Origin of the sequence: Streptomyces sp. SID486 (assembly GCF_009865385.1) — a bacterium.
Lineage (GTDB): Bacteria > Actinomycetota > Actinomycetes > Streptomycetales > Streptomycetaceae > Streptomyces.
On record NZ_WWJT01000571.1, the window covers coordinates 1 to 53,520 of the forward strand.

Annotated in this window: 44 protein-coding genes and 8 pseudogenes; 21 read left to right on the forward strand and 31 right to left on the reverse strand. The window is 70.3% G+C overall.

Annotation, left to right across the window (positions count from 1 at the left end; all coding sequences use genetic code 11):
• The first annotated feature begins 905 nt into the window (after positions 1 to 905).
• A complete protein-coding gene (locus GT045_RS26405; RefSeq protein WP_161335683.1) occupies positions 906 to 1,223 on the forward strand; it encodes a hypothetical protein in 318 nt (105 codons plus the stop codon).
• Between the two features lie 828 nt (positions 1,224 to 2,051).
• The gene (locus GT045_RS26410) at positions 2,052 to 2,459 is read left to right on the forward strand and encodes a TipAS antibiotic-recognition domain-containing protein (protein WP_345942764.1); all 408 of its coding nucleotides are present in this window, start codon (positions 2,052 to 2,054) and stop codon (positions 2,457 to 2,459) included.
• A 201-nt stretch (positions 2,460 to 2,660) separates the two neighbouring features.
• Here the strand turns inward: GT045_RS26410 and GT045_RS26415 are convergent.
• The 5 genes and pseudogenes from GT045_RS26415 to GT045_RS26435 all read right to left on the reverse strand — a co-directional run.
• A pseudogene (locus GT045_RS26415) lies at positions 2,661 to 2,765 on the reverse strand (IS5/IS1182 family transposase); the annotation flags it as partial.
• 103 nt (positions 2,766 to 2,868) lie between these two features.
• Positions 2,869 to 3,066: a hypothetical protein gene (locus tag GT045_RS26420; RefSeq protein ID WP_161335685.1), complete on the reverse strand. Its 198-nt coding sequence runs from the start codon at positions 3,064 to 3,066 to the stop codon at positions 2,869 to 2,871.
• Positions 3,067 to 4,839: 1,773 nt separating this feature from the next.
• Positions 4,840 to 5,172, reverse strand: a complete 333-nt coding sequence (locus GT045_RS26425) for a hypothetical protein (protein WP_237538883.1) — start codon at positions 5,170 to 5,172, stop codon at positions 4,840 to 4,842.
• A gap of 88 nt (positions 5,173 to 5,260) precedes the next feature.
• A pseudogene (locus GT045_RS26430) lies at positions 5,261 to 5,609 on the reverse strand (XRE family transcriptional regulator); the annotation flags it as partial.
• Between the two features lie 582 nt (positions 5,610 to 6,191).
• Positions 6,192 to 7,301 (reverse strand): NAD(P)/FAD-dependent oxidoreductase, encoded by a 1,110-nt coding sequence (locus tag GT045_RS26435; RefSeq protein ID WP_161335687.1) that lies wholly within the window; start codon positions 7,299 to 7,301, stop codon positions 6,192 to 6,194.
• Between the two features lie 235 nt (positions 7,302 to 7,536).
• Here GT045_RS26435 and GT045_RS26440 point away from each other — a divergent pair.
• Both GT045_RS26440 and GT045_RS26450 read left to right on the forward strand, forming a co-directional pair.
• A pseudogene (locus GT045_RS26440) lies at positions 7,537 to 7,797 on the forward strand (IS5/IS1182 family transposase); the annotation flags it as partial.
• Positions 7,798 to 8,526: 729 nt separating this feature from the next.
• Positions 8,527 to 10,017, forward strand: a complete 1,491-nt coding sequence (locus GT045_RS26450) for an alpha/beta hydrolase (protein ID WP_161335688.1) — start codon at positions 8,527 to 8,529, stop codon at positions 10,015 to 10,017.
• 340 nt (positions 10,018 to 10,357) lie between these two features.
• Here the strand turns inward: GT045_RS26450 and GT045_RS26455 are convergent, their stop codons facing one another.
• Complete coding sequence (locus tag GT045_RS26455) at positions 10,358 to 10,702, reverse strand: helix-turn-helix transcriptional regulator (protein ID WP_345942765.1); 345 nt, start codon at positions 10,700 to 10,702, stop codon at positions 10,358 to 10,360.
• A gap of 89 nt (positions 10,703 to 10,791) precedes the next feature.
• Between GT045_RS26455 and GT045_RS26460 the strand changes: the two genes are divergently transcribed.
• Positions 10,792 to 11,769, forward strand: coding sequence for a zinc-binding dehydrogenase (locus GT045_RS26460; protein ID WP_161289349.1), 978 nt, complete (start codon positions 10,792 to 10,794; stop codon positions 11,767 to 11,769).
• 375 nt (positions 11,770 to 12,144) lie between these two features.
• Positions 12,145 to 12,531: a VOC family protein gene (locus tag GT045_RS26465; RefSeq protein ID WP_161335689.1), complete on the forward strand. Its 387-nt coding sequence runs from the start codon at positions 12,145 to 12,147 to the stop codon at positions 12,529 to 12,531.
• A 284-nt stretch (positions 12,532 to 12,815) separates the two neighbouring features.
• Here GT045_RS26465 and GT045_RS26470 read toward each other — a convergent pair whose 3' ends face one another.
• On the reverse strand, positions 12,816 to 13,388 hold the full coding sequence (locus tag GT045_RS26470; protein ID WP_161289351.1) for a hypothetical protein: 573 nt from the start codon (positions 13,386 to 13,388) through the stop codon (positions 12,816 to 12,818).
• A 944-nt stretch (positions 13,389 to 14,332) separates the two neighbouring features.
• Here GT045_RS26470 and GT045_RS26475 point away from each other — a divergent pair.
• The 3 genes from GT045_RS26475 to GT045_RS26485 all read left to right on the forward strand — a co-directional run bounded on the left by GT045_RS26475 (position 14,333) and on the right by GT045_RS26485 (position 17,784).
• Positions 14,333 to 15,901, forward strand: coding sequence for a CocE/NonD family hydrolase (locus GT045_RS26475; protein ID WP_161335690.1), 1,569 nt, complete (start codon positions 14,333 to 14,335; stop codon positions 15,899 to 15,901).
• Positions 15,902 to 16,044: 143 nt separating this feature from the next.
• A complete protein-coding gene (locus tag GT045_RS26480; protein WP_161335691.1) occupies positions 16,045 to 17,241 on the forward strand; it encodes a macrolide family glycosyltransferase in 1,197 nt (398 codons plus the stop codon).
• Between the two features lie 138 nt (positions 17,242 to 17,379).
• Positions 17,380 to 17,784 (forward strand): thioesterase family protein, encoded by a 405-nt coding sequence (locus tag GT045_RS26485; protein WP_161335692.1) that lies wholly within the window; start codon positions 17,380 to 17,382, stop codon positions 17,782 to 17,784.
• 163 nt (positions 17,785 to 17,947) lie between these two features.
• On the opposite strand, the gene GT045_RS26490 is transcribed toward GT045_RS26485, so the two are convergent.
• Positions 17,948 to 18,484, reverse strand: a complete 537-nt coding sequence (locus GT045_RS26490; protein ID WP_161335693.1) for a GNAT family N-acetyltransferase — start codon at positions 18,482 to 18,484, stop codon at positions 17,948 to 17,950.
• Between the two features lie 782 nt (positions 18,485 to 19,266).
• On the opposite strand from GT045_RS26490, the gene GT045_RS26495 reads away from it, so the two are divergent.
• Positions 19,267 to 19,848, forward strand: coding sequence for a hypothetical protein (locus GT045_RS26495; protein WP_345942766.1), 582 nt, complete (start codon positions 19,267 to 19,269; stop codon positions 19,846 to 19,848).
• Positions 19,849 to 19,933: 85 nt separating this feature from the next.
• Positions 19,934 to 20,314 (forward strand): annotated as a pseudogene (locus GT045_RS40760) (Fic family protein); the annotation flags it as partial.
• Between the two features lie 241 nt (positions 20,315 to 20,555).
• On the opposite strand, the gene GT045_RS26505 reads toward GT045_RS40760, so the two are convergent.
• Positions 20,556 to 21,473 (reverse strand): aminoglycoside phosphotransferase family protein, encoded by a 918-nt coding sequence (locus GT045_RS26505; protein ID WP_161335694.1) that lies wholly within the window; start codon positions 21,471 to 21,473, stop codon positions 20,556 to 20,558.
• Between the two features lie 475 nt (positions 21,474 to 21,948).
• Between GT045_RS26505 and GT045_RS26510 the strand changes: the two genes are divergently transcribed.
• Entirely contained in the window at positions 21,949 to 22,779 is an 831-nt protein-coding gene (locus tag GT045_RS26510) for a hypothetical protein (protein ID WP_161335695.1), read from the forward strand.
• A gap of 470 nt (positions 22,780 to 23,249) precedes the next feature.
• Positions 23,250 to 23,872 (forward strand): annotated as a pseudogene (locus GT045_RS26515) (ATP-binding cassette domain-containing protein); the annotation flags it as partial.
• Positions 23,873 to 23,941: 69 nt separating this feature from the next.
• Here the strand turns inward: GT045_RS26515 and GT045_RS40020 are convergent.
• A pseudogene (locus GT045_RS40020) lies at positions 23,942 to 24,136 on the reverse strand (hypothetical protein); the annotation flags it as partial.
• A gap of 131 nt (positions 24,137 to 24,267) precedes the next feature.
• Here GT045_RS40020 and GT045_RS26520 point away from each other — a divergent pair.
• Entirely contained in the window at positions 24,268 to 24,900 is a 633-nt protein-coding gene (locus GT045_RS26520) for an ATP-binding protein (RefSeq protein WP_161335696.1), read from the forward strand.
• Between the two features lie 412 nt (positions 24,901 to 25,312).
• Here GT045_RS26520 and GT045_RS26525 read toward each other — a convergent pair.
• From GT045_RS26525 to GT045_RS26535, 3 genes and pseudogenes are all read right to left on the reverse strand, one after another.
• Positions 25,313 to 26,120: pseudogene (locus GT045_RS26525) on the reverse strand (IS5 family transposase).
• 64 nt (positions 26,121 to 26,184) lie between these two features.
• Complete coding sequence (locus GT045_RS26530) at positions 26,185 to 26,388, reverse strand: hypothetical protein (protein WP_116153950.1); 204 nt, start codon at positions 26,386 to 26,388, stop codon at positions 26,185 to 26,187.
• Positions 26,389 to 26,820: 432 nt separating this feature from the next.
• Positions 26,821 to 27,726: a LysR family transcriptional regulator gene (locus tag GT045_RS26535; protein ID WP_161296559.1), complete on the reverse strand. Its 906-nt coding sequence runs from the start codon at positions 27,724 to 27,726 to the stop codon at positions 26,821 to 26,823.
• 138 nt (positions 27,727 to 27,864) lie between these two features.
• Here GT045_RS26535 and GT045_RS26540 point away from each other — a divergent pair, with 138 nt between their 5' ends.
• Both GT045_RS26540 and GT045_RS26545 read left to right on the forward strand, forming a co-directional pair.
• Entirely contained in the window at positions 27,865 to 28,683 is an 819-nt protein-coding gene (locus GT045_RS26540; protein ID WP_161335697.1) for an inositol monophosphatase family protein, read from the forward strand.
• A gap of 41 nt (positions 28,684 to 28,724) precedes the next feature.
• Positions 28,725 to 29,321, forward strand: a complete 597-nt coding sequence (locus GT045_RS26545; RefSeq protein WP_161335698.1) for an NAD(P)-binding domain-containing protein — start codon at positions 28,725 to 28,727, stop codon at positions 29,319 to 29,321.
• Positions 29,322 to 29,371: 50 nt separating this feature from the next.
• On the opposite strand, the gene GT045_RS26550 is transcribed toward GT045_RS26545, so the two are convergent.
• The 3 genes from GT045_RS26550 to GT045_RS26560 form a co-directional block, all read right to left on the reverse strand.
• Positions 29,372 to 29,623 carry a hypothetical protein gene (locus GT045_RS26550; protein ID WP_202516330.1) on the reverse strand — a complete coding sequence of 84 codons (252 nt, stop codon included), beginning with the start codon at positions 29,621 to 29,623 and terminating at the stop codon, positions 29,372 to 29,374.
• Positions 29,624 to 30,145: 522 nt separating this feature from the next.
• On the reverse strand, positions 30,146 to 30,505 hold the full coding sequence (locus GT045_RS26555; RefSeq protein ID WP_161335699.1) for a DoxX family protein: 360 nt from the start codon (positions 30,503 to 30,505) through the stop codon (positions 30,146 to 30,148).
• A gap of 282 nt (positions 30,506 to 30,787) precedes the next feature.
• Positions 30,788 to 31,282, reverse strand: coding sequence for a cupin domain-containing protein (locus GT045_RS26560; RefSeq protein WP_202529051.1), 495 nt, complete (start codon positions 31,280 to 31,282; stop codon positions 30,788 to 30,790).
• An 81-nt stretch (positions 31,283 to 31,363) separates the two neighbouring features.
• On the opposite strand from GT045_RS26560, the gene GT045_RS26565 reads away from it, so the two are divergent.
• A complete protein-coding gene (locus tag GT045_RS26565; protein WP_345942767.1) occupies positions 31,364 to 32,215 on the forward strand; it encodes a LysR substrate-binding domain-containing protein in 852 nt (283 codons plus the stop codon).
• 407 nt (positions 32,216 to 32,622) lie between these two features.
• Here GT045_RS26565 and GT045_RS26570 read toward each other — a convergent pair.
• Together GT045_RS26570 and GT045_RS26575 are read right to left on the reverse strand one after the other, a co-directional pair.
• Positions 32,623 to 33,087 (reverse strand): annotated as a pseudogene (locus tag GT045_RS26570) (DUF3291 domain-containing protein); the annotation flags it as partial.
• Between the two features lie 32 nt (positions 33,088 to 33,119).
• Positions 33,120 to 33,800 (reverse strand): helix-turn-helix domain-containing protein, encoded by a 681-nt coding sequence (locus tag GT045_RS26575; protein ID WP_161296573.1) that lies wholly within the window; start codon positions 33,798 to 33,800, stop codon positions 33,120 to 33,122.
• Positions 33,801 to 34,082: 282 nt separating this feature from the next.
• Here GT045_RS26575 and GT045_RS26580 point away from each other — a divergent pair, with 282 nt between their 5' ends.
• Complete coding sequence (locus tag GT045_RS26580; RefSeq protein ID WP_161335702.1) at positions 34,083 to 34,829, forward strand: nucleotidyltransferase domain-containing protein; 747 nt, start codon at positions 34,083 to 34,085, stop codon at positions 34,827 to 34,829.
• 126 nt (positions 34,830 to 34,955) lie between these two features.
• On the opposite strand, the gene GT045_RS26585 is transcribed toward GT045_RS26580, so the two are convergent.
• From GT045_RS26585 to GT045_RS26595, 3 genes are all read right to left on the reverse strand, one after another.
• Positions 34,956 to 36,017: a 5-methyltetrahydropteroyltriglutamate--homocysteine methyltransferase gene (locus GT045_RS26585; RefSeq protein ID WP_161335703.1), complete on the reverse strand. Its 1,062-nt coding sequence runs from the start codon at positions 36,015 to 36,017 to the stop codon at positions 34,956 to 34,958.
• A gap of 383 nt (positions 36,018 to 36,400) precedes the next feature.
• Positions 36,401 to 38,044, reverse strand: a complete 1,644-nt coding sequence (locus GT045_RS26590; RefSeq protein ID WP_161335704.1) for a succinic semialdehyde dehydrogenase — start codon at positions 38,042 to 38,044, stop codon at positions 36,401 to 36,403.
• 15 nt (positions 38,045 to 38,059) lie between these two features.
• On the reverse strand, positions 38,060 to 38,974 hold the full coding sequence (locus GT045_RS26595; RefSeq protein WP_161335705.1) for an acetoacetate decarboxylase family protein: 915 nt from the start codon (positions 38,972 to 38,974) through the stop codon (positions 38,060 to 38,062).
• Positions 38,975 to 39,351: 377 nt separating this feature from the next.
• Between GT045_RS26595 and GT045_RS26600 the strand changes: the two genes are divergently transcribed.
• Positions 39,352 to 39,768: an SRPBCC family protein gene (locus GT045_RS26600; RefSeq protein WP_161335706.1), complete on the forward strand. Its 417-nt coding sequence runs from the start codon at positions 39,352 to 39,354 to the stop codon at positions 39,766 to 39,768.
• A complete protein-coding gene (locus tag GT045_RS26605; RefSeq protein ID WP_161335707.1) occupies positions 39,768 to 40,196 on the forward strand; it encodes a MarR family winged helix-turn-helix transcriptional regulator in 429 nt (142 codons plus the stop codon). Before GT045_RS26600 ends, GT045_RS26605 begins: the two co-directional genes overlap by 1 nt.
• Before the next feature lie 583 nt (positions 40,197 to 40,779).
• Here the strand turns inward: GT045_RS26605 and GT045_RS26610 are convergent.
• The 4 genes from GT045_RS26610 to GT045_RS26625 form a co-directional block, all read right to left on the reverse strand.
• Entirely contained in the window at positions 40,780 to 41,595 is an 816-nt protein-coding gene (locus GT045_RS26610; protein WP_161335716.1) for a class I SAM-dependent methyltransferase, read from the reverse strand.
• A gap of 159 nt (positions 41,596 to 41,754) precedes the next feature.
• Entirely contained in the window at positions 41,755 to 42,801 is a 1,047-nt protein-coding gene (locus GT045_RS26615; RefSeq protein WP_161335708.1) for a S66 peptidase family protein, read from the reverse strand.
• A 477-nt stretch (positions 42,802 to 43,278) separates the two neighbouring features.
• On the reverse strand, positions 43,279 to 43,836 hold the full coding sequence (locus GT045_RS26620; protein WP_161294959.1) for an XRE family transcriptional regulator: 558 nt from the start codon (positions 43,834 to 43,836) through the stop codon (positions 43,279 to 43,281).
• Positions 43,837 to 43,848: 12 nt separating this feature from the next.
• The gene (locus tag GT045_RS26625) at positions 43,849 to 45,645 is read right to left on the reverse strand and encodes a transcriptional regulator (RefSeq protein ID WP_237538884.1); all 1,797 of its coding nucleotides are present in this window, start codon (positions 45,643 to 45,645) and stop codon (positions 43,849 to 43,851) included.
• 430 nt (positions 45,646 to 46,075) lie between these two features.
• Between GT045_RS26625 and GT045_RS40025 the strand changes: the two genes are divergently transcribed.
• Positions 46,076 to 46,330: a hypothetical protein gene (locus GT045_RS40025; RefSeq protein WP_237538885.1), complete on the forward strand. Its 255-nt coding sequence runs from the start codon at positions 46,076 to 46,078 to the stop codon at positions 46,328 to 46,330.
• 590 nt (positions 46,331 to 46,920) lie between these two features.
• On the opposite strand, the gene GT045_RS26630 is transcribed toward GT045_RS40025, so the two are convergent.
• The 6 genes from GT045_RS26630 to GT045_RS26655 form a co-directional block, all read right to left on the reverse strand.
• A complete protein-coding gene (locus GT045_RS26630) occupies positions 46,921 to 47,361 on the reverse strand; it encodes a VOC family protein (protein ID WP_161298178.1) in 441 nt (146 codons plus the stop codon).
• 210 nt (positions 47,362 to 47,571) lie between these two features.
• Positions 47,572 to 48,246 (reverse strand): DUF402 domain-containing protein, encoded by a 675-nt coding sequence (locus GT045_RS26635; RefSeq protein ID WP_345942768.1) that lies wholly within the window; start codon positions 48,244 to 48,246, stop codon positions 47,572 to 47,574.
• A gap of 398 nt (positions 48,247 to 48,644) precedes the next feature.
• A complete protein-coding gene (locus GT045_RS26640) occupies positions 48,645 to 49,250 on the reverse strand; it encodes a GNAT family protein (RefSeq protein WP_161335711.1) in 606 nt (201 codons plus the stop codon).
• A complete protein-coding gene (locus GT045_RS26645; RefSeq protein WP_345942769.1) occupies positions 49,247 to 50,419 on the reverse strand; it encodes a ThiF family adenylyltransferase in 1,173 nt (390 codons plus the stop codon). The genes GT045_RS26640 and GT045_RS26645 overlap by 4 nt, the downstream gene beginning before the upstream one ends.
• 257 nt (positions 50,420 to 50,676) lie before the next feature.
• Positions 50,677 to 51,318 (reverse strand): carbonic anhydrase, encoded by a 642-nt coding sequence (locus tag GT045_RS26650; protein ID WP_161287833.1) that lies wholly within the window; start codon positions 51,316 to 51,318, stop codon positions 50,677 to 50,679.
• A gap of 217 nt (positions 51,319 to 51,535) precedes the next feature.
• Entirely contained in the window at positions 51,536 to 52,873 is a 1,338-nt protein-coding gene (locus tag GT045_RS26655; RefSeq protein ID WP_202529052.1) for a GAF domain-containing SpoIIE family protein phosphatase, read from the reverse strand.
• Between the last annotated feature and the right edge of the window lie 647 nt (positions 52,874 to 53,520).

Sequence of the window (53,520 nt, forward strand, 5' to 3'; positions counted from 1 at the left end):
TGGCCCGGCATTGCGCCGGGCCGGGCAGTGGCCAGACCTCTGATCAGCGTCTCCGACGGCACCCCTCGGGCCCGGCGACACCACCCCCCAGGTCATCCACTCGACAGGGGGCAACAGTCATACCGGGCCCGGAGGCCAGCGGCCCTCTTGCAGGACCGCGAAGAAGATAACGGGGCGAGAGGGCCTGTGCGTACTCCCGGGCCGGGTCGTTCGCCGTCAGTGTTCAGTTCCTGCAGGCGGTCATTGAGATGCCGGGAGCCGGCCGCGGGCACCGCGGAGACCAGGAGGGATCCGTTGCCGCTCCGCAGCACTCCAATCACCACCGCCCCCCCTGGAACGCCAGCGCCGAGTCCGCTGCCTCGGAGCCATCGCCGAACGGCAGATGAGCACACGTCACCTGGAAGCCGCCTGTGCCATCCGGACACACTCCTGGACGGGCACGTCTTCCTGTCCTCCGCCCGTTGCGACAGCACCTCACAACACTCCTCACGTCCTGCACCGCCCACCGTCCATACGCCCCGGTGCGTGACCTCCTGGACCGGGCCCGGCAGATAGCCATGGCCGCCTAGAAAACGAATCCGATGCTCGCGACGTACCTCTTCAATGTGCCCAACTCTTGCGACGGCCACGGTGAGGACGAGTCATCGGAGGATCAGCCGCGCGCCCCGGAGGCGTGATCGACTCCGGGGACGCAGCCGTATCGGCTACAACCGGGGGCGGGACCGTCCCGTTCCAGTGTTCCAGGCGGTGCGTATCGTCACTGGTCAAGGCCACTTTCACCATTCCACCGTTCCGAAGTGGGAGAGGTTCCTGGCCGTTGGGGCGCTCTCGTCCTTAGCGTTCAGGTCGTCAAGCCGCCGCCCTGCCGTTCTGATCGTGCCGACGGGTGAGCGGCCCACATTCTCGTGATCACGGAGGTCACCTTGCGTCGTCTCACGCGCACACTCGGCGTGCTCGGCGGGAGCGCCTTGCTCACGCTCGGTCTCACTCAATCGGCCGATGCCGCAGTCGGGAATCTGGACCTGAACGGACGTGTCATCACCGATCCCGCCCGGTCGTCATGCCATACCAGCAGCCCGCTCAATCTCATCGTGCACAACTACACCAACTCCCCGGTGGCCGTCTTCGACCAGCCGGAATGCGCAGGCACCGTCCTCGGCCTCGTGCTGCCGGTCAGCAACGGCTTCTTCCCCCGAGGATGGAGCGTCCGGGTCATGCAGTAGGTGCCAACGGCGCTGACCTCGCACAGGGTTGGACAGCCGGGCCACTTGGTCCACTACCACCCCGACTGGCGGCACGCGTCAACGAAGTCCTGGCCGTCCCGAACGCTGAACAGGAAAGCTCATCCGATTGGGTTGCGCGCGAGCCCGGACCGACGGCCAGGGCTCGCGGTCCGGGGCAGCCGCTGAGGGCAACGGGCAGCACCGCTCGCGCCGGCCTTGACAGTCCGGGTGACAGCCCGCCCAACTCGGTTCCGACTCCCTCGCTTTGACTTGACGGCGAGTGTCCGGCGATGGGAAGAACTAAGCCGTGTATCGAAAGTGGATCTTGAGCTGTGAATGATCCCGGTTCATGGGTCGGGGAGACCTCACGGACGAACAGTGGGCGGGGCTGGAGCCGTTGTTGCCGAAGGGCACGAGGGTCGGGCGGCCACCCGTCTGGCCTCGGCGGCAGTTGATCGACGCATACGGTTCCGCGTCCGGACCGGTGTTCCGTCGTGGAGACCGGTCGACCGGTCGTCGGGGAACCGGACCCCGGTGCCGGCCGAGCTCGTCCTGCCGCGCGAGGTCGCCGCCGCGGGAATCCGGGCCGCGCCGTCGAGCGGCTGGACGCCCCGCTCCGACGGCTCGCCGTTCGAGCTGCGCCTTTCCCCCGCCGGCAGACCGGGACGGAGCGCCGGAGGGTCCAAGAAATGGTTTGCCGACCCGGTGGCTGTGTGTCACCGTTCGGCCTGGACCCGCAGTTGATCATCAACGGCCGGTCGATGCCGACATGTCGGCGGCCTCTCGGGGATCCACCGGAGAGGTGACGAAACGATGGGAACCGGTGCCGTGGGGAACAATTACGAGGACGAGTGTCGCAGGTCGTTGGCCGAGGAGCAGGCGAAGAGCCTCGCCGGGACCAACAACTGGGAACATGTGGACAGGGAGCGGGTCCACCAGGACTGGGACGTCCTGTACCGGGAGATGACGGCTTTCCTCGACGGCGGCTCCCTGCCAGGGGACCAGCAGGTCCAGGAGCTCGTCCGCAGGCACTTCGACATCGTTAGCCGGTTCTACACCCCCTCCAGGGAGGCTTACATCGGCATGTCGCTCTTCTACGCCGAGGACGAGGCCATGAGGGCGTTCCACGATTTCTACCACCCCGGAATGGTGGAGTTCCTGGGCGCCGCGATCAAGGTGTTCGCCGAGCAGGGGAGCGGGTTCGCCCCCAGCGCAGGGGCCGAGGCTTCGGCGTAGTCGGGCGACACCGGCCAGGACATGCATGGGCGGGGTTCAGGCCCAGGGGGCTGTCGCAGCCCCAGGGAGGAGGAAGCAGAGACCGGGGTCTCGGGCTGGTGCCGAGGCAACATCCTGCGTGACGACGACTTCGTCTGCGTCTTCTGCGGGAGCGATCTGCCAGCGCCGTGGAACGTGGGTCCCGCTGCGTGAGACCGCGGGTCACAGCCACTCGTTGATGGTCGCCGCGAGGACGGTCGCCTCGTAGCGGACGGCGAGCTTGTCGTACCGCGTGGCGACAGCGCGATGTCTCTTGAGGCGGTTGATCCCGTACGCGCCGGCCAGCACCGCGCCCCGCACGGAGACGGCCCAGGGCGCGGTGGGCCCGTCGGCGACGGGGGCGTGAGCCGACGGGGGGTCTCGTACCGCATCAGTCGACGTTCGCCTTGGCGACGACCTCGCGTAGCCGTCCGTTCCCTGGTGTGACGTCGTCCCCTAAGGTGTCGACATGATCGGGCACGACGAGGCCATGGTCATCGAACGCCCCAAGGTGAGCTTCCCGCTCGGCCTGGCTTTCGCTCGGAAGTTCCTTGCGAAGATCCATGGTGGTGACCGCGTCGCGGATCATGATGCCGTCAGGGCACGGGTGCCGGGGTGATCTGGTCCGGGTCGGCGAGCCCGTCGAGGCTGGTGGTCCACTTCAGGCCGCTGCCGGCCGGGGCGGGCCACGCGACGGGGCGGGCCACGCGACCGGGGCGGCCACGCGACCGGCCGCGCGCTCCGGCCTTCGGGTCATACCGCCCGCAACGGCGCCTGCGACGGAACACAGAGGCGGTCCGGGCCTCGGCGTCCGGCCGCCACCGACATCATCGTCCCGGCAACGGCCGGACTCCCATACGAGCGCACATGACGCCCAAATCCAACCTATACCTCATACCTTGAACTAGGTAGTGAGAATTCCTGACGCGCTACTCAACTCACCTTGGGGGCCCGCCAGGCGCCTCCTCGACATTTTCGTCTGGACTGATACCGAAGTCGGCGCCGCCGAACCGATTGAGCGGGCTATCGAGTGGGAGGCGCAGGAAGTTGCCGCCGGCTGCGCCGGTGCCTGTTGTCGTGGACCCGCCCGTATGAACGCGCGCGTTGAGATTGGCGCAGTCGGTACCGAAGGCGCGGAAGGAAGTCACCGATACCGCTGGCGGAGGCCGGGGCAGCGGCGAGGATGCCGCCCGCTACGGCGGTGGCGGTGGCGGCGAGGGTGAGCGTGGTCAGCATCCTGGGACGCGTCATGGCCGGTGGACGAGCGCCACGGCGACCCGTCGCACGCTGGATCTTCCGCCGCTCAACCGCTCAGTCCCGCCGAATCGGCGCTCATCCGCCGACAGAAGGCGACAGAAGCGCTCCGTCACAGCGCGTGTGCGGCGACGGGAAGAACTGCGGAGGCCACATGCCGATGGTGACCTGTTCGACGTCGGTGAACTCCACCATCAGTGGGGATCATGCGCCAATCGAACTTGCCACCGCCTGTGGACACGCCTCCCCGATGGAGGCGAAAAGCTCCTCGCCTCACCCTTGCCCGTGGGCCCGTGCCGGCTGGACGGGCCCGCCTTGCCCCCCCGTCCTGCTTGATCCTGACCTTGTCGGTCAGGCGGCCTGGGCACTTCGTCGTGCCGCCGCCTGGCTCGCCAGCTCGGCCGACCCCTACCTGCGGGCGGACGGCACGGCCCGCGTACAGCGGGACATGCGCGCGGCCGTCGCCGATCTCGTCCACCCCGCACTCGCCTTGCATGAGGGACTCGTGCGCTGGCACCTCCGAGACCGAGATGGACCCGTCACTGCTCTGCGGCGCTCCGACCATCATCGCTCACCCCTGGAGCTTCAGGGCCGCATGCACCGCCTCGCAGTCATCGGGGAACGGCAGATGAGTATGTGCCACCTGGAGGCACCTGATGCCGCCAACGGGCCCACGACTGAACCTAAGCGGACCGGGCCTTGGCGTCCGGCCACCACCGGCGTCCTCATCCCAACGGCGGCCGGACTCCCACACGAGCGCCCAAAACGCCCACGTCAACCGAGAATGCCCAGCTCACTGGAGAATTCCCGGCGATTTCGTGACCGCCTCGCTCAGGTAGCGACGGCGATGGGGGCCTGACTCAGGTCGATCAGGCAGGTTGTGGGCTCAAGTGCTGGGGGCTGATGTCGGCGCCACCGCACTGGTTGAACGGGCTGCCAAGAGGGAGGCGCAGGAAGTTGCCGTTGGCTGCGCCGGTGCCTGCTGTGGTGGCCCCGTCCGTGTGGGCGCGCGCGTTGAGATGCGCAGTCGGTTCCGAAAGCGGGGGGAAGAAAGTCACCGATGCCGCCGGCGGAGGCGGGGGTGGCGGCGAGGGATGAGAGCCGTCACCTACAGGCCAAGGGCCAGGAGGATCGTCACTGCCGGAGGGACCGGCGCGACCCAACCCGCCCAGCGGCCCGTCCTCGCCAGGGCGGGGTGGCGCCGGCACAGCCAGAAGGCCAGCACGAGCAGTGGAGTAGCCGTCCAGGACCCGAACCAGCAGACCGTGACGACCGCCACGGTCTGAGGATGAACCTCCGCGGCCATCCCGGCAAAGGCCCCGAAGAGAAACGCCATCGGAATCAGGGCCAGCGCCAATGCCGTGACCCACCGCAACACCAGGTCGGTGACAGGGACTGCGGCGGCGCGGTCGGTGGTCAGGAACGGAGTCGTCTCGTGCATGGGTAGAGCCAATCGGCCCGGGCGCCGGTTCGCTTGCGCGGGCGTACTCAGAGTCGGCAGGTCTTCGTACTCATGCTGCCCAGGCAGCATCATCGGTGGTGCCCGGTGCCGCGGTGAACCCGAACCGGGCCCGAGTGTCGATGACCAGGCCGGTGCTGGTGGCCGCCCGGCGGCGGGCCTGCTCACGGATCCGGGGGCTCCCGGCGTGCACGGACCGCGTCGGCCAGGCGCCCGGCAAGGTCGGGGCCTGGTCGGCGGATCTGGTATTTCACGTAGCGCTCGACGGTGCGCTGCGAGACGCCGAGCAATTCGACGACGGCCCGGGTGCCCTTGAGCTGTTTGACGAGGTAGGGCATCTGCGCGCCAGCGGATTTCGGGATCGGGCGGGTGAACGCCTGTTGCACGACATGATCCGGGCCGTCGGCGACCAGACCCATGCGGGGTACTTCCTTCCAAGATCGGCTGCGCGGGGATGTGGTGGCCGATCGCTGGGTTCGGCGATGGAGTTGGACGCCGTACCGGGTGATCGACCCCGAGAAAGGCATCCGGGGGCCCTTACAGGGCTTGCTGTAGGCGCGACCTCGCGAATCCGTCAACTAAATCGCGACAGGACACCGCTCAGAGCGCGACGCAGCGAGAATCCGATGACTCGGGGTGTTCCGCAGTCCAACGACGGGACCGCCCTCCAGCCTGTCCTCCCTGCCGACACGGGGATGGTCCGCAGACGGCGACACCGGCGGCGGAGCCTTGTCCCGCGCCGTCACAGATGACGGCAGCTGCCCAGGACCAACACGCCTTGCCGGTCGGACGGCCTCCGGTGTGCCCCTGGCCCGGCATGTCCGCCGGGGCACTCGGATCCTGCTCCACTAAAGCTCCAGCGCCGGCACCGGCACGAGCACCCCGAGGTTGAGGCGGGTTCACCCGCCGGCCGGCCAAAGGACGCACCTGAGGCCGGCACGGTCACATCCCGGTCGTGATCAGGCGCGCGGCTACGGCTTACGAAAACCCGTACCGCTTGCTCAACGGTCCATCGGGGGAATGAGGTCGTCGAGTGCCTTGGCGCAGTCCTGGGCGGCCTGGGCCGAGCGTGGCAGCATGAGGTTCTCGTAGGCGCGCACGGCGTCGTCGATGTTGGATTCGGTGATGAGGGCGCGGGCCAGGTCGGCGCCGTCGAGCATGGCGAGGTTGGCACCGAGCCCGACAGGGGGCATCAGATGGGCGGCGTCGCCCAGCAGGGTGATGCCAGGGACGTGTTCCCAGGTGTGCGGGACAGGCAGCACGAACACGGGCCGGTGTACGAACCCGCCGTCGCTGTGCCTCAGGAGAGAGAGCAGGTTGTCGTCCCAGCCGTCGAACATCTTCAGCAGGTGTGCGCGCACGGCGGACGTGTCGTCGGGCTCCACGTCGGCGGCCACGTGCCAGTTCCGCGGGGCGCGGAAGGCGGCATAGACGCGTATGTGACCTGTGCTGTTGCGCTGGGCGAGCAGGGCTTTGCCGTCGGCCGTCGCCAGCAGGGTGCCGTCGCCGACCATGCGTGCGAGGCCGGGGTGGCGGGTGTCGCAGTCGGTGAGACCGGTCTCGATGAAGGTGACACCGGTGTAGCCGGGCGTGGCGTCCGACAGGGCTGGGCGGATGCGCGACCATGCGCCGTCGGCGCCGACCACCAGGTCGGCGTCCTCGGTGGTGCCGTCATCGAGGAGTACGCGCCAAGTACCGTCCCCGAGCGGGGTGGCACCGGTGACATTGCGACCCCACCGGACGGTGCCCTCGGCGAGCGATTCCAGGAACAGGCCGCGCAGCTGGCCGCGATCGATCTCCGGGCTGTCGTCGTCGTGGACGGGCCCCGGGAAGGGCAGGGCGGCGGCTGTCACGGGGTCCACCACGCGCCACTCCTGGCTTTCGGGACGGGCCAGGGCGCGGAATTGGTCGAGCAGGCCCGCCGCGCGCAGGGCGGCCTGACCGGTGCCGCCGTGTATGTCGAGGCTACCGCCCTGCGGGCGGACACCGGTGGAAGCCTCCGATTCGAAGACCGTGACGGAGCGGCCGTGGAGCTGCAGGACGCGGGCCAGGGCAAGGCCGCCGAGTCCAGCGCCGACGATCACGATGCGGGGGCCGTGAGCGGAATCCATGGAGCTACTCCTTCCTCGTGATGTGGGTGGGTTGCCAGAAGATGCGGCGTACGACCAAGTAAGCACAGTCCCCAGGCAAAGTGCCTCTTAATTACGGCGCGTTGGCCCGAACCGGCGGGATACCGCGAGCGCGAGAAGGCCAGACCTGTCGCCACCTGACAGCCGCCGCACCTCAGCCCTTCCTCGACCGCGGCACAATGCTCGGCCTCGCCAACCCAAGTAGTCACCCGGCGCCCGCCACCACAGCATTGCCGAGCGTTCGAAGAACTACCGGTACTCCACTAACGACCAGGTCGTCGCCGACCCCGACACCCGATCGTCGTCGCTGACGGCCGGCCCCTGCCGGGCAACCGCAATGACTCCAAGGCGTGGGAGCTGTCCGGCGCGAAAGCTGCCGTCGGCAGGACCACCGTGATCGCGGACGGCGGTTAGCGCGGCACCGGCCTGGTCCCCGCACCGCCGGGAAACCGGCCAGACCGAACTTCCAGTCTGGAAGTCTGGAAGTCTGGGAAGAGGCACGCTGCCCCTCACCACAGGGTCCGCGCCCGCTTCGAGCACACCTCACACGCACGAAGACGAGGAAGATTCGCGGAGCCGACCGGAACGTGCGGTGCGCCGTCGGCCGGTGTACAACTGCGCTGCTGCCTGGATCTGCGCCCGGAGCCCGGCTCGTAGCCCTGCGGGCGGGCGGCCGCGTCACGCTGACCAGCCGTGGCCGGGGTCGTGGCCGGACCGGGGTCGTCGTGGTCGCAGCCGTTGAGCAGCTGCTCGTCTCCGTTCATCCGTCCAGCCTCGCAGCCGCCACCGACAACACCCCGTACGGCGGCCCCACACGTGCCTGGGCGCATCCGGGCCGGACCGACCCGCCGTGCTCACCATGCCTGCGGCAACGCGTCCAGCGAGCAGCGTTCCTCACTCGCGTGGTGGCCGGCCACCCGCCACAGCGGCTCGGCGGCCCCGTGCTGGGTCAGCTGCGCCGGCGTCGTGGTCGCCTCGATGATGCGAGCACCTGCAGCAACGGTGACTCCCGCAACCGCGTCGTGGTCGCCGACGGAGTCCCCCGTGTAGTTCCCCTCCGGGACAGTGAGACGGCGGACGGGTCCGTGGTCCTCGTCGGGGCCTCCGCCTGGGTGGAGTTCGTCAGGGGCACGGTGGGGTAAACCCCAGTCGGTTTCAGGTTGTTGCCCGGATGGGGCGGTCCCCTGAAATCAGCGAGGCTCGTCGCATGACGCAACGCACGCACACCATCCGCAACGTCGCCATCGTCGGCGTCTCCACCGCCCTCCTGGCCGTCACCGCACCCGTGACCGCCTCCATGGCCGCGAGCCCCTCCCAGAGCCTCGTCTGGACCGACTGCGAAGGCTCCGGCGTCGACCACCGTCAGCAATGTGCCACCCTCCACGTCCCCATGGACTACGCCGACCCCGACAGTCCTCTCATCGACATCGCCGTCTCGCGCATCCCGAGCGAGAATCCCGAGGCCCGACGCGGCACCCTGCTGCTGATCCCCGGCGGGCCGGGCGGCTCCAGCCTGAACGACCCCTCGGAGAAGGGGCAGAAGCTCCCCAAGGACGTCCGGGACGCCTACGACCTGGTCGGCTTCGCCCCCCGCGGGCTCGCCCCGTCCACGCCCGTCGACTGCGGCCTGAACCACGGCGACCTCGCCATCTCCAAACTCCGCCCCTGGCCCGCCGCCGACGGTTCGGTGGACGGGAACATGGCCACCGCCCGCCGCATGGCCGACGCGTGTGCCGCGAACGGTGGCGACCTGATCCGGCACCTCAGCACCGCCAACGAGGCCCGCGACATCGACCGCCTCCGCGCCGCGCTCGGCGAGCGCAAGCTCTCCGCGTGGGGCGTGTCGTACGGGACGTACGTCGGAGCCGTGTACGCGCAGTTGTTCCCGCACCGCACCGACCGCATCGTGCTGGACAGCAACGACAACCCCGACCCCACCCGCGTCGCCCGCGCCTGGCTGGCCGGGCACGAGCAGGGCGTGGAGGACACCTTCCCCGACTTCGCCGCATGGGCTTCTGGGCCGGACAACCCGGACCGCGTCGCGCTCAGGGCCGCCGACGTCCGGCCGCTGTTCCTGCGGCTGGCCGCCCGGCTCGACCGGGACCCGCTCCCCTGGCCCGGCGCCAACCCGGAGGAGCTGAACGGCAACGTCCTGCGCCAGACCATGCTGGACAGTCTCTACTCCCCCAGCCTGTATCCCACGCTCGCCAAGCTGATGCGGGCCGCGCAGCAGGGCACCGTGCCGCCCGCGCCCGCGGCGCCGCCGGAGGCCGTCCTGCAGAACGTCGCCGCCGTCGGCGCCGGCACGATGTGCAACGACGTCGCGTGGCCCACGTCCGAGGCCGTGTACGAGAAGGACGTCGCCGAGAGCCGCGCCAAGTACCCGCTCACCGCCGGCATGCCTCGCAACGCGATGCCGTGCGCCGCCTGGCCGTATCCACCGCGTGAGGCGCCGGTGCGGATCACCGGTCGGGGGCCGTCCGACATCCTGCTCGTCCAGAACGAGCGGGACGTCGCGACCCCGCTCAGCGGTGCTCGGAAGCTCCGGGAGGCGTTCGGCCGGCGCGCGGTCATGGTGACGGTGAACTCCACCGGGCACGACGCGTACCTCGCCAACGGCAACGCCTGCGGCGACCGCACGGTCTCCCGCTTCCTGGCGACCGGGCAGCGGCCGGCCAGCGACACCTACTGCGCCTGACGGTCGCCCCCAGCCTGCTGGAGCAGCTCAGCCACAGCGCCGGCCTGATCGACCAGACGCTCGCGCGCACCACGGCCGCGGCCGTCCGCCGTCGCCGCCGCCGGGATGACGCTCGAGGATGTGGTCCGGTGGTCGGGTCTGCCCGCCCAGGACCTGGCGAAGGCCGCTGGCGTGGGCCGGGTCGGCGGCCGACGCGCCCCGCGGCACGGGTGCTGCCGCTGCACGGCGCAGAGCGGCTCGCGGAAAGTCGCCGGCTTTCCTCCCGGATCCGGGGCCCCGCTGCGGGTCTCGGACGTACGGAGAATGCCGTCCACGACAGGCGACCGAGGGCTGGTCGGGGTCAGTCCTCGTCATCGGCGCGGAGCGCCAGGTCGAGCAGGCCGGGGAAGCGGGCGTCGAACTCCTCGCGGCGCAGCCGGTTGAGCCGTTTGGGGCCCTGGTCGCGTTGTTCGACGAGTCCGGCGTCCCGCAGGACCGAGAAGTGGTGGCTCTTTGCGGCTCGGCCGACCGGCACGTCGAAGTTGCTGCAACTGAGCGTCCAGTCCGGGTGGCTCGCGAGATCGCGTACCAACTGGATGCGTACGGGGTCGGCGAGCGCGGACAGGGCCGTCAGCAGTGGCACGTCGCCGGGGTGGGTGTGCACCGGCGACTGACGGTGGCTTCTGCCCTCTGTGTGGTCCGTCACGACTCGACCTCCCGCGCATCAGTGTTCGATGCTCATCATACAGTGCTAGTGTTCGCTTCCCATTGAACACTCGCGGAGGGGTGCTGCGTATGCGTGCGGTCGAGTTCCAGGAACACGGTGGCCCTGAGGTGTTGCGGATCGTGGAAGCTCCGGTGCCAGAGCCGGGTCCTGGCGAGGTGACTGTCGACGTGGTCTGGGCCGGGGTGAATTTCGCGGACGTGAAGGCGCGGGCGGAGGGTTACCGGGTGCCTGCGCTGCCCTACCGTCCCGGCCTGGAGGTGTCCGGGCGCATCCGGGCGGTCGGTGAGGGAGTCGAGGGGTTGTGGGCGGGTCAGGAGGTGGCCGCTCTCGTCGACGGCGGCGGCTATGCCGAGGTGGTCCTCGCCGAAGCCGCGTCCGTGTTCGTGCTGCCCGACGGGTTGGACTTGCGGACCGCGGCCACGCTGCCCATCGTCCTGCCGACCGCGCACGCGTTGATCCACGAGGTGGGGCGACTGCGCGCCGGTGAGAGTGTGCTGGTGCACGGCGCGGCCGGGGGCATCGGCACGGTGGCGGGACAGTTGGCCAGGGCGGCGGGCGCCGGTGCCGTGTACGGGGTGGCTTCCACCGACGCCAAGGCGGAGTACGCGTTGGCGCACGGCTACGACGAAGTGTTCCGTCCCGCCGCTTTCGACAGGGACGTCCGCCGGGCGACCGGCGGCAAGGGCGTGGACCTGGTCCTCGACCCGGTGGGCGGCGACACGCTGCGCCGTGGCCTCGAGGCCCTGTCCGCCTTTGGACGCCTGGTGTCCTTCGGCAACGCCGGCGGGGCCGAGCCCTGGCAGGCCGGCCAGGGCGAGCTGTATCCGCAGGGCCGCTCCGTCGGGGGCTTCTCCGTACTCGCGCTCGCCCGATCGGCTCCCGACGCCCTGCACGCGCTGACCGAGCGCGCTGTGCGCGCCGTCACCGACGGAAGGGTCACCCTGCCCGTCACCGCCGAATTCGACCTGACCGACGCGGCCGGCGCACACGGTCTGATCGGCGGGCGCGCCTCCACCGGCAAGCTCCTGCTGCGCGTCGCCGACTGAACTCCCGCCGTCGCGGGCCGGACGGCCGGAAGAAGTCACAGCGCCGGAGCATGCTCCGCCCCCTCCCCCAGGGGCCGGACAACCCATGCGGTACTCCAGCCCGGCGCGCGACGGCTCCACCCCGGCGGCAAAGGCGGGCGCCCGCCCCCCTACTGCCGCCGCTCACGCCTACCTGATCGGACGGGGTACCTCGATGGGACGGTTGAAGCCCTGGGAGCAGCGGCGGGACCGGCAGCAACCTGGGGCCCCAGGTAAGGCGGACGGGGTGCGGAGTACGAGCCCTCGGCGCCGCCAGGGTCGACGGTGGTCGACGTACACGGTGCTGCGTCGAGCCTAGCCGAGACTTTGACCTCGGCACTCGTAGACTGCGCGGTCATGACACAACGATGGCCCTTCATCCACCACGTCACTTTGCTGGCCTCGGACCTCGAGGCGAGCACCCGTTTCTACACCGCCGCGCTCAAGCCTCTCGGTGTTGTCGGGGAGGCGGCTGACGGTGGAGCGGAGTTCTGGGAAGAGGAACTGGACACTCCTTCCTTCGGTCTGTACCCCGCGGGCGAAGCTACGGTGACCCGGGGCGCGCACGTCGCGTTCACCGCGCGCGACCGCGCATCAGTTGACGCCTTCTACGAGGCCGCACTGACCGCTGGAGGCACCTCCCGGTACGAACCCCGCCTCTGGCCTGAGTACCGCGCCTATTGCGCGTTCGTCGACGATCCGGACGGCAACAACATCGAAGCCGTGTACAAGGAGCCCGCGTAGGAGAGTTGGACGTGGCCCTCCTGCAAGGGGGGCCGCGATCAATCCGACTGGTGACCGTGCCGCCTGTACGAGTCAGGCGGTCAGGCTCAGACACGATGGCTTGACTGAGGCACGGGCGGCACGGGCACTTGCCCGCCGGCGAAAGGCATACCGCCTGCCTGTCCTCGCCGGGGCCCCGCCGTCGGGCGCGGACATCGCCGCAGCCCTTATCTGCTACGGCAGGCTCGGCAAACAGTGCGCCTTCTCAGTCCTGCCACGGCCGCGGCAGCCTGTGGCCGGGGGCGTCATGATCCGAGGTCTGTATGGTCCTCTGCCAGGTTGGCCATATCTGCGGCGTATGCGGCCCGGGCCTGCCGGTCCGCCTCACTGATCCCGGGGTGCACGGGTGGCGTCTGGGGGGCGGCCCAGATCTGGATCAGGTGCCTCTCACCGTGGTCGCCGACTCCGGGCTCGGGGTCGTCGACGTGGCAATACAGACGCATGCGCACCCAGCCGGGACTGTCGGCAGGGGGCGTCGGCGCGTCCAAGGGCGGCTGTTCCTCGGGCCAGGCGTCCCAGAAGTCGCCCGACCCGATGGTGGCGAGGCAGAGGGTGGGGACGTAGGTGAGCAGACTCATCTCCTCGGCCGGTTCCCATCCGTTGCCGGGCTCGGCGCTGGGTGGACTGTCGTGCGTCTGAACGGTCATGTGCAGGGGGCCGGTGTCGGTGGTGGGCAGGACGACGGCGATGGCCTCGGTGGCCGGCCCGCAGCGCCAGCCGTAGGGCATCTCCGAGGGGAAGTCGTAGTCGTCGTCGAAGCCGATGAGGTAGCCGTGTTCACCAAGATCGACGGTGAAGGTCGCTTCACGGATCAGCATGGGGCTCCTTCAGCGGAGGAGTACCCCGCTTCCTCGTCCACACCGGGAGGCGGGGCATCTGTGGGGCGTCGCGGTTGTGGTGGTGCTCAGACGATCACGTGGAGGGGGTCGTGGTCCATGGCGTGCATCGTGCCTCGCTGCGCGGTGATGGCCCCGCGAGGGACTTGTTCTCGTCGACCTTCACCCAGGCGATCTCCCGTTGGCCGGCCTATGGATGCCGCAGGCGTCGGGCGAGCAGCACTCCCTCGGCTGGTCGGGGCGGGCATGGCAGCGGTGCGGCCGCGGTGGCACCATCCCCGGCCGACTCCGGGTCACCCATGATCGCGGCCGTCGATCGGGATGCACTGACAGGCACGATCCGTGCCCTGTGGTCCGGGGCCGAGGTCGACACGGCGCGGCGCAGCGCAGCGAAGTGAGCGCCTTCATGTGGCCGTTCGCGACGAAGAACGGTCCGCTGAGGTGTATCTACGTGAGGACGCTGCCTGCATGTGCATGGACGCCTGGGAGGCAGACGCGATCTGGTTGGTGAGCGGCTTCCACAGGCTGACACCTCCGGACCTTGAGCTGGTGTTCGCCTTTCGCCGAGTGTCCGGAGAACGAAGTCCCTCCGCTTGCCATGGCGGTGAGCCGGTCGGCGGCTTCCGTGTCGGTCACGATCAGTGCCTTCGCGTCTTCGGGGGGGGGCGGTCTGTTCGCGGATTCCGGCGCGGTGCGCGTCGCCCTGCCACAAGGCGCCACCCTCCGCGAACGGCCCCTGTATGGCGGACGCGTGCGTGTCAGACCTCGGAGAGCGTCGTTGGGCTGCCTGATGTGTTTGGCCCCGGGGGATCGCGCGCCTGCCGTTGCTCACGCTGTGGCTCCTCCGTCGGATCGAAGGGTGGTATCGCCGTGGTGTCTCCGTGAGCGGTGTGAGGAGATCGGGTGCGTGGCGAAGCACGGTCTCCGTGGCGTTGTTGGCTTCGGTGTTGGCCGGCCAGGCCACCGGCGTGTCAGCGGTGGAGTCCGCCGACGGGCAAGCGGCGGGCGACGCTTCGCAGGACGGCGGTGTGCCGTCGGCGCGGGGCACGACAGTCGTCATGCGTGACGGCACGCGTCTCGCCGCCACTGTCTACACGCCGGCGGGAGCCGGACCTCATCCGTTGATCGTCGCGCCGGGGGCTTGGTGGACGATGCCGCAGGACGTGCTGCTCGACGAGAAGAGGGAGCTGGCCGAAGCGGGCTACGTGGTGGTCGCCTACGACCCGCGGGGCCTGCGGAGTTCGGGCGGCGAGATCGACATGGCCGGCCCGTCGGACGTGGCGGACGTCTCGGAGATGATCACTTGGGCGCTCGCCCACACCCCGGCGGACGCGCGCCGTGTCGGGTTGTACTCCTCCTCGTACGGGGCGGCGGTGGCTTTGAACGCAGCGGCCCACGATCCGCGCGTGGCGGCTGTCGCGGCTCTGTGTCCGTGGACCGACCTGTTCGATGCATTCGTGCGCAACGGCACCGACGCGGGGACGATCGCGACCTATCAGGCCGTGCTGGGGTCGCTCGATGGTCGGCTGAGCCCGCGGACACGTCAGGCGTTCGCGCGGTTGACCAGCAACCGGGACATCGAAGGTGTGCGCGCCTGGGCGCGGCAACGCTCGGCCCGTACCTTCGCCGCAGGGCTCAACGCGCGACGCACGCCGGTGTTCATGGCCGGTGAGTGGAGCGACCCGTTGGTGCCGGCCGGCCAGACGGGCCGGTTCCTCGACCAGTTGACCGGCCCCAGGCAACTGTGGATGAACCCGGGCGGCCACGGGGACTCCAGTTCGCGCGAAGCCGCACTCCTCCAGCCGGAAGCCTCGATCCGCGAGCATGCCCGAGACTGGCTCGACCGGTTCCTCCTCGGCCGGCCCAACGGCGCGGACCGCCTCGCATCGCTGATGGTGCGGCCCCGCAACGACAAACGGGTGGAGACCTACCCGAGTTGGTCGGCGCTGGAGCGCTCACGCTCTCAGGTGCCGTTGCGGGCGCAGCAGGTCTCCGGGGATGACGGCATGCGCCTGCTCACGGGCCTGGACTCTCCGGCCGACTCGGGCGCCTTCCCCGTCGCCGGCCTGATCGACTCCGTCGGTCCGGCACCTATCACCGCACTCCCGCTGCTTCTTGCGCCCCTCGCGATCGTCTGGCGCAGCGAGCCACTCGGCGTCCCGTGGCGGCTGCGGGGCTCCCCCACTGTGCGCACGAACCTGACGTCCACGGCGTCCGAGGGCACGTTCGTGGCCTATCTCTACGACGTGGACCCGTTGGGTGTGGGGCGGCTGATCAGTCATGCCCCCTACAGCTTCGAAGGAGCCGTGCCTGGCGCGCGATTCGCGGCCGACGTGCCGATGCCCGCCGCTGCGTGGAACGTACCGCGTGGGCACCGCCTGGCGCTGGTCTTCGACGGCGGTGACCACCGCTACTCGGGCGTCGGTCCCGTCGTCTCGACGCTGACGTTTTCGGCCGCTGACACCCGCTTGAGCGTGCCTGTACATCCCGGGTGACGTAGGCACATCCGGTGTCTGTGATCACAAAGGGGTGATATCGCGGCGGCAGGGGTGTCCTGGCGGCTGGTCACCACGTTGGGGAGAGCACGGTTGTCGATCTGATGCGACTGGTATGTCGCCTGTTGAGTGGGGAGTTGGTCATGTCGGGTGTGCCGTCCGGCGGCGCGGATCGCGTACGTCATGTGGCCGTGTTCAACGTGCCGATGCCGGGGCATGTGATCCCGACGCTGGCCGTCGTGCGGGAACTGGTGGAACGCGGTCACCGGGTGAGTTACGCGGTGACCGCGCAGTTCGCGGACGACGTACGGGCGGCGGGCGCGACTCCCGTGCTCTACGAAGCGCCCGATGCCGGTGAGGCGCCGGAGGACATGGTCGCGGGAGTGACCGGCGCGGTGGTGGTCAACGTGGCCGCCCTGCCGCAGCTGGAGAGTGCGTTCGGTGCCGACGTGCCCGATGTGGTGCTGTCGGACGTGTATGCGTGGGCGGGGCCGCTGCTCGCGGCCCGCTGGGGGGTGCCCGCCGTCCAGCTGGCACCGACGCATGTCCCGTACGACGGTGTGGTGCAGGACTTCTACGGTCTTCAGGACATCGCGCAGATTCCCGGGTTTCCCGAGCTCGCACAGGCGTTGGAGGAGTTCGGTGTGCCGGGAGGAGTCCACGCGCTGACGCTGACGCCCCCGAAGACGATCGCGTTCTTCCCCCGTTCCTTCCAGCGGCGCCCGCATACGGTGAAGGCGGGCGAGGCGCACTGGGTGGGCCCAGCGATCAGCGACCGGTCCTTTCAGGGGCGCTGGCACCGGCCTGAGAACGGCAAGCCCGTGCTGTACGTCTCGCTGGGCTCCCAGTTCAACCGGCGCCCGGAGTTCTACCAGTCGTGCGTCGAGGCGTTCCGGGGCTCGGAGTGGCATGTGGTGATGAGCGTGGGGGCCGATGTGGCCGCCGGTGGGCTCGGTGTCCCGGCAGACGGCTTCGAAGTTCACGCGAGTGTGCCGCAGCTCGATGTCCTGGCCGCTGCTTCGGTGTTCGTCACCCACGGCGGCATGGGCAGTCTGATGGAAGCCCTCTCACTGGGGGTGCCCGTCGTCGTCGTGCCGCAGATGGCCGAGCAGAGAGTCAACGCCGGCCAGGTGGAGGAGCTGGGTGTGGGGTGCCACCTTCCCCGGGAGCGGGCGACCGCCGCCGCTTTGCGTGAGGCGGTCGGGACGGTGATGGAAGACCCGAAGATCACCGATGCGGTGGCCTCGCTACGCCAGGACATCAGGTCAGCCGGCGGCGCCGCGGCCGCGGCCGACGTCGTGGAAAAGACCCTGGCGGAGGGCCCCATGGCCACGCCCTGACCCGGTCACCGCCCTGGAACCGGGCAGGGCTCCACGCGCCGTCACGGCCGACGGCGCGTGCACTCATCGCGATCCCTCAGCACAACCCAGTCGGAGCAGAAGACCATGGAATCGTTCACGACTCGTCGGCACATCAGGATGAGCGACGCCGACATCTACGGCAATGTGCACAACCTGTCGATGATCCGCTATGCCGAGGACACCGCCGTCGAGCTGGCACGGATGCTGCAGCGGGAGCACGGCATCGAAAGCTACTGGGGTGTCGCGGACATCCAGGCCAGTTTCACCTTGCCACTGCCCTGGACGACCGCGGAAGTCGAACTGTCCCTGCAAGCCGAAAAGGTCGGCCGGGCCAGTCTGACTCTCCTCACCCGGATCACCTCCGAAAACGGCACCCACGCCACGGTCCGCACACGCGTCATCCGTTTCGACGCCACCGGAAATCGCGCCGCGATCACCCCGGAAGAGCGCGCCCGGTACTCCCGTTACCTGACCTCCGGCGACCAACCCGCAGTCAGGGTCCTCGCCCAGTCCCGAGCCTGACACCCCGTCTGTCTTTCCGGCAGGGCCGTCTGTTCGCCCTCGTCGATGCCCAGGACCCTGCGCATCCGGTCGGCGGCCCGGTCGGTGTCCCACTGCCAGCGGCAGCCCGTGACCGGGACTGGACACCGGTGGGTGAAACCTGGTCGCCGGGGGTGGCGCTCCGTCACATCGGGAGCGAGTACAGCCGTATGGATCCTGAGGGCCAGCGGGCCTCGTCGCGCAGGGGCGTCACCATGGTCCGCAGCGGCATGGTCACCAGGCGGCCTTCGGGTTGTTCGACGACCACGTCATCGTCGAGCGGGTGCCATCCGAGGCGCTTGTAGAGCGGCACAAGCGGAGGCCGGCAGAACAGGAGTGCGTGCTCAGGACCCATCGTGCGGGCGTGCTCCAGGGCGGCTGCGACGACGAGGCGAGCCAGGCCCCGGCCTTGCATGCGGGGTGCGACGGCCACCCCGCCGACGCCCACCACCTCCGTCGCGGTGTCGCCGATCGCGACAGGCAGTCGCAGCAGGCCGGCGTGTGCCACGAGCCGGTCTTCGTGTCTGATGCCGAAGTGTTCCTCCTTCGGCAGCCAGGCCAGACCGGTCGAGGCCACACCGAAGGGATCATCGCTGTTACCGAGGATCTCTTCCTGGTCCGCCTTGGTGTACTGGGGAAGCCGCGCCACGATCGGTGCCACGGAGGATCGCTTCTCGGACATTGCCCCATGATGATCTCTTCGCCCAGCACTGGCCAAGCGATTCTCCGCCGACCTTCCAGGGCTCGCGTCGATCCGGCGCGTTGCCCTCGCCTGCGGTGGCCGGCTTGGCTGCCAAACGATCAGTACGGGTCTGGCACCGGGGGCCCGGCTGGGATGGCGCGGTCCGGATCCCGCTCGATGGCCTGAAGGCGGCTGTCCGGTCGACGGCCGAGGTGACTTCACAGGTGCTGAAGGCGGCCGAGTGTCGCGGTGGCCAGGAGCCTGTACCGTCGTCGCCGAAGTGCTCAACGCCACCGGCGTCATCGACACGGGGCAGTCGTGTTGTGCTCGGTGGTGTGACTGATGCCCGCGCAACTTGCTAACTTTGCCGGGCTTTGCCGGGCTGAGGAACAACAGCCGCCCGGTGAACATGCGGTGACCGGGCCGCACCCCTGCGCACAGCCCGTCTCTTTGGCCAGGGTGCGACCATGGCTGCCGGCGTACTCCTCGAAGTGCTCGGCCACGTAAGAGTGAACGTGCCCAGTCGAGTGCCTTATCTGCGGAGCAGACGGCCAGGGAGTGTCGCACGTGTGCCCTGACGGTATACGGGCGTGTCAGAAACTCGCGTGCCGAGGCTACGAGCTGCTGGCATGATCGCCGAGTTGTCCTAACGAGCCTGGTTCTGGAGGAACATCACGGCTATCAACTACGAGCTCGCTCCGGCCAGGCTGCCGTGGTCTGCCGTCGATCCCGATCTCATCGCCTTCACCTGGGACGAAGCGGAGGCATGCGAGATCACCACGGTGATCGCCTTGATGGTGCCTCCTGACGATGCCGGGTGGGAAGAGAAACATCGCTTCACTACCGAGGTCACGGCGCTCCTGGCCGCCCGGTACGGCCGGTGGGCTTGCGGATGGCATTGGGCGGTCGGCGAAGGCGGTGGTGGCGGTGTCGTCACCCACTGGTGCTGCGACTCCCACTCCGTAGGCAGGCCCGCAGCAACGGCCGCCAAAGTGGTCGCGTCGCTGTTGGAGTGGCGCGACTGGCTGGAGGAGTTGGCGGCGCGGTTCGTGCAGTTGGCTCCGCCCGCCGGAGCAAATGCCGAGGATCGCAGCTGGCACCTGGAACGGGCGGCCACCCGACTCGTCACCGTGGTCGTGGACCGCACTGGTGCCGAATGCGGCTGGTACGGCCTCTGCCACACGGTGCTGAAGTGGTTCCTCTCCTCCACGGGCATGGGGGCGGAAGACGCGAAGAACGCGGTCGACACCGCGATCGGTGGACAGTTCAAGAGCTGGACCGTGCCGTCGCGGACCCTGATCGACACAGTGGGAGAGGATCTCGCCGTAGAACTGACCGAAGTGCAGCCCTACCGTGAGCGCTGATGCCCTGGCAGCCTGGGTCCAGGTCAGGAACCAGATCGACTGGACTTCCGTGGCCGGTGAGGTGCCGACCCCGGTCGAGTCCGTCGTGGACGGCCTCATCACCTGGTGCGGGGAAGGAAGTCGTCCCTCGGACCCCGATCGAGGCCACCGACTCTTCGCGGCGCTGGCTCAGTCGCGCACAGACGCTTCCCAAAGGCGCCCTCTCACCAGCACGCTTCTGACCGGATGGCAGCAGCTGGTCCTCGGCATGTCTGAGGTCCGGTTCCGACGAGGCGACGCCTTCGCCAAGGGCGGCCGGGAACGCTACGCCCTGACACCACACACCCAGCGCGACTTTGAGCAATGTCTGCGCGACAGCGCCGATCCGCGAGTCCCCTTGGCCTCCCGCGCGGCCAGGGCCTACCTTGACGTGGCCTTCTTTCACCCCTTCCCGGACGGCAACGCCCGCCTTGCCATGCTCACCCTCGCCTACGTCCTGGAGTGGGAAGGAGTCCGACTGGACGAAGTCGGCCCCTTGCAGACCACGCGCTACGCGGACGACGGCGCCGGAGCAGCAGACCTGGCCGCCCTGGTCTGCGTCCTCATCCGCGCGACGCACCAACGGGCCACCAGGTTCCCTCATCGAGGCAGCAGCCTTCCTCCAGGTCCGCCTGATCAGTCCTGCCGGAAGGTTAGTGGTTCGTCGGTCGGCGGCGCGGCAGGCAGGATCACCGCCCCGCCGGGGATGAGTTCCAGCTCCGGAGAACACGATCGAGCGCTGCCCGCCCCGCGGGGCCCCACGTCGGCTTGCCGCCAGGAAGACCCCGGTCGCCGTTCTGACCCATCAGCATGAGGAAGAGGCTCTTCAGAGCAGCCAGCCCGCGGGCGCGCCGGATCGTCCCGTCGTCCGCATGTGCGTATGCGTCGAAGAAGCGTGAGGCGGCGCCGTCGGGAAGGACGACCCATGCGGCCGCGAGGTCCCACGCCGGATCGCCGGCGAACACCGCGTCGAAGTCGATCACACCCGAGAGCTTCCCGTCCGAGACGACGACGTTCGCGGGATGAAGGTCGCCGTGCACCCAAAGCGGCGGGCCCTCCCACTCGGGCGCCGCGACGGCGTCGTCCCAGACGGCCCTCACATCGTCGGCCAGGTCGTCGGGGACGACGGCGTGGAAGAAGTGGTCGAATCCGTCCGTGCACTTCTTGGGGTGGTCGCCTCGGTCCGCACTCATCGGCGCGTCAGCGGGCGCCCGCACGTGAAGCGCTCTGAGGAAGCCCGCCAGGGTGTCGGCCGCGTGGTCGCCGCGGCCGATGGAGGAGTGGTCCAGTGGCTCGCCGGGAACCCACGTCATGATGGCCCAGGGCTTCGGGAAACGCGCGGACGGTTCACCGATCCGCACGGGGTTCGGGACCGGTAGCGGCAGACGCGGAGCCAGGACAGGCAGCCACCGGACCTCCTTGCGCAGGAGGTCCGGAGCCCCTTCTGCACGCGGCATGCGCACAGCCAGGTCGTCTCCAAGGCGCCACATCTGGTTGCCCCACCCACCCACTACTTCACGGATGGACAGCCCCGCGAGGTCCGGATGCTGCTCCTGCAGCAGGTCCTGGACCAGGTCCGCGGTGATCTCGATCTCGGCGTCGGTCATGCGAAGGCACATTACTGGGGCGGAATGCCGGCCTCACTCATGCCTTGCTCGTGAGCCGCGATCGGCCGGCTGCCTGCACCGGCCGCCGAGGTCGGCACCTCGACGGAGGAGAGGAAGTCGGGGGAATGGTCGGGGCCTCGCCAAGTCGATGTCGTCGGCCGGATCGAAGTCGCCTACGGGCTCTGTCCGGCCTCGCACCGGACAGCACGGCAGGGCGCGGGGCGCCGGGGACGCACGACAGGGCGCGGGGCCGGGAAGGCACGGCCGGACACCGGGCCTGGGCGCACGAACAGGCACCGGGCCTGGGCGCACGAACAGGCACCGGGCCTGGGCGCACGAACAGGCACGGGGCCGGGGCGCACCGCCACGAGCCGGGGGATGAAACCGTAACGGCCGACCTCAGAGAGATGATCTAGAGTTCTGCGATGACTTTGATCATTTGATCAGTCGTACGTACTCCTGAACAGGGTGGGAAATGAGCACATCGAAGCCGGCCGCTGCGGCGAGACCGCACAGACGCCCGGTGGTGCGGCGCGCCGTCACCACAGTCACGGCCACCGGCCTGGTGCTGGCGGGCGCGGGACTGCTCTCGCCGGCCGCGCACGCCGCCGAGAGCGACATCTCGTTCTCGGCGGTCTCGCTGAACAAGGGCAAGCCGATCGTCGTCGGGACCAGTGGCGAGGTCGAGGTACCGCTGACGTACACCGTGAAGAGCAAGGTGGCACTCGACAGCTGGTGGATCAAGGGCTACCGGGGCGCCTACGGGAAGTTCGGCGAGCGAGACCTGCCGGCCATCGCGACCCGGTGGAGCGTCCGCACGTCCCACGCGGGCGGTTACACATTCCGCGACTGCTCCGAGTCGCTGACCATCGCTTCCCGCGAACTGGTCAACGCCGACGCGACGACGTGGAAGACGGCCGGGACCGCCATCAAAAAGGGCAGCGGCTACGACACCGACCTGCTGTCCGCGACGTTCCGCCTCCAGCGCGCCTCCCGCATCCAGAGCGCGAGCGCCTCCCCGACAGTCGTCACCAAGGGCAAGGCGATCACCGTCTCCGGCACCGTCCAGCGTGCGAACTGGACCAGCCACCGCTACGACAGCTACGGCGGCACGTCGGTCAGGCTGCAGTTCAAGCCTGTCGGGTCCAGCACCTACACCACCGTCAAGACCGTGACCGCCACCAGCACCGGCCACTTGAAGACCACGGCAACCGCCTCCAAGGACGGCACCTGGCGCTGGTTCTACGGCGGCAACTCCATCGCGGGTGCGAGCAGCTCCACCGGCAAGTACGTCGACGTGCGATAGCCCCGGCGCAAGGGGCCGAGGCCGGCCCGACCGCGGCTGACGGGCTTGTCGGCGCCGGTTGTGCGTGCTTCGCCGAGTCCCTCGTCCGCCAAGAGCGCACCGAGCCGCCGGCACCGGAGGCCGTCGCATGAGCACGGTGCACCTGGGGCGACCTCAGACGCAACGGCGGCCGACGGCCCTCGGTGGTTCTCCGTCGTCTTTGCGGCACCGAGTACCACTCCTGGTCCGGGGCTTCCACGAGGCCTGGGGCTGTGGGCTGGACCGCCGGGAGGCGGTCGGCGGCCGGGGACCGCATGGCCGGCGTCCAGCCGAGCCGGCTGTCGGTCCCGGCCGCCCCGATCGGTGGTGGGCACACATGCCGGGTGCCCGGTCGCCGCCGCCCGTCTCAGGGGCGGCGGCGGGTGCGGTGGAGGGTACCGCGGCCGAGGCAGAGGCCGCCCGAGTGGCGGCCGGGCTCGGCCTGCCCGACCTCCAAGTCGTACGGCGGCCACCGTGTGCTCGACGGTGTGGACCTGGCTGTGGACCGAGGCAGCCGCCTGGTCGTCCTCGGCCGCAACGGCGCGGGCAAGACCACCCTGCTGCGCATCCTCGCCGGCGCCGAACAGCCCGATGCCGGCCGGCTGGTGCACGGGCACGGGCACGGGCACGGGCACGGGCTGCGGCTGGGCTACTTCGCCCAGGAGCACGACACCCTCGATCCCGGCCGTACGGTCCGCCAGCACCTGTCGGATGCCGCCCCGCACCTGACGGACGGCGAGGCGCGGCGGGTTCTGGGCGCGTTCCTGTTCGGCGGGGACGACCCGGAGAAGAGCGCCGGGGTCCTGTCCGGCGGGGAGAGGACCCGCCTGGTGCTGGCCGGGTTGGTCCGCTCCGGTGCGAACGTGCTGCTACTGGACGAGCCGACCAAGAACCCCGACCCCGCCTCCCGCGGCGAGGTCCTGGCGGCTGTCGGCTCCTACCCCGGCGCGATCGTGATGGTCACCCATGACGAGGGCGCGATCGACGCCCTGCGCCCGGCCGCGTCCTGCTCCTGCCGGACGCGGACGAGGACCTCTGGAGTGAGGAGTACCGAGACCTGGTCGGTCTCGCCTGACCCGGCGCGCTCCCTCTCGTCCCCCCGAGCCCACCACCGGGCCACGGGGGGACGACGACGTCTTCGAGGGCTGAGGAGGTCGCCGGCTGGGATGCTCTCGGTTTCGAGGTGCTTGAGCGTCTCGACGGCGGCTGCGTCGCCCGGGACTTCTCGGCTTCCGCAGCCGTCGGCGGCGGCGACGACGGCGACGGCGACGGCGACGGCGAGGAGCCGCGATCCCGCGTACGCGGTGTCCTGGCTGCTCTCACGGACGAGACCCTTGTCGAAAGGGTGGCGGAGCGGATTCGGAGGGGCTTGGCGGTCGGGGACACGGCGGGGACCGAGGGCCGTGCTGGGGGGCCGCTGCCAGGCGTAAGCCGGGTTCACGGGCGGGCAGGTTCCCGTAGGGTCGGCGCATGCTCTTGTGGATCAATGGTCCGTTCGGTGGTGGCAAGACGCAGACCGCGTACGAGCTCCGACGTCGGCTAGCAAACAGCGTCGTATGCGATCCCGAACACGTCGGTTTCGGTCTGCACCGAATGATGCCCCCAGCCTTGCGCGGAGACTTCCAAGACCTCGTTACCTGGCGGCAAGGGGTGTTCGAAGTACTGGATCACGTCCTGGGCAAGCACGACGGGACCGTGATCGCGCCGATGACGGTTGTGGAGCCGTTGTACTTCCGGGAGATCGTCGGTCGGCTGCGTGCATGTGGCCACGACGTCCGGCACTTCGCTCTGCTGGCTGAGCGTGAGACGGTCATGCGAAGGCTGCGCGAGCGCGGCTTCGGGAACGTCGTCCGGTTGGTCGCCGGCCAGGACGCCCCCTTGCGACGCGAGAGCTTCGCTGTGTCCAGACTCGACCTCCGCCTGGAGCGCCTGCAAGCGGAGGAGTTCGCGGAGCAGATATGGACCGACGACCTCGGCGTGTCAGAAGTAGCCGAACACATCGCCGTTGCCGCGGGCTTGACACTGGCCCCCGATACAGAGGGAGAACTGCGAGGACGGTTGCGGCGGACCTGGACAGGGATCAAGCACATCCGGTTCGACTGACTGACCGGCGCCCAGCCCGGGTCATAAGCCTGGACGCACCGGACCGGCCTCCCGCGGGCCCGATCACCGACTTCTGACCTGCGCTGGTCCAGGCTGTCGGTGCCGTCCCTCCGTCACAGCGAACAGTCCCGTCCTGTACCTGGCCTGCGGGCGGTGGGACGGCGGAGGTCTTGCGTCACCAGGAAGGGGTCAAGTCTTCCCGCCTGTACGCCTGCAAGGGCGGCTGGACCAGCCTCCAGCTCGTTCGGCTGAGTAGGAAGATGCGTCACACGCTCACCGCCCTTTCAGCCCGCGAAACGATGTCCTCCCCCACGTGCGGGTAAGGATTGCGTCGGACCACCTCGCCCGGACAGCCAGCAGGCCCAAGTGGTGCGGAGCAACTCGGCGGTGGAACTCCTGCTAAGTGATCATTTCAGAATGACTTGCGGAGCCGTCGAAGGCAGATGACGCTGCAGCGAGTTCGAGTAGTCCCTGGTGGAGGTCGGCTCGTTGCTCGTAGCGGACACGGAGTCGTTTGAACTGATGGAGCCAGGCAAAGGTCCGCTCGACGACCCAGCGGGTGCGACCAAGGCCGGAGCCGTGGGCAACGCCGCGTCGGGCGATCAGGGGTCTGATGCCGCGTTTCCGCAGCAGGTAGCGGTACTTGTCGTAGTCGTAGCCCCGGTCGGCGAAGAGCCGTTTGGGTCGGTTGCGGGGACGTCCGCGCACCCCTCGGATGCGGGGTATCGCGTCCCGCAGGGGGATCAACTGTGTGATGTCGTGCCGGTTCCCGCCGGTCAGGGAGACGGCCAGGGGTGTGCCGTGGAGGTCGACGATCACATCGTGCTTGGAGCCGGGGCGACCGCGGTCGACGGGTGAAGGGCCGACGTGAGCCCCCCTTTGAGGGCCCTGATGTGGGAGCCATAGATGGCCGTATCGTCCATGTCCAGCAGGCCGGTTGCCCGCAGCTCGGCTAGGAGTGCCTCATGAAGGCGAGGCCAGACGCCAGCCTCGGTCCAGTCCCGCAGCCGACGCAAGGAGGTTACCCCCGAGCATCCGACGACCTGGACTGGGACGTCGCACCAGGCCACTCCCTTGCGTAGCACGTACATGATGCCCGCCAGCGCAACCCGGTCCGGCACAGGCAGCCGTCCGGGATGACGGTGGCGTCGGGGCGGCCGCTCTGGCAGGAGTGGAGCTATTCGCTCCCACAGGTCGTCGGAGACAAGATCGATAGACACCAGCCGGACCCTGCCCAGAAGGACCTTCGCCCACCAGCCGACACGCCGATCTCACCTGAAGTGCTCATCGGCCCTCTTCCGGCGCTGACCGCCGGTCGGCGAAGCGATCCTGGTCGGCGGCGTTGCCGGCGCGAGCCTCGGTGCGGTGACTCCGTGCCAGGTAGTCGCGGACGATCAACTCGACGGCGTCCTGCGGGCTCCTGGTACCGGCCAGCAGCATGACCTCGATGGCCAGATCGCTGTCCAGGCTGATGGTGACCTTCGCCATAACACCTCCTGAAGGGTTCCCCGCGGAGCCTATCCAAGCGGCTAACGGTCGGCGATGGGTAGGTTGCTGGACCTGGGAAAGAGGGACGGGGCCGGAAGACCGGCTGGTCGCGAACGGCTCATTCTGTAACGAGCTCTAAGACGGTCAGCGCCCGGGTACGTCTGGGGGCTCGTGCCCGGGAGAAGCGCGCCTTCGTCGTGGTGTGCGGCCATCTGACGGTCGCGCGGCACCGTGCGGTGCAGTTGGAGCAGCGGAGGCTCGAGGGATTCGGCGATCGCCGCGGCGAGCCGTGCGTGGCCGTCGAGGACCAGATGGCAGTCCAGGCCGCTGGCCCACCACAACAGGACGGGTGGGAGTCGCCTTCTCGGGTGCCTGGGCATCGTGGCATGAGGTGGGCGTACCGCTACGGCTGCGGCTGGGCTGCCGCACCGGCTACGGCACCTTGCACATGGCCAGCGCGGTACGCGCCAGCCCCCGCAGCCAGACGTGGGCTTGATCGGTTTCGTAGCGCTGATGCCACGACAGGTACACCTGTGCTGACGGCAGTTCGAAAGGCAGCGGGAGTACGGCCAGGCCGTGGTCGGCGACGGCGGACCTGGTGGTGACTTCGGGGACGCTGACCAGGAGATCGGAGCCTCGTGCGAACTCCAGCGCGGCCGCTTCCGTGGGTGCCGTCGCCACCACTCGCCGCGTCAGGCCGAGCCGCGCGAGAGCGTCGTCGAGGGCATTGCCGAGATTCCCACGACGCGAGACGGTGATGTGCTCGGCGTCGGCATAGCGCTGTGCGGTGACGGCCTTGACGCGGGTGAGGGGGTGCCCGCGCCTCACCACGACGACGAGACGGGACTCTCCCACGTTCTCGGCCCGGATGTCCGGTGCGCTGGGGCGGTTGGCGTTCGCCTCCAGGTCGACCTCGCCACGCCGCAACTCGGGGGTGTCGACACTCGATTCCGCGACGAAGCGCAAGCGCACGCCCGGCGCCTGTTCCCGCACGGCCGCGAGCAGGGCGGGGCCGCTCAGAGCGACCAGGGAATCGTGCCAGCGGAGCGTGAAGGTCCGGTCCAGTGTTGCCAGATCGAGTTCACGACTCGGCGCGAGCACCGACTGAACCTGGTGCAGCAGCTCGTGCACCTGCTCCCGGACGGCGATCGCGTACGGCGTCGGAGTCATCGTGCGGCCGGAGCGCACCAGGATCTGGTCCCCGGTGGTGCGCCGGATCCGGCCCAGGCTCCGGCTCATCGCGGGGGCGGTGACATGCAGACGCGCGGCCGCCCCGGCCACGCTGCCTTCCTCCAGCAGCGCGTCGAGCGCGGCGAGCAGGTTCAGATCCAATTGCATCCGAGTAATCCTAGCCGTGCCTGACATGCAGTTGTAGTTAATCAGGGGTCTCTATACCGTCGATACCAGAGCGCAAGACGGAACCCGGACTCGGCCCGACCGACCTCACCCCTCCCTCCCCCAGTCAGGAGTACCCCCATGTCCGAAGCACTTCAGACCACGGACGTCGCCGCCTTCGACGCAGACCTCCTCGCCCAGGCCGCGAGCGCCGTGCGCACGGCAGGTGCAGCGCTGCGCGAACGCTTCGGCGAGGTCGTCCGCTACCAGAGCCGCGAGGAGCTGATGAGCGCGCTCGCCGCCAACGACGACGCCGCCCTCGCCGTGCTGCGTCCCCGCCTCACGGACCTGCGTCCGGACGCCGGCTGGGTGGAGGACGAGCTCGACGGCGGGGCGCTGCCGTCCGGCGAATGGTGGGTCGTCGATCCGGTCGAAGGCAACGTCAACCACCTGCACGCCCTGCCGGAATGGGCGGTGACCGCCACCCTCGTTCGCGACAACCAGCCGGTGCTCACCGCGGTGCACCTGCCCTTGACCGGCGAGACCTACACCGCGCTGGCCGGCGCCGGCGCCCACCTCGACGGCCGGCCGCTGCACGTCGCCGCGACCGCGGACCTGGGCTTGGGCATCGTCGCCACCAGCCAGGCCCGGCCGGACGAGGACGAGAAGGTCGTACGGCGCGTCGGCTCCTCGATCACCGCCATGCTCTCGGACGCGCTCGTCGTCCGCACCGCCGTGCCTGCGACCCTGCACCTGCTGAACGTGGCCGCCGGCCGGATCGACGCCTTCTGGCAGTTCGCCGGCGCCCGTGCGGACCTGCTCCCCGGGGCGCTCCTCGTCACCGAGGCCGGCGGACGGATCTCCGACGCCGAGGGGCGCCGCTGGACCCCGCAGAGCGCGAGCTTCCTGGCCGCCGCACCCGGCGTCCACGCCGAAGCCGTCGCCACACTCACGCGCTGACCGCGCGCCAGCATCCGTACGCACGAAAGGACCAGCTCACCATGACCTCGATCGCTGTTCTCGGAAACGGCCGCGTCGGCGGCAACCTGGCCGCGGCCCTGGCCCGGGCAGGGCATGAGGTGACCGTGGCGGACCGCACGCCAGGCGCCGCCGCCGACGCTGCCCGGGCAGCCGGGATCGTCGTCAACGCCACCCCGGGTGCAGGCTCACTGGACCGGCTCGCCGCCTTGCGCGAGGAACTACGAGGCAAGATCCTCGTCGATCTGTCCAACGCCACCGTCGACGGACCTGACGGACTCCCCGCCGACCTGCTCTACCCCGGCTCCAGCCTCGCCGAGCAACTCCAGGAGGCGCTTCCCGACACATATGTCGTCAAGACCCTCAACACCATGCTCTTCCCAGTGATGACCGCGCCGGCCTCCCTCGCCCAGGCGCCCGAGGCGTTCCTCTCCGGGGACGACCCACAGGCCAAGCAGAGCGTGCGCGAACTGCTCACCGACCTCGGATGGCGTGAGGAGTGGATCACCGATCTCGGTGGAATCCGGACCGCGCGCGCCACGGAGGCCACGATCCTGTTCGTACCGCACATCATCCGGTCCAGCGGATTCACACCCTTCGCGATCTCCGTCGCCCGCTGAGACTTCCGCGTCTACGGCGGCCCCGTACGAGGGTCCGCTCTGCCTACGGACTACTCGTAGACCTTGGCCGCTTGGAGCGCGCGGGCGAGGAAGGTCCAGTTACCTTGTGCCGGTAGCTCTTTGCCGAAGTTCCGATACCAGCCTGGAGAGTCGTCCACCCACGCGGCGAGGGCTGTCAGGAAGTCGGCGAGTGTGTTGTTCTCCCACGTATCACCTTGCTGCAGGAAGTCCTGCTGCAGTTGGCGGACGAACGTAGCCAACTCGTCGTGGCTGTGGATCTCATCATCTGGAGCAAGAGCCATGACGGCAAGTATCCGGTGCCTTCGAAGGGCGGCCGTCCAGGGGATCGGTACGCGACGCCCGGAACCGGCGGCCACGGCCGTCGTGGGGAACTCCATGAATGTCTCGAGGACGTCGTTGACTCGGATATGGCTTCAGAGGTCTTGAAACCGCCAACACGGCCGAGGTGGAGGAACGGCGTCCGCCGCGCCCGCCGAGTGGGTCGGGAACCACCGCTCACGCGCTTACGCCGAGATCTCCGCCACCTACGCGGCGCTGCGTCACCACGGCGTCGAACCAGGCCCGCTGCCCTGACGATGTTCCCGACCGGGCCGGGGGAGCTGAAGCCGTTCGTCCGGACCGACGTGGTCATCACCGCTGTCCCGACCGCCGCGCTCGCCCTGACTGCCGTCGCCCCCGGCCAGGCTCGGTGAGTCCGACCACCAGGCTCGACGCCTTGCGGGCGGCCAGCAGGTCGTCGTACGGCACATCGCGACGTCGTCGGTGAGGACGGTCGCCTGCGCCGGTCGGGGGCGGTGCCGCGATCACAGGCCGGTGGCCAACCAGACGATCGCGGCCGCTGTGACGAGGAGCCCGCCGTTGAGTGCGATTCGGCGGTCGCCGCCGGTCAGATGCACGGCTGTCGCACCGGCCTGCAGGAGCACGAACCCGACGGCTGCGGCCGATGCCAGCCAGGGAGCGATGCCCGTCAGCGGCGGCAGGAGCAGTCCGGCCGCGCCGAGTGTTTCGACCGTGCCCAGCGCCCTGAGGGCAGGCAAGGGCACACGGTCGACCCAGGCCATCATCGGTCGGAGTTGATCGCGGCTGCGGATCAACTTCAGCGTGCCTGAGTAGAAGTAGAAGAGCGCGAGCAGTCCCGCCACGATCCAATAGGCGATGTTCATGATTCCCGTTCATGTGTCCCCGGTTCCCGTTCATGTGACCCCGGTTCGCGGGTGCCTGTGTGCCCGGTTCGCGGGTGCCTGTGACCCCGGTTCACGGGTGCCTGTGTGCCCGGTTCGCGGCCTGTCGGTCGCGTGGAGTGTCAGCGAAGCGACCGGGGCAGGCCCGTCCGCCGCCTGGGAGTTCGGATGTGAAAGGTGGCGTGGTCATCAGCACATGCGGAGTGCCATGGCCCCGCAGGCCGGAGGAGGGCGGCCCGGCCGTCCCGTCCCGTCGGGCCGGCCTCAGGCGAGGTCGGCGGCGGGCTGTGTGGCGTAGCGGCTCATCGCGTCGAGGTTGTCCTGCGGCGTCAGCGGCCGGCCGCCGGCGAGCACCTCCTGAAGGTCTCGGAAGTACTGCACGTACAGGTGAGGGGTGAATGTGCTGAGCATGACGGCGGGTTGGTCGGTCAGGTTGGCGAAGGTGTGCGGAGTGCCGGGCGGAACCATGACGAGCGTCCCCGCGGTGGCGTCGTGGTCCTCGTCCCCGACGGTGAACCGGACTGTGCCGGAGAGGACGTAGAAGCCCTCGTCGTGTCGGCCGTGGCGGTGCTGCGGCGGACCCTGCGTGTGGGGGGCGAGGACGGACTCGGTGATCGCCAGGCGGTGTTGGGTGTTGCCGCCGTCCTCCAGGACGCGCATGCGCGTGGTGCCCAGAACGATCGTCTCACCCTCGCCGGGGCGCACCACGGACACGCTCGGGTCGGCCTGCGGCTCACTGGTCTTGGTTTCTCCGGTCATGTCCACGAGTGCACCGCCGGGACCCCGCCGGTGTCCAAGACCTGTTCAGAGGTGCTGATACCTCATGGGTATCGTTGCAGCGTGGAGCTACGGACCTTGCGCTACTTCGTGGCGGTCGCCGAGGAACTCCACTTCGGCCGGGCCGCCACCCGACTGCACATGAGTCAGCCGCCGCTGAGCCGGGCGATCAAGAGGTTGGAGGCCGAGGTCGGGGCGCTGCTCTTCGCCCGCTCGGCCACCGGCGTCACACTCACTCCGGTGGGCGCGGTGCTGCTCGACGAGGCGCGAGCGCTGCTCGACCACGCCGATCGCGTCCGGGTGCGCGTGAGCGCAGCAGCCGGCGTCGGGACCATCACCGTCGGCATCCTGGGCGACGGCACCGACCCGGGAGTGGTCCGGCTGGCCGCCGCCTACCGCCGGGACCACCCCGGAGTCCACATCCGCATCCGCGACACCGACCTGACCGACCCGACGTGCGGACTGCGGGCCGGACTGGTCGATGTCGCCCTCACCCGGGGGCCGTTCGACGAGACCGCCCTGACAGTCCGTGCGCTGCGGAGCGATCCGGTCGGCGTCGTCCTGCGCGCCGACGATCCGCTGGCCCGCCGCGATGAGCTGCGGCACGATGAGTTGCGCGACCGCCGCTGGTTCCAGTTTCCGCAGGGCACCGACCCTGTCTGGCAGTCGTACTGGAACGGCGGCGAGCCGCGCGAGGGACCGGTGGTGCGCGCGGTCCAGGAATGCCTGCAGGCTGTGCTGTGGAACGGCACGGTCGGCCTGGCCCCGCTCGGGCACGACCTTCCCGCGGAGTTCACCGTGGTGCCGCTGAGCGACATGGCGCCGAGCCGAGTGGTGGTGGCGTGCAACGAAGGCGACACCAACCCGTTGATCCGATCGTTCATGGAGATCGCGACGGCCGCGTACCGGCACTGAGCATCGGCAGCGGCGCTGCGGCAGCGTGTGCGGCGCATGTTCGCCGGGAGATGCCGGGACCGGCTCGGCGGCATACGAGGTGGACGGAGCGGTTGCGGTCGGCTCAAGCCGTGAGCCGAGCGTCCCTGTCCTGCACCGACGCCGCGGTCCGGCACCGGCTCCGCGTGGTCCTAGACCGACGCCGCGTGGTCCCCCACCGACTCCGCGTGGTCCCCCACCGACCCCGCGTGGTCCCCCACCGACCCCGCGTGGTCCCCCACCGACTCCGCGTGGTCCGCCACCGACTCCGCGTGGTCCGCCACCGACTCCGCGTGGTCCTGCACCGACTCCGCCTCCCCGGCCCTCGTCGGCCGCGAGCTCCGGGCGGCCTTCTCCGGCTGTGCCGGCGGCGTGGCTCGGAGGTGCTGGGCGGCCTCGGCCGCGGTGTAGGAGGAGGCGAAAGTGAACGCGCGGGGGGACGGCCCGTGCGCCCGCAGTTCCGCCAGCCGCTCCATGGCCTCGCCGACCGTCGGGAGGTGGCCGGCGGGGATCCACCAGAGCACCAGGTGCGCCTCGACGTGCCGCTCGAACCATTCGCGGCGCCGCCGCATCACTTCCAGATGGCCGCTGCGGTAGGCGAAGTCCCACAACGCCTCCTGGGTCTGCCACACCGACAGGTTGACGATGACGTCCTCGCCCGCCGGGCGCAGGCCGGTGGCGTCGTCCGCCCCCTCCTCCACGAGCCGCCACACGAAGCCGGGCGCGTCATCGGCGGCGGCGTTGACGGGATCGAGCATCTCGACGAAGGGCGCGATGCGCGGGTCGTCGAGGGGGTGGCGGAGCGTCGCGACGTTGAGCTGGGCGAGGTGGGCAGCGTGCGCGGATGCGGTCATGTCCTCATCCCAGCACGGCCCTCTTTTCTATGTCAATCACCATTGTTTTTAGAAGGCTCGACCACCACGCAGCACTCGCCCCGCCGAGCGTCCATGCGGGCGCGGACGGGACCGTCCGTCCCGAACAGGCCCTGGAGCAAGGCGAGGTTCATGCCGCAGACCAGCGGTGGGAAGCGCTCGGCGATGACATGAAAGGGGCAGTTGCGCATACGGACGACGCGGGCCTCGAGCCCGGCCGTCTCCTCCGCGCCCTCCAGGTACGGTTCGTAGCCGCGGGCGGCCAGCATCTCCATGGCCTCGTCGAGTCCGCCGCAGGGCGCCGCCGAGCCCCGCAGAGCCTCGCCCCGGCGGTGGGCCGCCGCGCAGAGTCCGGCGTCCAGCCCGGCCTGCTCGGCCGCCTCGGCGAGCAACTCGGCGGCGGTGCGGTAGTCGCGGGCGGGCAGTGACACCGACCGCTCGGCCCGCGCCCGCACGTACACCTTGGCGGGACGGCCCGCGCCCGGCCCCGAGCGGCCCGTCAGGCGGCGGCTACCGCTCTCCAGCAGTCCCGCCTCCGCCAGCTTGTCCAGATGGTGCGCGGCGAGCGTGCGAGTCACCCCGGCCGCCTCGGCGGCCTCGTTGCGGCCGACCTCCCGGCCTTGCGCCGCCACGTACTCGTACAGGCGTCGCCGCACCGGATCCTGCAACATCGCAATCGCGCTGATGTCCTCCACCTGGCCATTCTAGGAACAGCACGGGTCGGAGACAGGACGGCGGGACCCGGCCGGAACCGCCCCGGAGCCGGCTGACGCCCGGCCGGTACCACTGCCCGCCCGGTACACCCCCGGCAGCCGACTCGCACCCAGCCGGACGACCCCCGCATGAGAGGCGGTCATCCGGAAGTCCCGACCGGCACTGGACCGCGCCGAAGTTCCCTCGGAAGGCGACTGGCAGCGTGTGCCGAGTCGTCGGAAACCCGGTCGCTGTCGCTCGCGATCACTGAAACCCTGATCGCCATGACAGCGAACCCCGTAGAGCAAGCCCGACGCCTCGTGCGTGACCGTTTCCCCGCAGTGCTTGCCGCGGTCCTCGGCGGGTCTGTGGCTACGGGGCGGGCCACTGCCGGCAGTGACCTGGACATCGCCGTGCTCGTCGGGGACGGCGGCGAGACCTGCCGGGAGACGATCCGGTTCGAGGGGCGAGTCGTGGAGCTGTTCATCCACACCCGCGCCGGCCTTGCCGATCTCTTCGCTGCGGACGTCGCCACGCGTCGTGCGGTCCTGCAGAACGTGTATGCCACAGGAGTCGTCCTGGTCGACGCCGCTGGAGATGCCGGCCGCGCCCGTGCGCGTGCCGAAGAGGACCTCCGCAACGGTCCGCCGGCACTGGCACCGGAGGTGGTCGAGACGAGGAGGTACGGGCTGACGGATGCTCTGGACGATCTCGCCGACGCCGGCGACAGGATCGAGCGTCTGGCGGTGGCCGGTCATGTTCTCGGTGCGGCCGCAGACCTGCTCTGCGATCACCATCACGCATGGGTCGGCGGCGGGAAGTGGCTGCCACGGCGCCTTCTGGAGGCAGACGGGGAACGTGGGGCCGCCCTGCTCGAAGGACACCTGTTGCTGTGCTCGTCAGGAGACCCGAAGCCCCTGATCGACGCGGCATCACAGGTCCTCGCCCTTGTCGGCGGCCCTCTGCGCGAGGGCTATCGCAGGACTTGGCGCGGTGTCATCGAATCGGCCGCTGTGACACCTGGGCGCTGACGGGATGCCAGCCGGTGGGGCTGTTCAGCGCCACCTCTGTTCGAGGGCCCCGGCACGAACGCCGGGGCCCCCGCCGTCTGACGTAGAGGAACTGTCGGGCCGTCGTTCGGGCAGGTCGGCGTGTGGCTAGGCTCCCAGCTGCTCCGCGGCGAGTGCGGTGCCCGCGACCCGGGCGCGGATCTTCGCGAACGCTACGTCGCGGGAGGTGGAGGCGTCGTCGGCGAACGGTGCGTAGCCGGCGTCGTCGCAGGTGCCCAGCTGGTCGACCGGGATGTGGCCGGCGGCTCGCAGGACCCGGTCGCGGACCTCCTCGGCCGTCTCCACGCGCGGATCGATCGGGTCGGTCACTCCGACGAAGACGCGGACGCCGGGCCGTAGATGGTCGGCCGCGACACGCAGGACGCGGTCCGGGTCGGGTTCGCCGGCCAGTGCCAGGTAGAAGTTGCCGGCGCCGAGCTGGAGCAGGTGCGGCAGCAGTTCGGCGTAGTCGACGTCGAGGCTGTGGGTGGAGTCGTGGTCGGCTCCGGGGCCGGAGTAGACACCGATCCGGGTGCGCTCTGCGTCGGTGAAGCGGGACAGCACCTTGTTGTTCAGGTCGATGAAAGTGCGCAGCAGCTGACCGCTCGGGTCGATCCTGAGTGCCAGGCGGCCTTCCTCGAAGTCGAGTTGGACGACGTGCGCCCCCGCGTCCAGGCAGCCGCGGATGTCCGTCTCCGCCTCGCTCACCAGGTCGTCGAGGAACTGCTCGCGCGGGTAGTCGGCGATCGCCTCGGACGGGTAGAGCAGGCTCAGGGCGGAGGGGGCGACCACGGCCTGCTTCACGGGGAGCGTGGTGTGCTGCTTGGCGGCCCTCAGGTACTCCTCCGCATGGATCTTGTAGCGGAAGGGTCCGGAGAGCAGGCGGGGCAGCTGCCGGGTGTGGCCGTCGGCGAAAGGAATGACGGCGCCGTCAAGGGCCAGGTCGGACAGCCCCTGGAGCGGGTAGGTGAGGAAACTGGGCTTGGCCTGCTCGCCGTCGGTGACCACCGGCGACCCGGTGGCCTCCAGCGCCTCGACGGTCTCGCGGACGGCCTCGTTCCGACGCGACGCCAGCTCGCTGTCGTTGATCCTCCCGGCCTGGAAGTCCGCGGCCGCGGCCTGCAGCGCGGGGGAACGGGGGATGCTGCCGATGAGTTCGGTTGGGATCACGGCGGCAGCCTAGGAAGAGGGTCGGCACGAGTCTCGCGGCGACACATGGGACGCGGCGTCATCGGCCCTTTCGAGGTACAGGGCACAGTCGGGTTGACCGGCGCGCTCAGCCTCCGGGCGTGCGATCGTGCGCGCCGCGTCCCGGCGCCGCACCCTCGCCGAGAGGCGTCTCCGCCCGGCGGTGCACGTGGGCCGCCATCCGGCGACAACCCCTGCCAGGGGCACGCTTCCAGTCCTGCCGACGGCGAATCCAGCCGTCTTCCGGGCCTGCCGGCGGCGAATCCAGCCGTCTTCCGGTCCTGCCGGCGGCGAATCGCTGAGGGAGACGTTCACGGTCGACGGCGCGGCTTCGTCGGGGCCGCGCCGTCCGGGTCTTCGGCGTCTCAGCGGACGCCGACCGCCTTCAGGACCTTGAGTGCGCCGGTCAGGAAGGTGGCCCAGGTTTCGGGGCTGATGCGCGCCGGTGGGGTGAAACCCTGGATGCGCTGGTGGGCGACGGTCTGGGCCTCGGTGTACTTGAGGATGCCGTCGGCTCCGTGGCGGCGCCCGAGTCCGGAGTCGCCCATGCCGCCCATCGGGGCGTCGATGCTTCCCCACGCGGCTGCGAACGCTTCGTTGACGTTGACGGTACCGGCGTGCAGGCGGGCGGCGACGGCCCGGCCGCGAGCCCCGTCGCCGGACCACACGCTGGCGTTGAGGCCGTACGGCGTGGCATTGGCCAGCGCGATCGCCTCGTCGACACTGCGGTAGGAGTAGATCGACACGACCGGACCGAAGGTCTCGTGATCGTGCAGCGTCATGTCGGGGGTGACGTCAGCGAGGATCGTCGGCTCGTAGAAGAGCGGTCCCAGGTCCGGCCGTGCCTTCCCGCCGGCAAGGACAGTGGCACCCTTGGCGACGGCGTCGTCGACGTGCGCGGTGACCGTCCGAAGCTGAGAGGGGTTGGTGAGGCTGCCGACATCGATGCTGTAGTCGTACGCCGCACCGATCTTGAGTCGTTTGCTGCGGGCGACGAACGCGTCGACGAACCGGGCGCGGACCGACTCGGCCACGTACAGGCGCTCGATGGAGACGCAGAGCTGGCCCGCCGACGGGAAGCATGCGGCAACGGCGCCGTCGGCGGCTTTCTCGATGTCGGCGTCGTCCAGGACGATCATGGCGTTCTTTCCGCCGAGTTCCAGGGAGGCGCCGATGAGACGTTCACCGGCGTCGCGCGCGATCCTGCGCCCGGCGGCGGTCGACCCGGTGAACATCATGTAGTCGGCGTTGTCCAGCAGTGGGCCGCCGATGGAGCTGCCCCGCCCGATCACCATCTGCCACACGCCCGCCGGCAGGCCGGCCTCGTGCATCAGATCCAGGGACCACAGGGCGGTGAGCGCGGTCTGGGTGTCGGGCTTCTGGACTACGGCGTTGCCTGCCATCAGTGCCGCGATGGCGTCGCCGGCGGCCATGCTCAGCGGGTAGTTCCACGGGGAGATGACCGTGACGACCCCCTTGGGATGGCGCAGTTCGGTGGTGTGGGTCAGCAATGGGATCGCGCCGCGTCGACGCCTGGGCCGCAGATACCTCGCGGCGTTGCGCGCGTAGTACCGGGAGGTGATCGCGATGTCGACCACCTCGAGGAGCGCGTCACGACGGGTCTTGCCGTTCTCGGCCTGCATCAGGTCCAGCGCCTCGTCCTGGCGGGCGAGAAGGAGGTCGTGGAAACGCAGCAGGATCTCCTTGCGCCGGCTCAGCGGGATCGCGGCCCAGGACTTCTGGGCGATGCGGGCGCGCGCGAACGCCTCGTCGACGTCGGCCGGGGTGGAGACGGGGAGGTCTGCCAGCGGTTCCCCGGTGTACGGGGCGTCGGTGACCACCCGCGCGGCGTCGGGTGCCGCGACGACCCGCGCGGCCAGCCGCTCGATCAGGGCCGGTGTGAGCGAGGCGGGGAGCGGACCGCGGGGTGCCGTGGTGGGAGGGGTGACGGTGGGAGGGGTGACGGTGGGAGGGGTAGCGGTGGGAGGGGTGGCGTGCTCGGTGGCCATGGCAGGGCTCCTCACTTACCGGTTGTGGACCGAGGTCGGGACCGGCATGTGCAGGGCGAGCTGGCCCTCGCTGACGACGTCGAACTGAATCGTCCGGATCGGGCGGAGTGAACGCAGGTCGTCGGCCATGCGGCCCTCCCCCACCTCCAGTGCGAGCTTGCGCGGGACCAGCTCCGTGCCGGCCGCCAGCACGTTGGTCTGGCTCAGGGTCGAATGCCACGCGCCGCCGATCGACGTGTACGACGTGAGGGTCGAGACACGCTTGCCGCTCGGGTAGGAGGTCTGAGCGGGAGTGGCCGCCAGGAGCGACAGGTCGGTGCCGCCGTCGTCGTTGGCCACACGGGCGGTCGTGCGGTGGGCGTCGATGTCGACGTCGAGGCCGGTGACCCACTTGGGGAAGCCGTACCCGTCGCGGCCGCGCACCTGGGCGATGTCCGTGCTCACCGGCAGGGACAGCACATAGGAATCAAGATGCTCGTTCTTCAGGGCGGATACGAGGTCGAAGAAGCCGAGCCCTCCGTGGCGCGCCGGCTTCACGGCGATCCCGACGGCCGCCTCGGTGTAGAAGTCGATGTCGCAGACGTCGTAGCGGAAGAACATCACCGAGATCAGCCCGAGGCCGGGCGCGACCTCCAGCGGCGCCAGTTCCCCGGGCAGCCGGGAACGGATCGCCCGGGAGCGGGCGAGCATCGTGATCCGGGCGGTCGATATGCGGTAGTAGAAGTTCGGGGTGAGCGTGGCACCGATCGGTGAGTCGACCTTGGTCTTCGGCAACCGACGGAAGAAGTCCACGCTGCTGACGCGGGGATCGCGGGCGACTTCGTCCAGATCGGTGGCCATCCGGTAGCGGTCGTACAGGCCCCCCTTGGGGACCGTCACCGCCCGGCCACCCAGGTCGACCTTGACTGCTTGCTGCTGGGACGAGGGCATCTACGCGGCTCCTAGCTCGCATGTTGACAGTGATTACATGAGCGTAGCCATCAATGTAAGCACCGTCAACAACTGGTACGGCCCGGCTCGGAACGGCGCGGCACGCCTGGGGCGGGGCACCCCGGCCGCCAAGCCCTCACAGGCAGCGGGCCCCCGACGGCGGCGCCCACCGGCGGCCGGGTGGCGACTTCACGGCGCCGAGGATGGGTCTGCGGCGACTTCACGGCACCGGGGATGGGTCTGAACCGGCGCCCGCGGCAGGCCACCCCGGGCGCCGAAGGGCAGGGTCGGTGAACTTGCAAGGAGAACGTGTGGACAGATAGTCTCCGCAGAGATAATCTGTTCGAAGACTAAAGTTCTGGATCGGGAGGCCACTGATGTGGACGTATGAGCACAGCATTGAGACCGACGCAGCGCCCGAGGCGATCTGGGGCCTGTGGGCCGATGTCGAGAACTGGGGGACGTGGAACGCCGACATCGCGAGCGTCGAGATCGACGGCCCGTTCGAGGCGGGCGCCGCGATCGTGATGACCCCGGCCGGCGACGACCCGGTGCACCTGCTCGTCGCCGAGACCACGCCTGGTGAACTGTTCGTGGACGAAGCCCGGTTCGACGGGCTGCTCCTGCGCACCTTCCACCGGCTGGGCCGGGGTGACGGACTCCGTACCCGGGTGACCTACCGGATGGAGATCACCGGTACCGGTGCGGACGAGCTGGGCCCACGGATCGGTCCGGCCATCACCGCGGACTGGCCCGAAACCATGGCCGCCCTGGTCAAGCTGGCACAGGGCTGATGGCCCTCGACCCCGGCGACAGCCCCGGCTTCCTGCTCTGGCATGCCACGCTGCGCTGGCAACGCGAAATCGCCGCGGCTCTCGGTCCGTTGGACCTCACCCATGTCCAGTTCGTCCTTCTCGCCTGCACCTGGTGGCTGAACACGCACGGCACACATCCCAACCAACTGGCTCTGGCGCGCCAGGCCGGTACCGACGTCAAGATGACCTCGCAGGTCGTGCGCGCCCTGGAGGCCAAGGGACTGATCGAGCGCGAGGTCGACCCCGCCGACACCCGTGCCAGACGCCTGCGTGTCACCGACGTCGGCGCCGAACTGGCCCCGCGCGCGATCGCCGCCGTGGAGGACGTCGACGCGCGCTTCTTCCGACAGGTGGGGCACGATGACGCCGTGACCCTGCTCAGCCGCCTGGCCGACCCCGAAGCCTGAGTGCCGGCCCGATGCCTGACTGCCGGTCCTATGCATGACTGCCTGCCCCATGCCTGACTGCCGGTCATGCGCCTGAGTGCCGGGCCTATACCTGAGTGCCGGTCCTGAGCCTCGGCCCCGCGCCGAAGCCTCAGTCCCCGCACGGAAGACCGAGTCCCCGCCCGGACACCGTCGACCCCGGATCCATCCGTCGACGGTGTCCGCGTCGCACCCCAGCGCGTCGTCGTCACGGCGGTGGCGTGGCGGAGGCGGCCGTGCTCGCGGCCAGCCGTGTGAGCGGCCGACGCGTGACCGGCCAGCGACTGCCCGGCCGACGGGTGACAAGCCAGCGACTGCCTGGCCGACGCGTGACCGGCCGACGGGTGACCGGCCGACGGGTGACCGGCCGACGGGTGACCAGCCAGCGACTGCCGGCCGACGCGTGACCGGCCGGATGGTCGATACCCGGGGGCCTGGGGTGTCCTAGGGTGTCAGTGGTCGCACGCGGTCATTGCGCGCGTGGCCGGCTCGCCGCGCACGAAGCCGGGTCCACTCGTCAGGCCCCTCCGCTCGGGACAGCTCACTTCGGGTGTGCGGAGGCGCTTCATCGGCGGACGGCCGATATCAGTCCGCCGGGTCGCTCCTCACCCTGCGGCGGGGTGCTCATCGGGCGTCCGTAGGCGGCAGCGCGTTCGCGCAGGGTGTGGCATTCGGCGTCCCAGCCGTGCCCGGCCAGCCAGCCCACCGGGTCGTCGGGCATCTCCGAGACCCACATGGACGCAGCCGACCCCGGCGCGGCGTCCGCGCCGAAACGCTCGATCACGCCGCGCGAGCCCAGTGTCAGTCCCATCCGGCTGCCTGCCGCCGACTGCGCACCGATCCTGGCCAGCAGCAGTTCCACCGCGTCCTCGGGCAGATAGATCAGGAGTCCTTCGGCGATCCACACGGTCGGCGCCATCGGGTCGTGCCCTGCGGCGGCCAGCGCGCCTGGCCAGTCCTCCCGCAGGTCCACCGCGACGGGGATCCGCTCACAGCGCGCGGCGGCACCCTCCTGCCGCAGCACCGAAGCCTTGAAGTCCAGGGGCGCGGCGGTGTCGACCTCGAACAGCCGCGTGCCCTCGGGCCAGTCCATCCGGAAGGCCCGGCTGTCCATGCCCGCACCGAGCACCACGACCTGCCAGATACCGGACGCGGAGGCCCGTCGCAACAGGTCGTCGAGGAACTTCGTCCTGATGACGATGGAGAAGGCCACACCCAGCCGCCGACGTCGCGCGGCCTCGTCACCGGGCGGCGGCGACGGGGCGGGCCACAGGCCGCCGGCGGCGGCGAACGCCTGCGCCAGTGGGTCGCGGAACAGCGCGTTCTCCCGCCCGGTCTCCAGCGCCCGCACCTTTGCCACTCCCACAGCGGTGGCCCACACTCCCGACGGCTGCACCCGTTCCTGGTCATCAGTCACCGTGCCAGCCTAGATGGCCGGCTGTGCCCGCTCTTCCACCTGTGGGCACCGCCTCTGGACCGCCTGTGGACCGTCTGTGGCCAGCCTGTGGGCTGCCTGTGGACCAAGGGGTGCCCAGCGTCGTCAGTACGTCACCGTGATCCGCCGTGCGGGGCCGTCCACGCTGACGGTTCCGCCGTAAGGGATCACCAGTTGGGGATCGGTGTGTCCGAAGTCGACGTCGAACACCGCCATGGTGTGGGGGGCGTAAACCGCCAGAGCGCGCAGCACCGCGGCACGCTGCTCGACGACGTAGCGCCGTCTGTTCCCCGCGCCGTTCGGCTGCTGGAAGGACCACGCTTTGGCACGGCCCATCAACAACGCCGGGAAGCGCGCCAGCAGACCGCGCTCTCCCATGTTGCGCAGGATCCGGAAGACGGCCTCCGCGCTCGGCATTTCCTCCGACGTCTCCAGGAACAGCACGCCACCGTCGTAGACGGCGACATCGTGTTCGATCTCGCGATCGGCCATCAACAACCACGACAGGATCTCCAGGTTGCCTCCCCAGGCGCGGCCGGTGACGACTCGGTCGGGCTGGTGCCAGGTCCAGCCGTCGGCGGGCTGCGAGTCCGGTTCCCGCTCGAAAGTGGCCGGATCGGCCCAGTCCCGGTCGGTGTCCCGGAACCGCTCGGCGGGGCGGAGTTCGTAGGGGCCCGGGGTGAACAGGGCCGCGCGTACCGACTCGGCGGTGGCGGGATGGAGTGCTGCCGGACGGCCGATCTCTGTCATCACGCAGGCGCCGTGGTAGGCGACGATGCCCAAATTGTGCAGGAAGAGCAGCAGATTGGTGTTGTCGCTCGAGCCGAAGAAGGGCTTGGGGTCGGCGCGGATCAGGTCCCGGTCCAGCAGCGGAAGGAGGGTGATCTGGTCGTCGCCACCGATGCTGGCCATCACCGCCCTGACCGAGGGATCGGCGAACGCGGCGTGGAGGTCGTCGGCGCGTTCCCTGGGCGTGGAGCCCATCTTACGAGTGGACGGATACTCCACTGGTTCGAGGCCGAAATCCTCCTGGAGCCGCTTGAGGCCCAGCTCGTACGGAAGAGGAAAGAGCCCGGGCAGTCCGGACGACGGCGAGACGATCGCTATGCGGTCGCCGGGCACGGGTTTGGGAGGATATGCGGGTGCGGTCATGACCGTCAGGCTAGAGGGCTGAGCGGCCAGTGTTCGCGTTCATTTCAGAAGGTGATTCTCCGATGCATCGAGGGTGGGCGGGGCCGAGTTTCTTCCCTGACGGACGAGCCACTTCGGCGTCCCCGCGGCCACCGCGCGCAGCCGTGTTTCTTCGGGAGCCGCGAAAGAACTGTGCTCCGCCGGCATCCACCTGGTGTGTCACAGCCGTGGGACGGAAGTCAGTCGTCCTGTCCTCGTCCTCGTCCTAGTCGCCCTCGTCCTCGCTGTCGCCCTCGTCGTCCTCAAGGCCGAGTACGTACGTGACGGAGGAATCGGCTGTCTCCACGGTCACGAGGGGCGATGAAATGAGACAGCGCCTCGGAGCCCCTGACGGGCTGGTCGCCGGTGCCCAGTCCGCATCGCCACCCGCTCCCCCGGGCGCGCGAGTGATCTCGGGCCAGGTGGTCCGGGAGCGCGGGCTGATCGGGGGCGCGCCTGCTACAGGTCGAACTCGAGATGCTCGATGTCCGTGAAACGGACCTCTTCCAACTGGCCGGCGCGGCGCCCGTCGTCCTGGAAGTACACCTCCTTGAGTGCTTCGGCCGCGATCTCCCGTAGCCGCTGGTCTCCGGCGTCGGCCTCCTGCGCTTCGAAGAGGCGGGCGGCGTAGCGGGGCGGAAGGGCGACGGTCAGGTGCCGGAGGCGGTCCTCGTCGGTGGAGCCGATCGGCGCGGTGTAGCCGATCCGCGCGCGGGTGTCGATGACGATGCCGCCGGTGGTCGCGGCCTGCCGCCGTGCCCTGGCCCGAACCTGGGGCTGCCACCGCTGCTTCACCTCACGCTCCAGGCGCGCGGCGAGGTCCGGGCGGGGCTTCTTGATCTGGTCCTTCACGTATCGTTCGACGGTGCGCTGGGAGATGCGCAGCATCTGGGCGACCGGCCTGGTGCCCTTGAGCTGCTTGACCAGGTACCGCATCTGCGCGCCCGCGCTCTTGGGTACCGGGCGGGTGAACGCCTTCTGCACCGCGGCGTCCAGGCCGTCCCCGATGAGGCTCATGCCGGCCTTCTCCTACTCTCCGTTGTCGACGTCGGTGACGGTGCCGTCCTTGATGTAACGGGCGAGGTTGAGCGCCGGGGCGTCGAACCGCTCGCGGACCTCTTCGCCCCACAGGACGCTCTGGGTGCCCTCGTGCTTGACCAGGCCGGGGTTGATGCCGAGCTTGAAGCCGCCGGGAAGCGGCTTGCCGTCCCGGTAGGGCAGGAAGTCCAGCGGGCTCTCGCCGCCTGACGCGTATACGACGCAGTCGGACAGGACCGCGACCGGGTACTGACCGGTGAACGCCGCGTGCTTGACGATCTTCCGGTGCAGGTTGATCCGCGTGCGGGAGATGACCGCCGCTCGGATGTCCGGCCGCCACGTCGGACGGGAGAGCGCCCGCCACGGCTCGCCCGGCCGCCATCCCTCACCCCGCGGGCGCTCGCGGAGCTTGCCCAGGCCGCCCTTGACGGTCGCCTTGATCGCCGACACCACGATCGCCAGCTGCGGGTCGCGCTCCTTGTAGCCGTCCATCGCCGTCAGGAACTCGGCCGGGTCCCTGTCCGCGTGCACGCCGAGGTCGGCCATGGTGGCGAGGTAGGCGTCGCGCAGCCGGTTGTACCAGCCGTCCAGGTAGCGGCCGTTCTCGTATCGGACGTACGCCTCGAGCGGGCGCACCTCGTAGCCGAGCTCCACGGCGTACGCCACGGTGGGCGTCGCGTACCAGGCCGGTCCGTCGGGACGGTCGCCCTTCGGCGTGAACGGGCTGGGCAGCAGCGAGCCGTCCAGCTCCACCCACTCCTTGCCGACCTTCACCTTCGACAGGTCGACGTGGCTGAGGTCGACGAGCCACGAGCCCGGCAGCTTCGGATCGAACACGGGGGCCTTGACGTGTGTCGGCTCACCGAGCCCGACGTTCAGGCCGTTCGCTCCGGCGGCGAAGGCCATGTTCACGTCGATGCCGACCAGGTGCCGCAGGGTGCATTCGGCGTCCGTCATCGGCCGCGCCCAGTCGTACGCCTCCTCGAGCAGCTTCTCCGCCGGTCCGCGGACGTGGAAGCGCGGCAGGCCCTTGAGGATCGGGTGCCCGTCGGGGGCTTCGCACGGTGCACAGTCGACCGGGTCCCTGCCCAGGCTGCCGGGGTTGTGTTCGGAGTGCCGCTTGCCGTCGGCGTCCGGCTCGGAGGCGCGGGTCGGCGGGTGGAGTGCGGTCATCAGCTCCAGACCGGTCACGGCGGTCGAGCCGCGCGGCGTCATCACCCGAGACGCGTACACGCCCAGGACGCGGGCGAGTTCCGCCGGCGGCAGCGCAGCGGCGTCGGCCCAGTGGCGGGAGTCGAGGGCGTGCCAGGACGGGATGCACAGCTGGACGCAGGTCCGCCCCGAACCGGTGGCGGGGCGGTAGATCCGCGCCCACGGCCCGAAACCGCGCTTGGTCAGCTTCCAGTCGGCGCGCGCCAGCTGCTTGACGACCTTGTGGCCCTCCGGGATCCGCCCGACGAGCCGCTCCTCGTCGGTGAGGGCGACGGGGAGGCCGTAGCGGCGCAGAGCGGCCTCGGTGAGCACGATCAGAGGGTCGGCGTCCTTGCCGGGGCCGGACAGCTTCGGCTGGCCGAGCTTCGCCTCCTCGAGGGTCCAGTGCACCAGGGCGGGAATGCTCTTGGCGGGCACGTCCAGGACGAGGCCGCCGGTGCAGTACGCGAGGACCTGGCCGCCGGCGTCGACGTCGACGACCGCGAGCGGGCCGTTCTCGAAGCGCGGGTCGGTGCCGACTGCCGGGGAACCGGCCGGGGCCGCCTTCCATGCGTCGGGACGGCGGGACGCTGGCATGCTCTTCGGAGTCTGCGCCGGGGGCCTCCTGTCGGTAGCCGCCGGGGTGCTGTTGGCGGTACGCGCCGCGGTGCCGCTGGCGGTACGCGCCAAAGTGCCGTTCGCGGTACGCGCGGGGGTGCTGCCGGCGTTAGGCGCCGGGGTTCTGCGGGCGGTACGCGCCGGGCGGGGCGCGGTCCGTTCGGCAGGGGCGGGGGAAGCAGCGGTGGTCGAAGCAGTGGTGGTCGAAGTGGGAGCGGCAGAATCGGAGGCAGCGGAAACGGGGGCGGGAGCGGGAGCGTGGGAAGCGGAGGTGGTCCGGGTGGCGGGAGGTGGAGTCTCGGCCGCAGCGGCCGCGGTCGGCCCTCCGGACCCGGGCTGCGCCGCCGGAACAGACGCACCGGTGGGCGAGACCGGGGTGTCGGCGGGCGCCGGGTAGAGTTCCGCGAGTTTGTTCAGCAGCCGTGCGTACGCCTCGCGCTCGGGGCCGCGAGGTTCGGTCGTCTTCCTGACCGACTCCCAGCCGGACACCGTCGCCCGGCGCACCTTCAGCGCGGTGGCAACGTCGTCCAGCGTCAGGCCGTGGGCCTGGCGCAGTCGCCTGCGCTCCTCCGCGGGTGGCAGCGGAGCACGCGACGCCACCAGCGCGTCGACCGCGTCGAACAACTCGGACATCGAACACCTCCTGACCGACACCCTACTGTGAACCGTACAAGTCGCGTTCCTTTCCCGTACGGATCGCGTACGTGTCGTCACGCCTCACCGGACGTCCCAGCCGGATCCGACTCCGAGGCCGGCCCCTCCGCGCAGGCAGCGGAAAGCCGGACCAGGCACAGCCGCCCCGAGGGTGGACGCAGGCTGTCGCCGCGCCCAGCCCGTGTCCTGTGTGAGCGGCCTGTCGAATCGAAGTGTCGCCAGTCGGCCACGCGGGTGTTCTGTGCGGCGCCATGAGGGGGCGAGCCGACACGCCCGATCGGGCGCGCCGACGACACGGCCCGGCTGTGAGTCGTACTCGGCCCCTCCCCCGCCCTGATGCTCGCGTGCGGCCTCGGCGCGGTCGTCGGTGCGGACGTCGGTGCGGTCGTCGGTGCGCACATCGCGGTCCGGCACCCCGGTCGGCTCCACACCGTGAAGCGCTACGAGCCGATCGCGCGCCCCCGTGAGGGAGAACTAGGCAGCCGACCGGCGGCTTCCGGCCGTGCGTCCGGGTCGCGTCACGGGTGAGCCGCCACTGGCTGATCGGGGAGTCTCCGGACGTCGGCGATGCCGTGCGGCTGCACTGTTCGGTGCCCCTGCTCAGTTCAGTTGCTCGGCCAGCCCGACGATGATGCCCTCCGGGCCGCGGACGTAGCAGAGCAGGTAGCTGTCCTCGAACCGGGCCATCTCGCCGACGAGTTCGGCGCCGTGCGGACGCAAGCGGGCGACGGTGTCCTCGATGTCGTCGACGGCGAACATGACGCGGTGCGTGCCCAGGATGTTGTGTGGCCGGTTGCGCGGCCCGGCGCTGATCGCCGCGGGGCTGTGGTACTTCGCCAGCTCTAGCCGGCTGTGACCGTCCGGGGTGCGGACCATGGCGATGTCACAGCGGACGCCGTCGAGTCCGGTGCACCGGTCGGCGACGGGGCCCTCGACCACCGCCCTGCCTTCCAGCTCCATACCGAGTTCGACGAAGAACGCGATGGCGGCGTCCATGTCCTCGACCACGATGCCGACGTTGTCCATCCGCTGAATCGCCATGCCGGTTGCTCCTTCTTCCTCCGTGCGGCCGGTGGTGGCCGCTGACGTCACTGGGACGGAGCCGCTGCCAGGTTCTCGACATCCCTACCACCGGCCTGGCGAAATTCTGGAACGCGCCTCGGCACCACTCGGGGCAGACTCGCGAGCCGGGTGCGATGGGGAGGCAACCGTCCGGCCGACGCCTCAGCCGCCTACCGTCCGGCCAACGCCTCAGCCACCTGCCGGTGCAACCCGCGGCACCGCCGGCGCGGTGTGCGGAAGACGCGGAGCGGGCCAGTCCGGGTCCCACCGCCAGGACGACCACGAGGCCGCGTCGGCGAACGGGCCGGAGCGTTCCGCGATCATCGCCAGGACCTGTTCGCGAGCGGCGTCCACGGCATGGTGTTCGGCGTCGGTGACGATGCCGAGCCGCCGCACTTGCGCGTACTCGTCTTCGTCCTTCCAGTGCCAGCCGGTCAGGTCGGGGGCGACGACCAGGTCCAAGGTCAGGTCGAAGGTGTCGAACCCGGACGAGGTGCGGCGAGTGGGGTGCTCGAAATTCACGTACCAGTTCCGCAGCCCGTCGGCGGTGTAGAAGGCGTTGATGCTGAACCACGTCTCCGGGGGCTTCCACAGCAACAGCTCGGTCTCCTGCCACACCGCTGCCACAAGCTCCCACACGCCGGTGGCCATCACGTCGAAAGCCTTCGTGCGTGCCGACTGGTCGCCGTCGTCGCGGGCCTTGACGTACAGGGCCGGCCAGCGGGTCTCGGCTCCCGGCGCGCAGGCGGCGACCAGGGCCTCGCCCGTGTCGGCGACGACGCGCAGTGCGTGTTCGTTCCACACGCGTCCGGAGCGGTACACCTCCCGACGTACGACCGTCTGTCCCGCCTCGAAGGTGCGCACCCGTTCCACCCCTTTCGCCGCGGCCGGGCTGTCGGCGCGCGGCCACCAGCCCAGCGCAGATCGGGCCGTACGTGCAAGCCTCCTCCCGGCCCGGCGTGCCGCGGACCTCGACCCGGGAGAACGCATGCGAGCTCGGGTGTCCTCCTTGCACGGGTCGGCACTGCGGCCCGTCGGAGCGAGTCCGACGCTCCCTCACCCTGCGCCGCCGGTCAGCTGCCCGCCGGTGGTGCGGAGGCGCGCCCTCGCGAGGGCCTCCCGTCGCCTCCTGCCCCGCTCGGACCGGTTCCAGGCGTCTCCCGCCCCGCTCGGACCGGTTCCAGGCGTCTCCCGCCCCACCCGGACCGGTTCGAGGTGTCTCCTGGTCCGCTCAGACCGGTTCGAGGCGTCTTCTGGTCCGGTCAGACCGGTTCGAGGCGGCAGGTGCCCTCAAGGATGGCGAGTTCGTCGTCGGTGGCCTGGAGTTTCCACTCGGGGGCGACGGTGGCGTAGGTGGTGACGTCATGCCAGATGCCATGGGTGCGGAACAGCTGCCGAAGGGTGGCCTCCGGGCGCAGGCCGGCTGCTTGCATCACCGTGGTCATCCGGTGGTGGTCGCTGCGGTGGCCGGCCCAGATCCGATGCAGGCCCAGGTGTCCGAACCCGTAGGCCATGAGCAGGCGGCCCGCCTCGTGGCCGTGGCCGCTGACGGGAGCTCCGGGCAGGAGAGCGAGGCTGGTGAGCATGGCGTTGCTGCCGTAGTCCTCGACGAGGAGTCCCATGGTGCCGACCAGGGTGTCGTCGTCCGGTGCGCAGACGGCGAGTGTGTACTTGCGGCGCGGATGGGTGTGGGGCTGGGCAAGGCTTCGGGCGAAGGCGTCGTGGGCCTGGTCGGCGCTCAGGCGGTCGATCCCGAGGTAGCGGGTGAGGACGGGGTGGGTGAAGATCCGTGCGAAGGGCTCGTGGTCGCCCGCGTGCAGTTCTCGCAGCCTCAGGTGCTCGCCGCGGAGTTCCGGGACCCGGTTCACGGGGTGGCTCCGAGGGGGGAGGGCAGCGCCGCCCGGGCGGGGACGAGTTCGTCGAGGTCGACGCAGTGGCTCCCGGAGGGCAGGGGCTCTCCGAGCAGGATGCGGCGGGCGGCGTCGGTGACGAGGGCCGCACCGAGCATCACGCCGCTGGCCAGCTGGGGCCAGCTCGAAAGGGTGTGTCCGACGCGGCTGAGGGCGTCGGTCATGGCGGGGCTCAGCCGCCGTGCGCCGACGGCGTCGAGGAGGAACCGGATGGTCTGGTCGCGGTCGAGGCCCCGTACGTCGGCGGCGGTCGTGGTGCCGGCGCGGCCGTGGAAGAGCGGGCGGTCGGGTTCAAGGTCGAAGCGCTCGATGTCGAGCAGGCCGCGGTCGTTGGTGTCCATGAGGACGGGGATCCTCCGGAGGCGGGCGTGCTCGCGGGCGGCGACTTTCACCCAGGGTGTGTCGCACTCCTCGATCAGCAGGTCCAGGCCCCGGCCGTCCTCGCCGTCGGCGAAGAAGTCCTCGACGGTTTCCTCGGTGACGCCGCCGCGATGGATCTCGATGTCCAGGTAGGGATCCAGCTCGTACATGCGCCGGGCGCAGAGCACGCTCTTCTCCAGGCCGAGCTCGTGCACCCCGGCACGCAGCCGGTTCAGGTTGGACAGGCTGATCCGGTCGAAGTCAGCGAGCCGGAACGCCCCGCCGACGCCCTCCATCGCGCAGGTCAGGGCCGCGTTGCTGCCCACCGAAAGCCCGATCACGCCCACCCGGCGGCGCAGCAGCCCCTTCTGCTGCTCTCGGGTGATCTTGTCCCGGTTGCGGTCGGTACGGACCAGGCGGAACTCCGCCTCGGGAAGCACGTGGACCAGCCTTCCCGACCAGGGGTACCAGACCCATCGACCGTAGGTGTCCGGCCGGCCGTCGACGACCTCGGCGATCGCGCGTTCCATCGCCCGCGGTGCGAAGTCCTCCCGGGGTGCCCGGCTGCGGACCACTTCCGCCACCTGCTCCTCGATCCGGTCGTGCACCTCGCGTAGCCGGCCGGACCGGCGCAGCGCGGCCAGGGCGGCGGAGTCGGGAGGCTCGGTGGGATCCAGCAGCACCGGACGAAACGATTCATTGGCCTCGCCCGGCGAGGGCACAACGAAGTGGTCCGGCTCCGGGCCGGACTCGACAAGATGGGTCACGGCCAGGACGCTAGCAATCGGGGATCTTGGAAAACGGCGCGTCACCCGCAGTAGCGCGATCGAATTGATCTTCTATCCGGACGCGCCCCCTCGCGCGCCGTTCACGCGCCCTGGTCCGAGACCTTGGACCTGCCGAACCGGTACTGCCTGCCGGGCCCACAGGGTCGTCCCGTGTTCGACGGGCCGGTTCTGTCCTGCGGCCCGGTCCTGACGGCGAGCCTTGACGTGACTGCTTCCCGGTGGTGGAACCGCCGCGATCAGGATGCGGCGGGGACCGCCGTGTCCAGGCCGCGGGAGGCGACGACCTGCGCGCTGCCGTCGGCCAGGCGGTAGCACAGGCCCACCACCGCGGCCTGCCCGGCGGCGACCTTCTCGGCGAGAACCCGGGAGCGGTCCAGGAGCAGGTCGACCGTGTGCCTTATGTGCTCGGCGAGGATCTCCTCGGGCTCGACCTGTCCGGCGGCCCGCGCTGCCAGCACGCTGGGGGTCACGCGCTCGACGACGTCCCGGATGTATCCGGCCGGTGTCACACCGTTCTCCAGGGCGGCGCAGGCCGCGCCGACGGCGCCGCACGAGTCGTGGCCGAGGATCACCACCAGCGGACAGCCCAGTACGTCGACGCCGTACTCGATGCTCCCGAGCACCTCCGGACCCATGACGTGGCCCGCGGTACGGACGACGAAGAGGTCGCCGAGGCCGCGGTCGAAGATGATCTCGGCGGCCAGCCGGGAGTCGGAACACCCGAACAGCACGGAGAAGGGCTGCTGGGACGGTGCGATCTCGGCGCGGCGGGTCGCGTCCTGGTTCGGGTGCTCGGGGGAGCCTGCGACGAAGCGCTGGTTACCGGCCAGCAGCAGTTCGAAGGCGTCGCGGGGCGTCGGGGCGTTGATGTCGGTCATGACCGCAGCCTAGGACGCGGCACCGGCCGTCGCACCGCCTGGTCCCCCCGAGACTCACCGGGTCGGGCCACGCTGAACGCCTTGTGAGGGCTCGGGGCGCCGGACGGACGCCCGGGCCAAGCTGACCGCCTTGTGAGAGCTCGGGGCGCCGGACGGACGTCCGGGCCGCGGGTGTGGCCGCCCGCCGTGACGCGGTGCGGCCCCTGCCGGAGGCCGGTCAGGGCGCCGGTGGGCGTGGCGGGACCCGCAGGGCGAGCAAGGCGGTGTCGTCGCTCGCCCATCCTTCGCTGTGCGCGGTGAGGGTGCCGGCGAGGTGGCGGACCATGCCCGATGCGTCCAGGCCCGCGCAGTCGGCGAACGCGGCGGCCAGGGCGGCCTCGCCGAACAGCGGGCGCTCGCCGGACGTGGGGGTGCGCCGGGCGCGGGCTTCGGTGGCGCCGTCGGTGTAGAGCAGAAGCGCGTCGCCGGGGGCGAGGCGGAAACGGACGTCGGTGAGCTTGACCTCGGGCAGGACGCCGAGCAGGCTGCCCGGCCTGCCGATCTCCTGGACACGGCCGTCGGCGCGCCGGATCAGGGCCGGGGGGTGCCCTGCCGTGCACAACCGTCCCGCGATACCGCCCGGGGTGGTGCGGAAGGTGGCGTAGACGGCGGTCAGGAACCGTTCGCCCTGTCGCTGGTCGATGAGGGCGGAGTTCAGGTGCTCGAACACGGTGGCGGGCGAGAGGTGCTGGGTGGCCTCGGCGCGCAGGGTGTAGCGGGCGAGGGCGGTGACCTTCGCGGCCTCCACTCCCTTGCCGCACACATCGCCCATCACGGTGCACCACCACGGTCCCTTGGCATGGAAGAGGTCGTAGAAGTCGCCGACCACGCTCGTGCCGCCGGCCGCCGGGAGGTAGGAGGCCGCGGTCTCCAGGCCGGGCACCCGGCTCAGTACCGGGGGCAGCAGGCTGTCCTGCAGGCTGCGGGCCAGCAGGGTGGATGTCTCCAGCGCCTCGCGGGCGCTGGTCAGGGCGTCTTGCATGGTGGTGAGCGAGACACGCAGATTGATCTCATTGCTCACCGCGCGGGCCATGGTGGCCAGGGTGGCCAGTTCGGCGGGCTGCCAGGCGTGCCGGTTCTCGTCGATCACGCACATGCTGCCCAGCACCTCACCGCCCCGGCCCAGGACGGGGTAGCCGGCCCAGGCGCCGATCTTCATCGGTCCCAGCGCCGGATGACCGGCGGTCCGGGGATCAGCGGTGGCGTCCTCGACCACGAACGGAGCGCCGTCCAGACCGACCAGGAAGTAGCAGAAGCTCTCCGCGACCGGGTGCTGTCGCTGGGAGATGTCCGCGGCGTCCACGCCGACGCACGACTTCCAGAACGAGCGGTGCTCATCGACCAGCGTTATGAAGGCACGGCCGCAGCCGGTCACCGCCGCCGCCACCTGCGCGAGATCCTCGAACACGTCGTCCGGCCCGGTGCCCAGCAGTCCGGTCGCCTCCACGGCGGCCAGGCGTCGCGGATCCGACAGCGCCGCGGGCAACCCGTCGGGCCGGGTTCCCCCGACGAACATGGGCTGTACGGTCACGAGCATCCCCGCCCTCAGGCCACCGCCCGGGACCGGGCAGACACCGCCACGGCGGCCGTCCCACCCGCGCACCGCTGCGTCAAGAGATGTGACGCAGCAGCCACGGTATCCCACAGCACACGTGGCAGGCAGGCCGCAGGACCAGGCGGCGACCGTCCTGCCAGCACCCGCGGCCGACGACCCGTGCCCCGGTGCCTCGGGGGGGCAGCCGGCAGGAGCCGTCGTGGCACGCGGTGGCGACCACGGTGCCGCCGGTACGGAGGGAGCGTGGCACGCGGTGGCGACCACGGTGCCGCCGATACGGAGGGAGACGCGGCTCCTGGCGGGGAGCGGATGCCGTCAGGTGAGTCTGCTCTGGCCCGGGTCCACTCCGGCCGGGGCACTCGGCCCGGCGCGGTCGTCGCCGTCGCCGACCCGGCAGGCCGTGGAATCCCGGGTCGGCGCGGAGTGCGGGGGTGCCGGGGCGGCGCGACGTCGGCGCGAACTCGGCGGACGGGAACGACCGCCAGAACCGGCCACCCTCCTCGCCCAGGCGGGCCAGGGTCGTTTCCAGGCGGGCCAGGGTCGTTCCCTGGCGGGCCAGGGTCGTTTCCAGGCGGGCCAGGGTCGTTTCCAGGCGTGCCAGGGTCGTT

Coding starts and splice junctions, on each gene's coding strand:
- GT045_RS26505 (WP_161335694.1), bottom strand. CDS start 21,473: ATGACCGACGCCGAGATCGAGATCACCGCGGACCTGGTCCAGGACCTG.
- GT045_RS26655 (WP_202529052.1), bottom strand. CDS start 52,873: ATGTTCGTCGGGGGAACCCGGCCCGACGGGTTGCCCGCGGCGCTGTCG.
- GT045_RS26490 (WP_161335693.1), bottom strand. CDS start 18,484: ATGTCCGAGAAGCGATCCTCCGTGGCACCGATCGTGGCGCGGCTTCCC.
- GT045_RS26555 (WP_161335699.1), bottom strand. CDS start 30,505: ATGAACATCGCCTATTGGATCGTGGCGGGACTGCTCGCGCTCTTCTAC.
- GT045_RS26425 (WP_237538883.1), bottom strand. CDS start 5,172: ATGCACGAGACGACTCCGTTCCTGACCACCGACCGCGCCGCCGCAGTC.
- GT045_RS26590 (WP_161335704.1), bottom strand. CDS start 38,044: ATGGCCACCGAGCACGCCACCCCTCCCACCGCTACCCCTCCCACCGTC.
- GT045_RS26510 (WP_161335695.1), top strand. CDS start 21,949: ATGAGCACATCGAAGCCGGCCGCTGCGGCGAGACCGCACAGACGCCCG.
- GT045_RS26550 (WP_202516330.1), bottom strand. CDS start 29,623: ATGGCTCTTGCTCCAGATGATGAGATCCACAGCCACGACGAGTTGGCT.
- GT045_RS26615 (WP_161335708.1), bottom strand. CDS start 42,801: ATGACCGCACCCGCATATCCTCCCAAACCCGTGCCCGGCGACCGCATA.
- GT045_RS26470 (WP_161289351.1), bottom strand. CDS start 13,388: ATGCTGATCCGTGAAGCGACCTTCACCGTCGATCTTGGTGAACACGGC.
- GT045_RS26650 (WP_161287833.1), bottom strand. CDS start 51,318: ATGACCGACATCAACGCCCCGACGCCCCGCGACGCCTTCGAACTGCTG.
- GT045_RS26560 (WP_202529051.1), bottom strand. CDS start 31,282: ATGACCGGAGAAACCAAGACCAGTGAGCCGCAGGCCGACCCGAGCGTG.
- GT045_RS26605 (WP_161335707.1), top strand. CDS start 39,768: ATGGCCCTCGACCCCGGCGACAGCCCCGGCTTCCTGCTCTGGCATGCC.
- GT045_RS26535 (WP_161296559.1), bottom strand. CDS start 27,726: ATGCAATTGGATCTGAACCTGCTCGCCGCGCTCGACGCGCTGCTGGAG.
- GT045_RS26600 (WP_161335706.1), top strand. CDS start 39,352: ATGTGGACGTATGAGCACAGCATTGAGACCGACGCAGCGCCCGAGGCG.
- GT045_RS26460 (WP_161289349.1), top strand. CDS start 10,792: ATGCGTGCGGTCGAGTTCCAGGAACACGGTGGCCCTGAGGTGTTGCGG.
- GT045_RS26420 (WP_161335685.1), bottom strand. CDS start 3,066: ATGATCCGCGACGCGGTCACCACCATGGATCTTCGCAAGGAACTTCCG.
- GT045_RS26595 (WP_161335705.1), bottom strand. CDS start 38,974: ATGCCCTCGTCCCAGCAGCAAGCAGTCAAGGTCGACCTGGGTGGCCGG.
- GT045_RS26630 (WP_161298178.1), bottom strand. CDS start 47,361: ATGGCGATTCAGCGGATGGACAACGTCGGCATCGTGGTCGAGGACATG.
- GT045_RS26480 (WP_161335691.1), top strand. CDS start 16,045: ATGTCGGGTGTGCCGTCCGGCGGCGCGGATCGCGTACGTCATGTGGCC.
- GT045_RS26530 (WP_116153950.1), bottom strand. CDS start 26,388: ATGGCGAAGGTCACCATCAGCCTGGACAGCGATCTGGCCATCGAGGTC.
- GT045_RS26580 (WP_161335702.1), top strand. CDS start 34,083: ATGACAGCGAACCCCGTAGAGCAAGCCCGACGCCTCGTGCGTGACCGT.
- GT045_RS26540 (WP_161335697.1), top strand. CDS start 27,865: ATGTCCGAAGCACTTCAGACCACGGACGTCGCCGCCTTCGACGCAGAC.
- GT045_RS26450 (WP_161335688.1), top strand. CDS start 8,527: ATGACGCAACGCACGCACACCATCCGCAACGTCGCCATCGTCGGCGTC.
- GT045_RS26435 (WP_161335687.1), bottom strand. CDS start 7,301: ATGGATTCCGCTCACGGCCCCCGCATCGTGATCGTCGGCGCTGGACTC.
- GT045_RS26520 (WP_161335696.1), top strand. CDS start 24,268: ATGCTCTTGTGGATCAATGGTCCGTTCGGTGGTGGCAAGACGCAGACC.
- GT045_RS26465 (WP_161335689.1), top strand. CDS start 12,145: ATGACACAACGATGGCCCTTCATCCACCACGTCACTTTGCTGGCCTCG.
- GT045_RS26545 (WP_161335698.1), top strand. CDS start 28,725: ATGACCTCGATCGCTGTTCTCGGAAACGGCCGCGTCGGCGGCAACCTG.
- GT045_RS26625 (WP_237538884.1), bottom strand. CDS start 45,645: ATGCCAGCGTCCCGCCGTCCCGACGCATGGAAGGCGGCCCCGGCCGGT.
- GT045_RS26620 (WP_161294959.1), bottom strand. CDS start 43,836: ATGAGCCTCATCGGGGACGGCCTGGACGCCGCGGTGCAGAAGGCGTTC.
- GT045_RS26485 (WP_161335692.1), top strand. CDS start 17,380: ATGAGCGACGCCGACATCTACGGCAATGTGCACAACCTGTCGATGATC.